This window comes from Pseudomonas sp. SDO5271_S396, from assembly GCF_054071795.1.
The window spans coordinates 224,128-280,946 of record NZ_JBSVWB010000002.1; the positions used below are offsets into that span (position 1 = coordinate 224,128).

A 56,819-nucleotide genomic window follows, 5' to 3' on the forward strand; every position below is an offset into this window, starting at 1 on the left:
GAGCTTCTTCACGAATTCGTCGAGCACCTGCTGCAACGGCCCGAAATACAGACCCAGGGTGTCCGGGGACAGACCCAGCAGCGCGTTGGCAGCGGCGAAGCGTACGTCTTGTTCGGGGTCATCCAGCACCGGACCGAGCAGCAGGGTGCGCTGGCCGGTGGGCACCAGGCCGACGATGCTGTGGATCGCCGCTTCACGCACCAGCGGCGCGTCATTGGCCAGGTCTTTGTCGGCCAGTTTCAACGCCTGAGGGCTCGGATAATTAGGCAGTTCGGCATGCAGGGCCGCGCGGCGCTCGGGCGACAGGTCCGGACGTCCCAGTTGCTGGTACAGCACGCGGGCGGCGCCAGGCTCGCCGTTGTGCGCCTGTCTCAGCGCCTTGGCGTAGCCGTGGGCAATCGCCGGCGGCACGGCGACCGGTGTGGAGCGGGAGAAATACCAGGTGATCAGCACGATAAACAGCAGGGCGCACAGGCCGACGATGGAGTAACGGCGTGACTTTGACATGCAGGCGTCCGAGAGCGAAGGAGGCTAGTACAAAGCCATCAGCTTCGGTCAGACCACCGCGAGTGTCAAACCCGCCTCAGGTCAGCACGTACTCCAGCGGTTCCAGGACAGGCGGCAAATCGCTGTCACCGAGGGCCGCCAGCACGTCCCGCTCCAGGGTACGCAGAAGGGCGTTGCACGGCAGATCGTTTTCGTCGAAACCGAACGGGTCTTCAAGGTCATCGCCGATTTCATCAAGGCCAAAGAAGGTGTAACTGACGATGGCGGTGAACACCGGCGTCAACCAGCCCAAGGGCTCGGCCATGGCGAACGGCAGCAAAATGCAGAAGAGGTAGATGGTGCGGTGCAGCAGCAGGGTGTAAGGGAAGGGCAGCGGTGTGTGCTTGATGCGCTCGCATGACGCCTGCACCTGGCTCAGACTGACCAACCGGGTCTCCAGCTGGGTGTAACGCCACTCGCTGATCACACCTTGTTCGGCCAGCGCGGAAAAACGCCCGCCCACCTGTTGCAGCACCTGATCCGGCACATTCGGATGGCCGGCCGCCAGCCCAATCCAGGGTTGCACCGCCTGGCGCTCATCCTCGAGCCGCAAGCGCGCGATCAAACCATGGGCAAACCCGCACAAACCGCGCAACAGATGTGCGCGCTCTGCCTCGTCGGCCAGCATCTGGGTCTCGCGGATCAGCGAACGCACCTCGATGATCATCTGCCCCAACTGCTTGCGCCCCTCCCACCAGCGGTCGTAGCAGGCATTGTTGCGAAAGCTCATGAAGATCGACAGCGACAAGCCCAGCAAGGTGAACGGCGTGGCATTGACCTTGGAAAAATACGCCGGGTGCCAGGTCTCCACCAACACGATCACCGACGCCAGCAAGGTCACCAGCAGGCTGCGCAGGGCAATACGCTTGGCAATCGAGCCCTTGAGGGAAAACAGGATGCCCAGGAGGTTGGGTTTGGGACGAACGATCATCAGGAAGCTTCTTCGGTGGCGCAGGCCAACAGGTTAGAAGCTGGCTGGCAGGGCGTCCAATCGCTTGGGCCGACCGACTCATCAGCGAGGTCTATGATCAAGGGCGGCATTGGCCAAACCAGTCAACCACGTTGAAGGCTTTGACCATTGCCGCTCCGGTGCTCTGGAGCGACTATTTCCACGGTTTGCGTCCTGAAAATAAAAACACAGAAGGATTTGAAACGATGCGCGATTACTTGGCTGCCTCCACCGGGTTCGATTACCAGTACACCGTCAATGCGGCACTGTCCGGCACCTTGCAAGGGTTGAACGCCTGCGTGGAGTGTTGCGACCGCCACGCGCTGCCCGGGCGTATCGCGCTGTTTTGGGAAGGCAAGGACGGGCGCAGTGCCACTTCGACCTTTACCGATTTGCAGGACCAGGCCGCGCGTTTTGCCAACTTTCTGCTGGCTCAGGGCGTCAAGCGCGGTGACCGTGTGGCGGGCCCGCTGCCGCGTACTGCCGAATTGCTGGTGGTGGTATTCGCCACCTGGCGCATCGGCGCGGTCTATCAGCCGTTGTTTACCGCGTTCGGGCCCAAGGCCATCGAGCACCGTTTGAGCAGTTCGGGGGCTGCGCTGGTGGTCACCGATGCGGTCAATCGCCCCAAGCTGGTCGAAGTGGAAGGTTGCCCGACCATCGTCACGGTCGGCGGCGCTCGCGGTGAAGGCATTGTGCGGGGCGATTTCAGTTTCTGGGCTGAGCTGCCCAACCATTCCAATGTGTGCGAGCCCGTGCTGCTCGGTGCGGATGATCCGTTCCTGCTGATGTTCACCTCGGGCACCACCGGGCCCTCGAAGGCGTTGTCGGTGCCGCTCAAGGCCATCGTCGCATTTCAGAGCTACACCCGCGACGCAGTGGACCTGCGCCCCGACGACGCATTCTGGAACGTTGCCGACCCGGGCTGGGCCTATGGCATCTACTTCGGTGTGACCGGGCCGTTGTCCATGGGCCACCCGATCACCTTCTACGACGGCCCGTTCACCCTGGAAAGCACCTGCCGGGTGATCAACAAATATGGCATCACCAACCTGACCGGTTCCCCCACGGCGTATCGCTTGCTGATCGCCGGTGGCGAGCAGTTCGCCCGCGCGATCAAGGGCCGGTTGCGCATCGTCAGCAGCGCCGGCGAGCCGCTCAACCCGGAAGTGATCCGCTGGTTCGCCGACCACCTGGGCGTGACCATCCACGACCACTACGGCCAGACCGAACTGGGCATGGTGCTGTGCAACCACCATGGCCTGGAGCATCCGGTGCATGTGGGCTCGGCGGGTTTTGCCTCGCCAGGGCATCGCATCGTGGTGCTGGACGAGGACTGTCAGGAACTGCCCGCCGGCCAGCCGGGCATTCTGGCAATCGACCGCGAACAATCGCCAATGTGCTGGTTCGCCGGCTATGACGGCGTGAAGACCAAGGCCTTCGTCGGCAAGTATTACCTCAGCGGCGACACGGTGGAGCTGAACCCCGACGGCAGCATCAGCTTCGTGGGGCGCAGTGACGACGTGATCACCACCTCCGGCTACCGGGTCGGCCCGTTCGATGTGGAAAGTGCGTTGATCGAACACCCCGCCGTGATCGAAGCCGCCGTGGTCGGCAAACCCGACCCGGAGCGCACCGAGCTGGTCAAGGCCTTCGTGGTGCTCAGCGAACAGTACCGCGCCAACCCGGAACTGGCCGAGGAGCTGCGCCAGCACGTGCGCAAGCGTCTGGCTGCCCATGCCTACCCACGGGAAATCGAATTTGTCAGCGACTTGCCCAAGACCCCGAGCGGCAAGTTGCAACGCTTCATTTTGCGTAACCAGGAAATCGCGAAGGCCCAGGCGGCCGTTGCGTGACCCACTTTTAAGGAAACGATGATGCAGATTGAAAACAAGGTATTCCTGGTCAGCGGCGGCGCTTCGGGCCTCGGCGCGGCCACGGCCGAGATGCTCGTCGCCGCTGGCGCCAAGGTAATGCTGGTCGACCTGAACGCCGACGCCGTCGCCGCCAAGGCCAGGCAGTTGGGTGACAACGCGCGCAGCGCCGTGGCGGACATCAGCCAGGAAGCCGCCGCCGAAGCCGCCGTGCAGGCGGCCGTCGCCGCGTTTGGCGGTTTGCATGGCCTGGTCAACTGCGCCGGTGTGGTGCGCGGCGAGAAAATCCTCGGCAAAAACGGCCCCCATGGCCTGGCCAACTTTGCCCAGGTGATCAATGTCAACCTGATCGGCAGCTTCAACCTGCTGCGCCTGGCCGCCGCCGCCATCGCTGAAACCGACGCGAACGCCGATGGCGAACGCGGGGTGATCATCAACACTGCATCGGTCGCCGCGTTTGACGGGCAGATCGGTCAGGCCGCGTATTCGGCCTCCAAGGGCGCGATTGCCAGCCTGACCTTACCCGCTGCCCGTGAGCTTGCGCGCTTCGGCATTCGGGTGATGACCATCGCCCCCGGCATTTTCGAAACGCCGATGATGGCCGGCATGACCCCGGAAGTGCGCGATTCCCTGGCCGCTGGCGTACCGTTCCCGCCACGCCTGGGCAAACCCGACGAATACGCCGCTCTGGTGCGACACATCATTGAAAACAGCATGCTCAATGGCGAGGTGATCCGTCTCGACGGTGCCTTGCGCATGGCAGCCAAGTAAGGAGACAGCGTCATGAACGATCCCATCGTTATTGTCAGCGCCGTGCGCACGCCCATGGGCGGGTTCCAGGGCGACCTCAAGGGCCTTACCGCGCCGCAACTGGGCTCTGCCGCCATACGCGCGGCGGTCGAGCGCGCCGGTATCGCACCCGATGCCGTGGATGAAGTGCTGTTCGGTTGTGTGCTGCCGGCCGGGCTCGGACAGGCCCCGGCACGCCAGGCGGCGCTCGGTGCCGGGCTGGACAAGGCCACCCGTTGCACCACCCTCAACAAAATGTGCGGTTCGGGCATGGAGGCCGCAATCCTGGCCCACGATGCGCTGGTGGCGGGCAGTGTCGATGTGGCGATTGCCGGCGGCATGGAAAGCATGTCCAACGCGCCCTATCTGCTGGACCGTGCCCGCAGCGGTTATCGCATGGGCCATGGCAGGGTACTCGACCACATGTTCCTCGACGGCCTGGAAGACGCCTATGAAAAAGGCCGTCTGATGGGCACCTTCGCCGAAGACTGCGCCATGCACAATGGCTTCAGCCGCGAGGCCCAGGACGCGTTTGCCATTGCCTCCCTGACCCGCGCCCAGGAAGCCATCACCCACGGCAGCTTCGCCGCCGAAATCGTGCCGATACAGGTCACCGTCGGCAAAGAGCAGAAAACCATCCTGCATGACGAGCAGCCACCCAAGGCCAAGCTGGACAAGATCACCAGCCTCAAACCGGCGTTCCGCGAAGGCGGCACGGTCACGGCGGCCAACTCCAGCTCGATCTCCGACGGCGCGGCGGCGTTGCTGCTGATGCGTCAGTCCGAAGCGCAGCAGCGCGGCCTGAAACCCTTGGCTGTGATTCACGGGCACGCGGCCTTTGCCGATGAGCCGGGGCTGTTCCCGGTGGCACCGGTTGGCGCAATTCGCAAGCTGATGAGCAAGACCGGCTGGAATCTGGGCGAAGTTGACTTGTTCGAGATCAACGAAGCCTTTGCGGTGGTCAGCCTGGTGACCATGAGCAAGCTGGAAATCCCCCATGCCAAGGTCAATGTTCACGGCGGTGCCTGTGCGTTGGGCCATCCGATCGGTGCTTCCGGCGCGCGGATCCTGGTCACGCTGCTGTCAGCCCTGCGCCAAAAAGGCCTCAAACGTGGGGTGGCCGCCATTTGCATCGGCGGCGGCGAAGCCACGGCCATGGCCGTCGAATGCCTGTATTAAGGCTTTTTATCTCAGAGGCAGCCCATGCTCCCCAATGAAGAACAGCTGCAAATCCGCGAGGCGGCCGGGCAATTTGCCCAGGAACGCCTGAAACCCTTCGCCGCCGAGTGGGACCGTGAACACCGCTTCCCCAGGGAGGCCATCGGTGAAATGGCCGAACTGGGCTTTTTCGGCATGTTGGTGCCGGAACAGTGGGGCGGTTGCGACACCGGCTACCTGGCCTATGCCATGGCCCTGGAGGAAATCGCCGCCGGTGACGGCGCCTGCTCGACCATCATGAGCGTGCACAACTCGGTGGGCTGTGTGCCGATCCTCAAGTTCGGCACCGATCAGCAAAAGGCACAGTTCCTTACCCCCCTGGCCAGCGGCGCGATGCTCGGAGCATTTGCCCTGACCGAGCCCCAGGCCGGTTCCGATGCCAGCAGCCTGAAAACCCGCGCACGTCTGGACGGCGATCACTACGTGCTCAACGGCTGCAAGCAGTTCATCACCTCCGGGCAGAATGCCGGGGTGGTGATTGTGTTCGCCGTCACTGACCCGACAGCGGGCAAGCGCGGGATCAGCGCGTTTATCGTGCCCACCGACTCGCCGGGCTACAGCGTGGCAAGGGTCGAAGACAAGCTGGGGCAGCATGCCTCCGACACGTGTCAGATTCTGTTCGAGGACGTGAAGGTACCCGTGGCCAACCGACTGGGCGAGGAGGGCGAAGGCTACAAGATCGCCCTGGCCAACCTCGAAGGCGGTCGCGTGGGGATTGCCGCGCAATCGGTAGGCATGGCCCGGGCCGCCTTCGAAGCCGCGCGGGATTACGCCCGGGAGCGCGAAAGCTTCGGCAAGCCGTTGATCGAACACCAGGCCGTGGCGTTTCGCCTGGCGGACATGGCCACCCAGATCGCCGTGGCGCGACAGATGGTGCATTACGCCGCCGCCCTGCGTGACAGCGGCCAGCCAGCGCTGGTAGAGGCGTCCATGGCCAAGCTGTTCGCCTCGGAAATGGCCGAGAAGGTCTGTTCGGCCGCCTTGCAAACCCTGGGCGGTTACGGTTATCTCGCCGACTTCCCCCTGGAGCGGATCTACCGCGATGTGCGGGTCTGCCAGATCTACGAAGGCACCAGCGATATTCAACGCATGGTCATCTCACGCAATCTCTAAGGAGCCGCTACATGAGTTACGCAACGATTTTGCTCGAAATCCAAGACCGCGTCGGGTTGATCACCCTGAACCGCCCGCAGGCACTGAACGCCTTGAACGCGCAATTGGTCAGCGAGTTGAACCAGGCGCTGGACAGCCTGGAAGCCAACCCCGAGATCGGTTGCATCGTGCTGACCGGCTCGAAAAAAGCCTTTGCCGCCGGCGCCGACATCAAGGAAATGGCCGAGCTGACCTACCCGCAGATCTACCTCGACGACCTGTTCAGCGACAGCGACCGCGTGGCCAACCGCCGCAAGCCGATCATCGCGGCGGTCAACGGTTTTGCCTTGGGCGGCGGCTGCGAGCTGGCCTTGATGTGCGACTTCATCCTGGCGGGCGACGGCGCCAAGTTCGGCCAGCCGGAAATCAACCTCGGCGTGCTGCCGGGCATGGGCGGCACCCAGCGTCTGACCCGCGCGGTGGGCAAGGCCAAGGCCATGGAAATGTGCCTGACCGGGCGTTTCATCGATGCAGTAGAGGCAGAGCGTTGCGGGATCGTGGCGCGTATCGTCCCGGCCGATGAGTTGCTGGAGGAAGCGCTGAAGGTCGCCACGCTGATCGCGGGCAAGTCGGTGCCGATCAGCATGATGGTCAAGGAAAGCGTGAACCGCGCGTTTGAAGTGAGCCTGTCGGAAGGCGTGCGCTTCGAACGCCGCGTTTTCCATGCGGCGTTCGCCACGCTGGATCAGAAGGAAGGCATGGCGGCGTTCGTGGCCAAACGCGCACCAGCGTTCAAGGACAAATAACCTGCTGGATCGATCGTTCCCACGCTCCGCGTGGGAATGCAGCCAGTGACGCTCTGCGTCACCCTTGCCTAGGCGGGACGCGGAGCGTCCCAGGAGGCATTCCCACGCAGAGCGTGGGAATGATCAACATGGCGCGCTGGAGCGCGGTCACAGCGGATAGTGCTTCAGCTCCCGCGCAATCACCATCCGTTGAATCTCGCTGGTCCCTTCGTAAATCTGCGTGATCCGCGCATCGCGGTAGTAACGCTCCACCGGGTAATCCTCCAGGTAGCCATAGCCGCCATGAATCTGCATGGCCGATGAGCAGACCTTTTCGGCCATTTCCGAAGCGAACAGCTTGGCCTGGGACGCTTCCGACAGGCACGGCTTGCCGGCACTGCGCAGGCGTGCGGCGTGCAGGATCAACAAGCGCGCGGCGTTGAGGCGGGTTTGCATGTCGGCCAGCAGGTTGGCCACGCTCTGGTGTTCGATGATCGCCTTGTCGAACTGCACACGGTCACGGGCGTAGGCCAGTGCCGCTTCAAAGGCTGCACGGGCGATCCCCAGGGCCTGGGCGGCAATGCCGATGCGGCCACCTTCGAGGTTGGACAGGGCGATCGCCAGGCCCTTGCCGCGCTCGCCGAGCAAGTTGGCCTCGGGCACGCAGCATTGGTTGAGCGTGACCGCACAGGTGTCCGACGCCCGAATACCCATCTTGTGTTCGGTGCGGTCCACCACGAAACCGGGCGTGTTGGTGGGCACCAGGAACGCCGAAATGCCTTTCTTGCCCAGGTCCGGGTCGGTCACGGCAAACACGATCGCCAGCTTGGCGCGCTTGCCATTGCTGACGAACTGCTTGGCGCCGGTGATCACCCATTGGCCGTCACGCAGCTCGGCACGGGTGCGCAGGTTGTGCGCTTCGGAGCCTGCCTGAGGTTCGGTGAGACAGAAGCAGCCAATGGCCTGGCCACTGGCGAGTTCGGCCAGCCAAGTGTTTTTCTGTTCGGTTGAGCCGTAGTTGAGGATTGGCCCGCAACCCACTGAATTATGGATACTCATCAATGCGCCGGTGGCGCCATCGCCGGCGGAAATCTCTTCCACTGCCAGAGCGTAGGCCACGTAGTCGATGTAGGTGCCGCCCCATTCTTCGGGGACCACCATGCCCAGCAGGCCGAGTTCGCCCATCTTGGCCACCAGGGCATCATCGATCCAGCCGGCTTTTTCCCAGGCTTGCGCGTAAGGCGCGATTTCATTGCGGGCAAAGTCGCGAGCCATGTCGCGAATCATCACTTGTTCTTCAGTGTATTCAATATCTTGCATGACTTAGCTCACAACCTGGTCGAAGTGATGAAAGAAGCTCCCGACATGGCTGGGGTCCAGCCCGTGGAGATTTGGCGGGTTCCAGCGCGGGGTCTTGTCCTTGTCGATGATCAGAGCGCGCACGCCCTCGATCAGATCACCACGTTCGAACCATTGGCGGTCCAGGTGCAACTCCAGGGCAAAACATTGCTCCAGTGGCAGGCGGCGGCCCCGGCGCAGCATCTCGAGGGTGACGGCCATGGCCAGGGGCGAGCGGGTCTGCATCAGGCTGGCGGTGGTCAGTGCCCATTCATGGCTGTCGGCCACGGTTACTTGCTGCAACTGCTCGACGATGCTCGGCACGTCGGGCAGGGCGAAGAAGTGGTCGATGGCCGGACGCAATGCCGCCAGGGGCGCGTCAGGCAGTTGTTGCACGGCGAGCTTGGCCAGCACGCCTTGCAGGGTCTTCAGCGGCGACTCCTGCCAGTGCAGGCGGTCGAGTTTCTGGTCGAGGTCGTCCAGCCTGGTGCTGTCGAGATACCAGTCCGCCAGCCCGCAGTACAGGGCGTCGGCGGCCCGGATCTGCACGCCGGTGACGCCCAGGTAGATTCCCAGCTCCCCAGGGATGCGCGGCAGAAAGTAACTGCCGCCCACATCCGGGAAATAACCGATGGCGACTTCAGGCATGGCCAGGCGGCTGCGCTCGGTGACCACACGCAGGTCCGCGCCTTGCACCAGGCCCATGCCGCCGCCCAGCACGAAGCCATCCATCAGGGCCAGTACGGGTTTGCGGTAATGGTGGATCAACAGGTCGAGGGCGTATTCCTCCACGAAGAAGTCTTCGTGCAGGGTGTCGCCCGCCTTGAAGCTGTCGTACAGGGAGCGAATATCGCCCCCGGCGCAGAAGGCTTTTTCGCCGGCACCGCGCAGGACCACGGCATAAATCCTGGGGTCATCCGCCCAGGCCTCCAATTGCTGTGTGAGGCGGCGGACCATGTCGAGGGTGATGGCGTTCAGGCCGGCGGGGCGGTTGAGGGTGAGGTGGCCGATGTGGTTGCGGACGTCGGCGAGTACCTCGTCCTGAGGCCCGTGGGTACGGCTTGCCTCTGATGAAACCTGAGCAGTCATCTCTAACTCCCTGCTTTTATTGTTCTTTGTCGAGCGGCCCGCAGACGGGCCATCCCGTGATCGTACCAGTGCAAATTTGCCCCGTACAACCCTGAATCATGCAGGTCGTTTTTGCATTTATGCAGACAAAAAGAGCGACTTCAGGCCACTCGACTGGACAGCACTTCGCCAATACTGCGCCGGCGTGCATGGTTCTCGGCCGCGTGGATCAATTGCTCCAGCTCGGTAGGTTCGATGTCGTAGAACTGCTCCATCTCAGCCAGGGCCAGCTTCAGATCGACGGCGGTAATAGCCGGGTCGGTCACGGTGGCGGGCTGGCCAATGACCGCTGCCGGTGTTTCCACGGTCCCCTTGGGATACCGGATACGGGTGGCGTTGTTGTAGGCCAGGGCGCAGGCCAACAGCGTAGCGGCACCGAGCAAGACGGGCGCCAGTTCATACCAGCCGAGGGCGGCGGATGCCGGGTCGGCCAGCACCAGGGTCATGGCCAACCCACCGGCCGGCGGGTGCAGGCAGCGCAGCCAGCACATCAGGATCACGGTCATCCCGGCCGCCAGGCACGCACTGCCCAGGGTCGGCCCCAGTACGCGTGCAACCAGCAGTGCAACCACCCCCGCACACAGGTAACTGCCGATGATCGACCAGGGTTGTGCCAAGGCGCCCGACGACACGGCAAACAGCAGTACCGCGGAGGCGCCAAGTGGGCCGAGCAGGTGCAAGCCGACCTCCATGCCAAACACCTGGCCACACAGCCAGACGCTGAACAAAGTGCCCAGGGCCATGCCAATGGCGGCACGGCTCCATTCGGTGGGGCGAGTGTTGATAGCAGCGGGTAACCAGCGAGCGAGCATGAAAAAGGTCCATAAACAACGGGCGAAAAAAAAGGCTTGTCTGGTTTCCCGGAAAAGCCCTTTGAAAGTTCCAACTTGGGGGAGGAACCTGCGTAGTGTGCCGCCCGCCAGGCAGGGGCGCTAATGCATATTAATGCAGGTTGAATGCAAAGTTAATGCAGTTAAAGCCGGATCACTCGGACCAAGCCACTCACTTCACCCAACACGCGCCGGTTGTGTTCTTCATCGAACAGGCGTTTCTGCAGGTTTTCCTGCAGCCGGGGATCATCAGCCAGGGGGCCCTTCAAGGCGACCAACGCATCGCGCAATCCCATCAAGCGATCCAGTTTCGGTACAGGGATATACCCCACACGCACCTGGTCCCGGGTGAGCGGTGAAGGGGTGTCGAAAAATCGGTCATCGGCCACGGCATCGTCCTCTTGCAGGCCATAAACACTTTGGTCTACGGCGTCCTTGTCGTTATGTAGGGTGTGCAACACCGAGCCCCGTCAGCAGGGTGGTTATTAATTAACGCACTCGGCGACGGAGTTTATCGTTGGGTTTCAGGCGCGGGGAAGGGAAAGCGCTCCAGTCATTACGCATATCTATGTAGGACGTTTCCCTGGGCTACCCGCCTTCAGGGCTGGGCAGCTTTAACCAGGTGCAGGAGCACGTATGGGTTGCGGTCGAACTCGCCGGTCAGCGTCGGGGTCAGGTTGCGAAAACGCGGATCCGTCAGCCCTTCGTAGTCTGCCTCGCTCATCACCAGCCAGGCGGGTGCTTGCAGCGGCTTCAGGTCGGCAGGCACCTGGGTGAACAGCGGCACCTGGTCGCAGTCGAGGTTGACCATGTACTTGATCGCCTTGGCGTCTTTGCCCAGAGCGTGCAACACCACCGGTGCGCGCTGCTTCATGACCTGTTCGTGGACCTGCAGCGTGAAGGTGCGCGTGTCATAGACACTGCGCACCAACGGTTCAACGACCATGATGTAACTCGCCCACACCGCCAGTACCGCGGCAAAAGCCGGCCCCACGGGCCGCCATTGCACCTTCAACAGGGCCAGCAGCGCCAGCACCTGAAGCGCACCGAGCACCGCGAAGATCAGACCCAATTGGTTCAGTTGCTCCGGATAACGCGGCCGCGCCACCAGCAGCCCGATGACCAACAGCGCCGGCAACAGGCTCCAGATCCCCAGCATCAAGCCACGCAGCCCGGCAAACAGGCGTCCGTGAGCCACCTGGAATGGATACGCCGCAATGATCGCCGCCATCGGCAGCATGGGTAGGATATAGCGCGCTTTCTTGGCCTGGGGAATCGACAGGCCGACCATCACCAGCAAGGCCGCCGCCGCGCAGTACAGCACCAACTGCCGCGCCGGATCGGGCGTGCGCCGTCCACTGGCAAACAGGGCAACCAGTACCAGCAGCGCCATGGGATAGGCGAGGGCGTAGTTGCCCAATGAACTGGTGAAGTAATACAGCGGACCGCTGGAGCCTTCACTGCCATCCATACGGCCAAGGAACTGCATGCGGATCACATCCTGCATAAAGCTCTCGCCGCCGCTGAGCTTGGCCATCAGCAACAGCAAGCCCACGCCGGCCACCAGCAGCGCCAGCGCCAGCAGGCCGAAACTGAATAACTGGCGCCACTGGCGGCTGATCAGGTAATAGCTGCACAGCACGCCGGTGGGGATGACCAGGCCAATCGGCCCCCGGATCGCGAAGCCAATCAGCAAAAGGCCGTACACCAGGTACAGGCGCTTGCCCGCACCGAAGTGATCATGGGCATAACCCAGGTAAAACGTCGCCAGGGCCACCAGCGCGAGCATCTGATCAAGGGACACCGCGCGGGTTTCGCTGATGAACGTGCTGCTGAGCAACAGCAATGCGATGCTCATCAGGCCCCAGCGTCGCGAGTAGGGCGCCGTGAGGCGATACACCAGCGTGACGATCAGCGCCGATGAAATCGCCGTGGGCAGCCAGGCCGTCAGGCTGGTGACTTCCCCCAAGGGCAACGACAGCAGCCAGGTGAGCAGCGTCGAGGTGGCGAGGTAATCGGCATAGGGTTGGCCGTAGGTCGTGGGAAAAAAGCCCGGGCCGTGACGCAACATCTCCTGGGCGAACACCACGAAGCGTGAGTCGAAGCCGATGATCGCCTGGTGCCAACTGCCGGCAATGAACAGCAGCAACGCCAGCAGCCCCAAGCCCAGGGACTGTCGGCGGATCGTCGCATTCAGCGGGGAAGGTTGCGCTTTGTTCACGTATCAGGCTTCCACGACCTGGGGCACCCATTGCTGCTGCGGGATCGGCAACTGGCAGGAATCGCCACGGCCCATCGGGAAGTACTGGAAGCCTTTGCGGGCCAGGCGCTCGCCGTCGTAGAGGTTGCGACCGTCGAAGATCACCGGGGTTTTCAGGCGCTGGTGGATCAGGTCGAAGTCCGGCGCCTTGAACTGCTGCCACTCGGTGCACACCACCAGCGCATCGGCGCCGCTCAAAGTGGATTCCGGCGTGCCCATCAGCATCAGCCGTGGGTCGTCACCATAAATCCGCTGGGTTTCCTGCATGGCTTCCGGGTCGAACGCACGCACATTGGCGCCGGCGGCCCACAACGCCTCCATCAGCACACGGCTGGGGGCATCGCGCATGTCGTCGGTATTGGGCTTGAACGCCAGGCCCCACAGGGCGAAGGTCTTGCCCTTGAGGTTGCCCTTGAAGAACGCATTGATGCGTTCGAACAGCTTGCTCTTCTGACGCTGATTGATCGCTTCCACGGCTTCCAGCAGGTCGCTGGAGCAGTTGGCCTGTTTGGCACTGTGGATCAACGCGCGCATGTCCTTGGGGAAACACGAGCCGCCGTAGCCGCAGCCCGGGTAGATGAAGTGGTAGCCGATGCGCGAGTCGGCACCGATGCCCAGGCGCACGGCTTCGATGTCCGCGCCCAGGTGTTCGGCCAGCTCGGCGATCTGGTTGATGAAGCTGATCTTGGTCGCCAGCATGCAGTTGGCGGCGTACTTGGTCAGCTCGGCACTGCGCAGGTCCATGAAGATGATGCGGTCATGGTTGCGGTTGAACGGCGCGTACAGGTCGCGCATCACCTCGCGTACTTCTTCACGTTCGCAACCGATGATGATGCGGTCCGGGCGGCGGCAGTCGGCAACGGCCGAGCCTTCCTTGAGGAATTCCGGGTTGGAGACGATATCGAACTCCAGGTGCCGGCCCGCCAGGTGCAGGGCTTTTTCGATGTGCGCACGCAGGGTGTCGCCAGTGCCCACGGGCACGGTGGATTTTTCCACCAGGATCACCGGGTCGACCCGATGGCGGGCCACCGCGTCACCCACCGACAGCACGTATTTGAGGTCGGCTGAACCGTCCTCATCCGAGGGTGTACCCACGGCGATAAACAGCACTTCGCCATGTTCGACCGCGAGTTTTTCATCATAGGTGAAGTGCAGGCGCCCGCTTTCCAGGTTCTCCTTGACCATGGCCGACAGCCCCGGCTCGAAGATACTCACGTGGCCCTGCTGCAGCAGCTTGACCTTGTTCTGATCAACGTCCATGCAGATGACATCGTGACCGACTTCGGCCAGCACGGTGGCCTGCACCAGACCGACGTAACCACTACCAAATACACTGATTTTCATGGGGCATTCCTGGGGCTTGTAGCACGAGCACGACGAGAGTTGATGACCAGCACACCGAGGATGACCAGCGCCACCCCCAGGGTTTTTGAAAGCGAAAAATCTTCATGGAACAGCGGCAGGCTGGCGGCCAGCAGATACACCAGCGCGTAGCTGATGCTCAGCAGCGAATAGGCTCGCCCCAACGGCAAGTGTTTGAGCGCGCAGAGCCAGCAGAGCATCGACAGCGCGTAGGCCAGGATCGCCAGGACCACCACCCCAAGGGCACCGAGGTCGATGGGCGCGCTGAGCCATTCATGCGGCAGCGGCAGGCGTGTCATGCTCCAGCGCATGCCCAGTTGGGCGGCGCTGACCAACCCGACGCTGCCCAGGGCCAGGGCAAAGCCCTGCGTGCGGCTCATACGTGGCGCCCCAACAGCACGACACCGGCGATCACCAGCAGCACGCCGAGCCAGTGGCGCGCGTCGACGGGTTCATGGAACACAAAGCGCGCCACCAGCGTGACCAATACAAAATTCAGGCTGAGCATGGGGTAGGCGATGCCCACTTCCAGGCGTTGCAGCACCAACAGCCACACCAGCAGACCCAGGCCCAGGCACACCAGCGCCGACCATAGCCACGGCGAGCGGAGTTTCAGCACCCAGCCCTCGGGCAGATCACGCCAGCTTTCCACCGCGAACTTCTGCGAGACCTGGCCCATGCACGTCAGCAAGCAGGCGGCCAATAACAGCAGCAGCGTGATCATGGTGCGACCTGCGGGAAGATCAGGATCACGATATTGCCTTGCTCATAGCATTTGCCGTCGGTAGGCAGCAAGGCGACTTCGGCGATCTCATCGTCGCCCTTGACCCGCATCACCACGCCAACCGCGCCTTGTTTACGGGCCTCGCTCATCCACGCCTGGACCTGAGCGGTGTCCACCTTGTGATCGCTGGCATCGGGGTAGGCGAGGCCGTACTTCACTTCGCCGATGGTGTTGTAAAGGGTCACATCCGGGCGCGCCAGGCGCCAGGACAGCGCAGAAGCGGCGCCCAGGTCGTTGCTCAGCAGCGCGGTGGTGGATTGCAGCTCCTGCAGGTGATCGACGATGAATTGATCCGGGGTCTTGTTGTACACCACCGAATGGGGCAACGCCGCCGGCAGCAGGGCAACCATCAGCCAACTGCCGATGACCGGCGCAGCCCACAGTTTCGAAGGGCGTGCGGCGTGCAACAGGTTCGCCAGGATCCAACCGAACAGGAAGATGAACACCAGCATCAGGCTGAAGGTTTCCTGGCCGTGGGCGTACACCGGTTTCTTCAGCTGGAACCAGGTCAGGGCCAGCAGGACCAGCACGCCAATCACCAGGTTCAGCCAGCCGTTGAAACGCAAGACGCGTTCGCGGCCCTGGGCCAGTTTGTCGGCGAGGGTGTGGCCCATCAACAGCGCCAGCGGCAGCAGGCACGGCATGATGTAGGACGGCAACTTGCCCTTGGCCAGGCTGAAAAATGCCAGGGGCATCAACAACCACAGGACCACGAAGCCGATTTTGGCGTCGCGTTTCTCCTGCCACGCCCGCTTGAACGTGGACGGCAGCAACGCCACCCAGGGCAGGCTGAACGCTACCAGCAGCGGCAGGTAGTACCAGAACGGTTCGGCGTGCTGGGCATCGTCACCGGCAAAGCGCTGGATATGCTCGTGCCAGAAGAAGAAATTCCAGTAGTCCGGCTCTTGCGCATGCACCGTGAGCACCCAGGGCAAGCTGACGGCAATCGCCACCACCACCGCGACCAGGCCATAACCCAGCAGTTCGCGAAAGCGCTTTTGCCAGATCATGTAGGGCAGGGCGATCAATACCGGCAGCAACCACGCCAGGAAGCCCTTGGTCATGAAGCCCATGCCGCAGGCCAGGCCGAGCAACGCCCATGACCACAAGCGCGCGCTGCGGCGGGTGCTGTCGACACACAGCCACAAGGCAACGCCGGTAAGGTTGACCCAAAAGGTGAACTGCGGGTCCAGATTGGCGTACCCACCCAGGGCGGCCACGCTGACGAAGCTCATGTACAGCACGCTGCTGATCAGGCTTTTTTGCGGGTCATTCCACAGACGGCGCGACACCAGGTACACCAGCAAAATGCTCAAACCACTGCTCAGCGCCGAGGCAAAGCGCACGCCGAACAGGTTCTGGCCGAATATCGCCTGGCCCAGCGCGATCATCCAGTAACCGGCCGCCGGTTTTTCAAAGTAGCGAATGCCCATGAAGTGCGGCGACGCCCACTTGCCAGTCAGCAGCATTTCCTGGCTGATCTGTGCGTAGCGGGTTTCATCGGGAATCCACAGGCCATGGGTGGCCAGCGGCAACAGGTAAAACACGCCAAACGCCAACAGGAGCAGGGGCAACGCCCAACGGCGGATCATGCCTGCTGCACTCCAAGCCAGCCTTCGCGGCCGGGCAATGCGCCGCGCACCAGCTGTTGCCGGGGCAGGGTGGTCAGGTCGGCGGGCAGCAGATCGCCCAGTGGGGTGAAGTCGATGCCGCGCTGCCCTGCCTGGGCAAGCAACTGGCGAAAATCATTGGCCATCAGAATCCCTTCTACTTCTGCGTGGATCGTGTAGACGTTCAGCTTCGACTCGGCGAAGCGGTCAAGAATGAAGGCGTTGAAGTCTTTGGCCGCCACGACCGGCCCGACGACTTCGTCGAAGGTCGGCAGGTCGACCGGAATCTGTGGGGTGCCCGTGCTGCCATCGGCCAGTCTCGGCCTGAACAGGCTGGTGCCCCGGCAATCGCTGTTGTAGCGAAAGTTGAACCCTTGCTTGGCTTGCACCACGCGCTCGTCGGCACGCCAACCGGCAGCCGCCGAGCAGTCGATACGCTCACCCAGGATGTCGCTCAGGGTGTCCACACCCCGACGAATCTGTTCGATCAATTGCGCCTCGCTCCAGCGCCCGGTGTTGGCCTGCCAGCCGTGGTGATCCCACGCATGCAGGCCTACTTCGTGGCCGGCGGCCTTGGCCTGACGCATCAAGTGCCCCAGGTCGCGGCCAATGGGTTTGCCCGGCCAGGCAGTACCGGCGAGCAAAATGTCCCAGCCGTAGAGGCCGGCCGCGTTGGAGCGCAGCATCTTCCACAGAAACTGCGGACGGATCAGGCGCCACAGGTGGCGCCCCATGTTGTCCGGCCCGACGCTGAAGAAAAACGTCGCCTTCACCCCCGCTTCATCCAGGGATTCGAGCAACCGGGGCACCCCTTCACGGGTACCCCGGTAGGTGTCGACGTCAATGCGCAGGCCAGCTTTCATCAGTGCTTGTCCGCAATTTCGAGCATGGCTTCACGCAGGAAGAAGTCCAGCGTGTTGCCGATGGTTTCGCTCATCTCCACGGTCGGCTCCCAGTTCAGCAGGCGCTTGGCGTTTTCGATGCTCGGTTTGCGGTGGGCCACGTCCTGGTAACCGGTCCCGTAGAACGCCTTGCTTTCCACGTCGCGGAAGCCGGCGAACGGCGGGAAGTTGCCACGCAGCGGGTGCGCTTCGAACTGACGCAGCAGCTCTTCGCCCAACTGGCGGATGCTGGCTTCGTTTTCCGGGTTGCCGATGTTGATGATCTGGCCGTTGCACGCGTCATTGTCGTTATCGATGATGCGCGCCAGGGCTTCGATACCGTCGGCGATGTCGGTGAAGCAGCGCTTCTGCTCGCCGCCGTCGAACAGGCGGATCGGCGTGCCTTCCACCAGGTTCAGGATCAACTGAGTGATGGCGCGGGAGCTGCCGATGCGGGCCGAATCCAGGCGATCGAGGCGCGGGCCCATCCAGTTGAACGGACGGAACAGGGTGAAGTTCAGGCCCTTGGCGCCGTAGGCCCAGATCACGCGGTCCAGCAGTTGCTTGGACACGGAGTAGATCCAGCGTTGCTTGTTGACCGGGCCGACCACCAGGTTGGAGGTGTCTTCGTCGAAGTACTGGTCCTGGCACATGCCATAGACTTCGGAGGTCGACGGGAAGATCACGCGCTTGTTGTACTTGACGCAGTAGCGCACCAGCTTGAGGTTTTCTTCGAAGTCCAGCTCGAACACGCGCAGCGGGTTACGCGTGTATTCGATTGGCGTGGCGATGGCCACCAGCGGCAGGACCACGTCGCACTTCTTGATGTGGTACTCGATCCACTCGGTGTGGATGCTGATGTCGCCTTCCACGTAGTGGAAGTTCGGGTGGCTGCGCAGGCGCTCGATGGCGTCGGAGCCGATGTCCAGGCCGTAGACTTCATAACGGTCGTCGCGCAGCAGGCGCTCGGACAGGTGGTTACCGATAAAACCGTTCACGCCCAGGATCAGCACGCGCGTGCGGCGTGGCTTGCGGCCAGACTCGGCGCCGCGCAGTACGGAACCGTCCACCAGACCCAGCTCGTTGGCCAGGGACGGGCCGGCCAGGTACAGGCCGTTGTCGTTGCGCTGGCCGAACCGAATCACCAGGGAGTCTTCGCCACAGGCGATGCGCAGCGGATTGACGCTGATCACACGGCCAGGCGCCAAACCTTCGTTGCCCTTGACCACTTCGGCCTGCCACACGATCAGCTTGTGCTCGCCCACCGCGCAGAAGGCGCCCGGGTAGGGTTGGGTCACGGCGCGAACCAGGTTGAACAGTTCCTGCGCCGGCTTTTTCCATTCCAACTTGCCATCGGCGGCGGTGCGGCGACCGAAGTAGGTGGCCTGGCTTTCGTCCTGGACGGTTTCCGCCAGCTTGCCGGTGGCCAGTTGCGGCAGGGCATCGCGCAGCAGGTGGGTGGCGGCATCACGCAGCTTGGCATGCAGGCTCAGGCCGGTGTCGGTCGCGTCGATGAGCACTTTGTGCTGGGCCAGGATCGCGCCGGCGTCGGCACGCTTGACCATGCGGTGCAGGGTCACGCCGGTTTCGGTCTCGCCGTTCACCAGCACCCAGTTGGCCGGGGCGCGGCCACGGTATTTGGGCAGCAGCGAGCCGTGCAGGTTGAACGCGCCTTTGCTTGCGGTGGCCAGCAGGGCCTCGCTCAGCAGGTTGCGGTAGTAGAACGAGAAAATGAAATCCGGGTTCAGCTTGGCGATGCGCTCGACCCACAGCGGGTGGTTGGCGTCTTCCGGGGCATGCACCGGGATGCCGTTGCGTGCGCAGAGCTGAGCGACGGAACCGTAGAAATTGTTTTCCTTGGGATCATCGGCATGGGTGAACACGGCGGCGATGTCGTAACCCGCATTGAGCAGGGCTTCGATGCCCGCGCAGCCAATATCGTGGTAGGCGAAGACAACAGCTTTTTGACTCATGACGAAACCTGATCGGAAGGAGAAGGGGAGGAGTGAGAAGTGGCCAGACCATCAACCACAACGACCGGAGCCGGTGCCGCCGATTGGTTGCGCAGCACTTTTTCGATAAAGAACCGTGGACGGGCCCGCACATCGCTGTACATGCGGCCCAGGTATTCACCCAACAGGCCCATGCCGATGAACTGCCCGCCGGTGAATACGAACAGCACCGCGAACAACACGAACAAGCCGTCGCCGGCCCAGTCGGCACCGAAAGCCAGGCGCATCACGATCAACGCGAAGGCGAACAGCATGCCCAGCGCCGCGAGGCTGAAGCCGACGATGGAGAGCAGGCGCAGCGGGGTAGTGGTCATGCAGGTCAGCAGGTCGAACATCAGGCTGATCAGGCGCATGGCGCTGTATTTGGATTCGCCGTGCTCGCGCTCGGCGTGGTGCACCAGAATTTCCGTGGTGTGGCGCGCGAAACCATTGGCCAGGATCGGGATAAAGGTGCTGCGCTCGCGGCAGGCGAGCATGGCGTCGACGATGGTGCGGCGGTAGGCGCGCAGCATGCAGCCGTAATCGCTCATGGCCACGCCGGTGGAGCGTTGCACGGCCAGGTTGATCAGCCGCGATGGCCAGCGGCGGAAGGCCGAGTCCTGGCGGTTGTTGCGCACGGTGGCAACCACGTCGTAACCCAGCGCGGCTTGTTCCACCAGACGCGGGATTTCTTCGGGCGGGTTTTGCAGGTCGGCGTCGAGGGTAATCACCACCTCGCCCCGGGATTGTTCGAAACCGGCCATGATCGCGGCATGCTGGCCGTAGTTGCGGTTGAGGATCACCGCGACCACGTGGCTGCCGTCCTGTGCGGCGGCGTCTTCGAGCAGTTGGGCCGAATTGTCGCGGCTACCGTCATCCACCAGGATGATTTCGTATTCGTAGGCCAGTTGCTGGCAGGCTGCGGTGGTACGGCGCAGCAGTTCAGGCAGGCTCTCTTGTTCGTTGTAGACCGGGATAACGATCGACACGCAATGAATAGGGTAGGGTTTCAAAGATTCATGACCTCGGGGTTAGAACAACTTTGGAGCGCTGAAACAACAGCAATCAGTGGGCGAAAGTGCGGGCAACTGATTAAAAGGCAGTGGTGTGCGTGGTGTGCATTCGACATTCCTTAAACCTGGCAGCCTGTTCTTCCTGATGAACTGGAGTAAAGACTAAAAAATATAAAGTTAAAGCGTAATCAACAGGTTAGTCGGTAAAGCGCGGTTTGCTCTCAAGTCCATGGGGCCCAAGATTAAGCGTAAAAATGTAGAACGAATATGAAAGCCGGATGAAAAACTCGTTTATTTGACAGGTAGACAGCTAGGGTTCAGCTAGCCCGCCAGGCAACTGCGCGACACGACTTATCGACAAAAGCGTGACCTGACGCAAGCTGTCGGAATGACGCCTCTGGGTGATTGAAGAATCTTCTCTGCATTGCCCCTCAAGTGCCGGTAAAGTAAGCCCTCTCTAGCCAGGGTACTCGGATGAATAGCGTGCAGCTTTTACGCGGCCAGTTGCGGCCAGTGTTGGTGGGGTTGTTGATGACGGTGGCCTGTATCACCACCGTGCGGGCTGAATCAGGGGTGGTCCTGACCCCGGTCGAGCAGGTCCCCGAAGGGGTGGAAGTACGGGGCAAACAGGTCGCCGCGTATACCTGGGACGACCGCCAGGGCAAGAACCTGCTGGTGCTCGCCGAGCAGGTCAGCGAGCGTGACGATGACGGCACCCAATCGGCCTTCGTGTATGCGGCGCAGTACCTGATCGACGGCAAGCACCCCAAGCGCGTGTGGATGCTCTACGACGATGTGCAGCACTGCGAATTCGACGCAGCCCTGCGCTTCGACATGGCCGCGACCCAGGTCACCGACCTGTCCGGCGACGGTATCACCCAGGCCACTGTGGGCTATTCGCGCACCTGTACCAGCGATGTCAGCCCCAATGAATTCAAGTTGATCATGCACGTGGGCAAATCCCAGAAATACCGCTTGCGCGGTGTCGACCGCTATGGCGCCAGTTGGTGGGACGAGGAGGCCGGCGCATTGCGTGGCATGCCGTTGCCCAAGGATTGCAGCGTAGCCGCGCAGCAGGCCCTGGTCAGCGAGTACAAGGAGCAGGGCACCGAACTGCCGTTGCCGGGCTGCTACACCGACGAGAAGGATTTTGCCAAGGCACCGGAAGGCTACCTGGCGTTCATGCGCCAACAGTGGTTCGCACTGATGCAAAAACAGGATGGCGAGTGGAGCCAATCCCAGAGCCAGCCCCAGGACCCGATTGACGACGAAGAATAGCCAGGTGATTTGGTAAGAAGGCCGGCCCTGGGGTAGACTCGGCCTTCGCCAATTCACTAAATACCTCGATTAAACAAAGGCTTGTTCAAGGTATTTAATCCAAAGGCTGATCTACCTTGACTGAGTCTATCCGCAACCCGCTGACCCTCTACCTCACCCGCCTGGCCCCCTCCAGCCAACTGACCATGCGCTACGTGCTGCAGGATGCCGCCGACCGCCTGGGCTTTGAAGACATCAACCTCGAAGACATCGACTGGCATTTGCTGCAACCCGAGCACGTCATCGCCCTGGTGGCGGCACTGCGGGAAGACGGTTACGCGCCGAATACCTCGTCGTTGTACGTGAACGCGGTGCGTGGCGTGATGAACGAAGCCTGGCGCATGAGCCTGATCAGCCAGGAACACTTGCTGAAAATGCGCACGGTCAAGGCCACGCCCGGCACGCGTTTGGGCCAGGGCCGCAACCTGCGACGCACGCTGATCCGTGAATTGATGGACGTCTGCGCCGCCGACCCGCGCCCCCAGGGCCTGCGCGATGCTGCAGTGATCGGCCTGTTGTATGGCTCGGGCATGCGCAAGTCCGAGTCGGTCAACCTGGACCTGGCGCAACTCAACTTCGAGGAGCGCAGCCTGCGGGTGATCGGCAAGGGCAACAAGGAACTGGTCAAGTACGCCCCGGCCTGGGCCTTCGCCAAGCTGCAAGCCTGGCTCGAATACCGTCGAGATCAACTCAAGGCAGGCGAACAGGACGACAGCTTTCTGTTCAACCGCATCCGCCGGGGCAGCCACATCACCCGCGAGCGCATCACCAAACACGCGATTTATTACATCGCCCGCCAGCGCGGCGAGCAGGTGGGCGTGAAGATCATGCCCCATGACTTTCGCCGTTCCTTCATCACCCGGGTGATCGAAGAACATGACCTGTCGATTGCACAGAAACTGGCGCATCACACCAACATCCAGACCACTGCCAGCTATGACGTGCGTGACGACAATGAGCGCCGGCGTGCGGTCGACCGCTTCGATTTGTAGCTCGAACCTGTGACCTGACCGTCATTTGCACGAGGCTTAAGGTGCGCCGACAGGGGTGATGGCTATATGATATCACTTCAGGTCAGCCCCGATGCAGAGCCGTCGCCTTGAAAGAACGGTGGCCTGCGGGGTTGATGAATCGCTCCTTTGAGAATGCTCATGCCTAATCGCTCTTTACACGTTAAGTTGTTCTGGACCGCCCTGATCGGTGCTGTTGTGGTCATGGCGTTGTTGCTGGGGTCCATTGCGTCCATCGCCTATGGCACTTCGGTGAAGGAAACCTCGGCGCTGGTGGACTCGATCGTCCAGGCCAATGCCAGGGAAGTGGAAACAGAGTTGGGGGTCGGGTTTACCGTGGCCCAGTCCCTGGCCAGCGTGGCTACGGCGATGCAGCAACAACACGTTGACCGCCGCAGCGCCGACGCCGCGACGCGTCAATTGCTCGAAGCCAACCCGCAGTTGCTCGGCCTGGGCCAGTACTGGGAACCCAATGGCTTCGACGGCAAGGACGCGGATTTCATCAACGCGCCCAACCACGACGCCACCGGCCGTTACCTGACGTACTGGAACCGTGCCGGCGGCTCGATCAAGTCGGAAGTACTGGCCGGCTACACCCCGGAAAACGCCGACAACCAGTACTACTATCGCCCCCTGCGCAGCGCCCAACCCTGGGCGTCCGAACCTTACGTGTACGCCACCGGCAGCGGCCAGCAACTGATGTTGGTGTCGATCATGGTGCCCCTGTTGCAGGGCGGCAAAGCCTTGGGTGTGGCCGGAGTGGATATCCCGCTGGAGAGCATCAACCGTCAGTTGGCGAAGATCGATGCCTTCGGCGGTTACGGCGCGTTGGTTTCCAGCAACGGCTTGTATGCCAGCCATCCGGACAGCAAGCGCCTGGGGCAACCGGCCACTGATTTGCCCGACGCCGCCAAAACCGCGATCAAGGCTGGCCAGGCTTACAGCTTCCAGCGCGAGGGCTGGAACTATGTGCTGCAACCGGTGCGCATCGGCAAAGCGCCCAACACCTGGGGATTGATGGTGGCTTACCCGATGGCCGAAGCGCTGGCGGGGATCAACCAGTTTCTCTATACCGCCGTGCTGATCGGCCTGTTTGCGCTGCTCGCCCTGGCCCTGGTGCTGTGGTACTTGCTGGCCTGGCAGATTCGACCTCTGGCCGGGCTGACCGCGGGGATCCAGGCGTGGGAGGGGGAACTGGGCCTGCGTTTCGAACAGCGCAGCGGCGACGAAACCGGCAAGCTGGCTGGTGCGTTCAACCAATTCATCCAGCGCCTGGGCGGCCTGGTGGGTACTATTCGCCAAAGCACTGGCGCGTTGACGCAAATCTCCAATCACCTGGGCGATACCACCCAGGCCGTGGCCGAGCGCGCCACGGCGCAACACACCGCTACCGAGGAGATGGCATGCGGCATCACCGCGCTGGCGCATTCGGTGACCGAAATGTCACAACAGGCCGAGGACGTCGAGCAGTTGGCGCGCAATACCGGTGTGCTGACCCGTCAGATTGCCGAAGACATGACTCAGACCCTGCACGGCATTACCCATATCGACCAGACCATGGACGTAGTAGCGAGCACCGTGGGCGATCTGGAAAAACGCTCCCAGGAAATCGCCGGCATCATCGCCGTGATCCGCAGTATCGCTGACCAGACCAACCTGCTGGCGCTGAACGCCGCCATCGAAGCGGCGCGTGCAGGGGAGCAGGGCCGGGGCTTTGCGGTGGTGGCCGATGAAGTGCGCCAACTGGCCGAGCGCACCAGCCGCTCTACCGGTGAAATCAGCGGCATGATCAGCGCGATCGGTTCGGATGTGCACAACACCGTGGCCAACGTGCAGCAGGTGGGCGAAGCGGTGCGCCAGGGTGTGACGCAACTGAGCACTTCGGCCCAGGGTGTCGATCAGATTCGCCAGCACGCCGAGGATATTCTCACGCGCATCAGTGAAGTCGCACGCCAGACCCAAAGCCAGGCGGCCACCGGCGAAGAACTGTCCGTGGCGATCCAGGGCGTCAGCCGCATCTCCGAACAGAATGACTTGGCCATTCGCAGCCTGCTGGACCAGTCTGTCAACCTGCGCGAGCAAGCCGGCTCGCTGAACCAGCAGTTGACCCAATTCAAGGACTGACCCGTGCGCCCCACCGATCTGTCGGTGGGGCGTCGGCTTTAAGCTTATGCATAAACGGTATTTCCAAGTCAGCCGTTAGACTTCTTAAGATCACGTCATAACTCGTTATGACAAGTGACCTTGATGAACGAATCCACCGCAGCCTTATCTCCGCTCTCCAGCATTCCGTTGCATGCCCAACTGCGCGACCTGTTGCGCAGCGGCATTCTCGACGGACAGTACCCGGCCAATACGCAGATGCCCTCCGAAAGTGAGCTGGGCGCGCGGTTCAAGGTCAGCCGGATTACCGTGCGCCAGGCGCTGGGCGACCTGCAGAAAGAAGGCTTGATCTACAAGATCCACGGCAAGGGCACCTTTGTGTCCAAGCCCAAGGCGTTCCAGAACGTCAGCACCTTGCAAGGGCTGGCGGAATCCATGACCGGGCGCGGCTTTGAAGTGATCAACCGCCTGCGCAGCTTTCGCTTCGTGCCGGCGGACAAACAAGTCGCCCTGCGTCTGGGCGTGGAAGAGGGCACCGTGGTGGCGCAGATCAAGCGCGTGCGGCTGCTCAACCGCGAGCCGGTGTCGCTGGAAATCACCTATCTGCCGCAATCCCTCGGCGAGCGCCTGGAAAAGGCCGACCTGGTCACGCGCGACATCTTCCTGATCCTGGAAAACGACTGCGGCCTGCAACTGGGCCACGCCGACGTGGCCATCGACGCGGTGCTGGCCGACAGCGACCTGACCCAGGCGCTGAACGTCGAGCCCGGCTCGCCGATCATGCACATCGAACGCCTGACCCACACCGCCGACGGCCAGCCCGTGGACTTTGAACACCTGTATTACCGTGGCGATGCCTTCCAGTACCGCCTGCGCATTGACCGTGAACGAGGCAGCCGCCCATGAGCCGCAACACCGTGGAGCAGGAATACGACATCGTGGTGATCGGCGGCGGCACCGCCGGACCGATGGCAGCGATCAAGGCCAAAGAAGCCAACCGCGACTTGCGGGTGCTGCTGGTAGACAAAGCCAATGTGAAGCGCAGTGGCGCGATCAGCATGGGCATGGACGGGTTGAACAACGCGATCATCCCCGGCCACTCCACCCCCGAGCAGTACACCAAGGAAATCACCATCGCCAACGACGGGATCGTCAACCAGGCGGCGGTGTACGCCTATGCCACCCACAGTTTCGAAACCATCGAACAACTGGACCGCTGGGGCGTCAAGTTCGAGAAAGACGAAACCGGCGATTACGCGGTGAAAAAGGTGCACCACATGGGCGCCTATGTGCTGCCGATGCCCGAGGGCCATGACATCAAGAAAGTGCTGTACCGCCAGCTCAAGCGCGCACGGGTGGCGATCACCAACCGCCTGGTGTGCACGCGCCTGCTCACGGACGATGAAGGCGCGGTCAACGGTGTGATGGGTTTCGACTGCCGCACCGCTGACTTCCAGGTGATCAAGGCCAAGGCCGTGATCCTGTGCTGCGGGGCCGCCGGACGTCTGGGCTTGCCGTCTTCCGGCTACCTGATGGGCACCTACGAAAACCCGACCAACGCCGGCGACGGTTACGCCATGGCCTATCACGCCGGCGCCGAGCTGGCGAACCTGGAGTGCTTCCAGATCAACCCGTTGATCAAGGACTACAACGGCCCGGCCTGCGCCTACGTCACCGGTCCCCTGGGTGGCTACACCGCCAACAACAAGGGCGAACGCTTTATCGAGTGTGATTACTGGAGCGGCCAGATGATGTGGGAGTTCCACCAGGAACTCGAAAGCGGCAATGGGCCGGTGTTCCTCAAGCTCGATCACCTGGCCGAGGAAACCATCCAGAACATCGAAACCATCCTGCACAGCAACGAACGCCCGAGCCGTGGCCAGTTCCACGCCAACCGGGGCACCGATTACCGCAGCGACATGGTCGAGATGCACATTTCCGAGATCGGCTTTTGCAGCGGGCATTCGGCGTCCGGCGTGTGGGTGAACGAGCGCGCGGAAACCTCGGTGAAGGGGTTGTACTCGGCCGGCGATATGGCCGCCGTGCCGCACAACTACATGCTCGGGGCGTTTACCTATGGCTGGTTCGCCGGCACCAACGCGGCGCATTACGTGGCCGAGCGGGATTTCAGTGCAGTGAGCGCCGCGCAGGTCGCCACCGAACAGGCTCGCGTGTATGCGCCGTTGGACCGCGACACCGGACTGCCGCCGGCCCAGGTCGAATACAAGCTGCGCCGTTTCGTCAACGACTACCTGCAACCGCCCAAGGTCACGCGCAAGATGGAAATCGGCCTGCAGCGCTTCAGCGATATCGAGCGTGACCTGGACCAGATGAAAGCCCACAACCCCCATGAGCTGATGCGCGCGATGGAAACCAGCGTGATCCGCGACTGCGCCGAAATGGCCGCCCGCGCCTCGCTGTATCGCGCCGAAAGCCGCTGGGGCCTGTATCACCACCGGGTCGATCATCCGCAACGCAATGACGCCGACTGGTTCTGCCATTGCCACCTGAAAAAGGGTGAGGACGGCCAGATGGTCAGCTTCAAGAGACCGGTGGAGCCGTATGTGATCCCGCTGGATGCCGAGGAGTTGCAGGCCTATGACCGTTTGCGGGTCGGGGCGGATGCGGCGTGAAGCATTACATCGATTGGCCGATGGGTTGACAGGCCCGCTCACCACAAAAAATGCCAAGCCTGCGAATTCCAACACCCCGCACAGAGAGCGCACAAAGCGCCAAGGACACCGTGAAATGGCCTACCAGCCCCAGGAAATATTTTTCCGCTCCAACGCGCCGGTGACGATCGACGAAGACAAGTGCATTGCCGAGAAAGGCTGCACGGTGTGCGTCGACGTGTGCCCGATGGACCTGTTGGCGATCAATCCGGCAACGCAGAAGGCCTACATGGCATTCGACGAATGCTGGTACTGCATGCCTTGCGAAAAGGATTGCCCAACCGGCGCAGTCAAGGTCGAGATCCCGTACCTGCTGCGCTGAGCGCTTCGACTCCAAGCCATCCGCCAACCCCGGACGCCACTGCCGTACCCCCTCGTTTCCCACCGTGCCCGATCACGGCGGAGACGACTCTATAACCATGATTCGAGGGGAAACACCCAATGTTCTTGCGCGCAACCTTTGCCAGCCTGGTGCTGGCTTCCTTGAGCCTGTCGGTACAGGCACAAACCATCCGGGTCGCCATCGGCACCCAGGACACCACCATCAACTGTGTCGCCGGCGGCTTGCTGATCCGTGAGCTGGGCCTGCTCGACAAGTACCTGCCCCATGACGGCAAGTACAAGGACGCCACCTATGACATCCAGTGGAAAAACTTCACCAGCGGCGCGCCGCTGACCAACGAGATGGTGGCCGGCAAACTGGACTTCGGTGCCATGGCCGACTTCCCGGGTGCGTTCAACGGCGTGGCGTTCGAAGGCGCCGGCAAGCACAGCCTGTTCATCAGCGTGCTGTCGGGCAATATCAAGGGCAGCGGCAACGGCATCGTGGTGCCGACCGAGTCCACCGCGCAGTCCCTGGCCGACCTCAAGGGCAAGACCATTTCCGTGCCATTCGCCTCCACGGCCCACGGCATGCTGTTGCGCGCAGTGGCCGCCCAGGGCTGGGACCCGCTCAAGGACGTGAACATCATCGCCCAGGCGCCGGAAGTAGCCGGTTCTGCGCTGCAAGCCAACAAGATCGACGCCCATGCCGACTTCGTGCCGTTTGCCGAGCTGTTCCCCAACCGGGGCTTCGCACGCAAGATCTACGACGGTTCACAGTCCGACACGCCGACCTTCCACGGCGCCCTGGTGGATGAAAGCTACGCCCGCCAGTACCCGGAAGTCGTGGTCGCTTACCTGCGTGCGAGCCTGGAAGCCAACCAGTTGCTCAACGCAGAACCCGAGAAATACAGCGAGCTGATCGAGAAAGTCACCGGCGTGGAAGCCGAGGTCAACTACCTGTTCCACGGCCCGCTGGGTGTGCAGACCCGCGACCTGAGCTGGAAGCCGGAATACCGCCAGGCCGTCGGCACCGCCATCGACACCCTCAAGTTGCTGAAAAAGGCCGACCGTGGCCTGGACCTCAACACCTTTATCGACGACCAGTACATCCGCGCCGCCTTCAAGGCGTCGGGCCTGGACTACCAGGCGCAACTGAGCAACTACGCCCAGACCCCGCTCAAGGCCAACGATGCGTTGACCGGCCAACCGATCACCGACTGGAAACACGTGGCGCAGATCTGGGTGAAAGGTGAACCCAAGGTCCGTGACTACGCGTCGGCCGAGTCTGCGTTCAGCGCATTGGCCAGCCTGAAAAAAGACGGCAAGGCCGTGCGCGCGGTGTACGCCCAGGCCGAAGACAGTGGCATCAAGCTGCTCGCCAACCAGGCGTGGTTCGCCACTGACCGTCAGGGCAAGTTGAGCGCGTTCCTGCTCAAGGGCCAGGCACAACAGTTCGCCGACGCCCAAGGCGGCCAGGTGTTCGACTTCACCCGCGCCGGCGCCCAAGCCGTCGCCGGTCGCTGACAGGAAACCCGCCGATGACGACGCCTGCTTATCGCTGGCTGCCGCGTGCTGCTTCGCTGCTGGCATGCCTGCTGTTCTGGCAACTCGCCGCCAGCCATCACTGGAACCTGTGGCTGGTGACCTTCGCCAATGTGCCCACCCCAGGCGCGGTGGTGGAGGCGGCGCTGGGCTTGGTGGACTCGGGCAATCTGGCCCGTCACCTGGGGGCCAGCCTGACCCGGGTGTTTGAGGGTTATTTGGCGGCGGTGCTGGTGGGCGTCGGCCTGGGCATTGCCATTGGCCGCTCGAAATGGGCCGAGGATGTGCTGCTGCCACCGCTGGAAGTGATACGGCCGATTCCGGCGGTGGCATGGATTCCGCTGGCGATCCTGATGTTTCCTTCGTCAGAGCTGTCGATGGTGTTCATCACCTTTACCGGCGCGCTGTTTCCGATCCTGCTCAACACCGTCCATGGCGTGGAAGGCGTCGACCCACGGCTGATCGCTTCGGCGCGCAGCCTGGGGGCAGGGCGCCGGGCAATCCTGCAGGAAGTGGTGCTGCCGGGAGCCGGGCCGAGCATCATCACCGGGCTGGCCATCGGCATGGGCACCTCATGGTTCTGCCTGGTGACGGCGGAGATGATTTCGGGACAGTTCGGCATTGGCTATTACACCTGGGAGTCGTACACCATCCAGAACTATGCCGACATTGTGGTCGGCATGTTGTTGATCGGCGTGCTGGGCATGGGCAGCAGTTGGCTGGTCAAGCGCTTGGGCGCCGTGTTCACCCCTTGGCATCGCCCGCGAGGTAAAGCCTGATGAGTGCACGTGAAGGTCGCGTCGAAATAAGTGACTTGTCCATCGTCCTGGGTGAACACGCCCAGGCGTTCGAGGCGGTCAAGGCGCTCAATTGCAGCATCGAGCCGGGGCAGTTCGTGTGCATTCTAGGCCCGTCGGGCTGTGGCAAGTCGACCCTGCTGGGCGCGCTGGCCGGCCACCTGGTGCCCAGCCAGGGCCGTTTGCAGATGGACGGACAGGCGGTGGTCGGGCCGTCTCAACAACGCGGCATGGTGTTTCAACAGCACACCCTGTTTCCGTGGCGCAGCGTGCGCGAGAACATTGCCTTCGGCCTGAAGATGCGCGGCGTGGCCAAGGCCGAACGCCTCGCTGCCGCCGATGAAATCCTCGCGTTGGTGGGCCTTGACGGGTTCGCCGACCGCTGGCCGAACCAGCTGTCGGGCGGCATGCAGCAACGGGTAGAGATTGCCCGGGTGCTGGTCAACCGCCCGAGCCTGTTGCTGATGGACGAACCCTTCGGCGCGCTGGACGCCCTCACGCGCATGAAGATGCAGAGCCTGTTGCTGGACATCTGGACGAAGATCCGTACCACGGTGGTGTTCGTCACCCATGACATCGACGAGGCGCTGTTCCTCGCCGACCGCATCCTGGTGATGAGCCCGCGACCGGGGCGGATCATCGAAGACTTCCCGCTGACCTTTCCACGGCCACGTCACACCGAGCTGATGACGGCGCCGGAGTTCACCCACCTCAAGCGCCACTGCCTGGAGCTGCTGCACCATGAAGATGGCCGCCAGCTGCCTCGCCTGAACCCGCTCGGGCTGCCCACTGATCATTCCAGACCGCGATTTGCCATATGACCTATAACCCTGAAATAGAAGCCCTGCGTCCACGTCTGCAAGCCGCGGACGCGGCCACGCGCCGTATTGCGCTGATCGACCTTGCCGACCTGGAAGACCCCGACGGTCTGGAATGGCTGGTGGACAGCCTGCGCAACGATCCGGCCGTCGACGTACGCGCCCAGGCCGCCGCGTTGCTGGAAGCCTGGGAAGAGGGGGAGGTGGTACAAGCGCTGTGCGAAGCCCTGACCGACGCCGAGCCCTCGGTACGCGAGGCCGCCGCCCAGAGCTTGAGCGTGTTGAAGACGGCGGAGGCGGGCACGCTGCTGCTGCCGTGGACCGAGCATGCCGAGGTCAGTGTGCGTACCGCGATATTCCGCGCTTTGCGCGAGTTGCGCCTGGCAGCGGCGGCACCGGCGGCACAACGGGCGCTGGACGATGACGATGCGGGTATTCGTCGTGAAGCGGTCGGCGTCCTGGGTTGGCTCAAGCACTTGCCGGCCCTCGACGCCCTGGCGGCCCTGGCCAGCGGCGACCCCGACACCGACGTGCGCCGCGCGGCCACCGGCGCCCTCGGGCTGGCCAGCGATGACCGGGTATTGCCCGCGCTGTTCCAGGCGCTGTCGGACCCGGCCTGGCAAGTGCGTGAAGAGGCCGCGACCACGCTGGGCAAGGTCGGCAGCGCCAGTGCCGGCAGTGCATTGGTGCAGGCGTTGGCGGACGACTACTGGCAAGTACGCCTGCGTGCCACCCGCAGTCTCGGACGTTTGCGCTATGCCCCGGCCCTCGACGCCTTGATCCAGACCCTGGCGCACAGCATCAGCAATCTACGTAAAGAGGCCGCACTGGCCCTCGGTGAGTTGGGTGACCGCCAGGCGCTGGCGGCGTTGCAGGCTGCCGCCGACGATGGTGACCCGGAAGTACGCAAGGCGGTGCGTATTGCCCTGGTGCAACTGCAATGAGCGTCGCCCCGAAAGCCATCGGCAAAAGCGTCGACGGGCGCTTGCGCCTGGAGTGGGCAGAGGGCGCGCAGTGGATTCACCCCGCGCGCCTGCGTCGCGAGTGCCCGTGTTCACAATGCCGGGCATTCCGGCTGCGGGGCAGCCAACCCCGCGTGTCGGACGCCGTGCGGGTGGTGGAGATCCACCCGCAGGGTTATGGCGTGCAACTGGTGTTCAGCGACGGACACCAGCGCGGCATTTACCCTTGGGCCTATCTGGCGCAACTGGGCCGCGATCAGGAGGAGGGCGGGGCGCTCGCCGGATGAGCGGGCAAGCGCCGCAGCGTCCACATCACCGTGAGCATCGCGGCGATGGCACACAGTGCGATACCGATCAGCATGGGGGCCGGCGTGTGATCGGCGAACACCCCGACCAGGGTCATGCACACGGCGGCGGTGATCATCTGGATCGCGCCAAGCAGGGCCGAGGCCGAGCCGGCCTCGGCGCCATGTTCTTCCAGGGACAGCACCCCGGCGGCCGGCAACAGCAGGCCGAGGAAGCCGAAGCCGATGAACAATAGGCTCATCATCAGCGCCAGGCTGTCGACCCACAGCGTGGTCAGTGCGAGCAGGGCCATGATCGCCGCCACGGCTTTGACCGACGCAAGTATCACCGGGGCCAGGCCATAGCGTGCGCTCAGGCGCGCGGTCAGTTGACTCATGGCGAAGAAAGACGCGGCGTTCAGCGCAAACCCCAGGCTGAACTGGGTGGGCGTCAAGCCGAAGTATTCGATATACACGAAGGGCGCGCTGCCGATGAACACGAAAAAAGTGGCCAAGCCAAACCCGCTGACCACCGCCAGGCCGGTGAATACCGGATCGCGCAGCAACGCGCCGTAGCTGCCGAACGCACTGCCCAGGGTCTTGCCCAGCCGCCGCTCGGGCGGATGGGTTTCCGGCAACTGCACAAAGGTCATCAGCAGGCACAGCAGCGCGACCACGGCGAGTACCCCGAACACTTCGCGCCAACTCCACAACGAAATCACCAGGCTGCCGGCCAGTGGCGCCAGAATCGGCGACACGCTCATCACCAGCATCAGCAAGGCCATCAGACGCGCAGCTTCATGGCCGGTGTACAGGTCACGCACCACCGCACGCGGGATCACCATGCCGGCGCAGGCATCGAACGCCTGCAACGCGCGAAAGCCGATCAGCACTTCAATGGTGGGCGCCAGGGCACAGCCGATACTCGCCAGGATAAAAATCCCCAACCCCGCATAGATCGGCGGCTTGCGCCCGAACACATCGCTGACCGGCCCGTAGAACAGCTGGCACACGCCGATGATCATGAAGAACACCGTGAGGCTCATCTGCACCGCAGACGCCGAAGCATGAAGGCTCGCGCCCAGGGTGGGCAGGGCAGGCAGGTAGATGTCGATGGCGAACGGGCCGATGGCGGTGATCAACCCCAACAGCACGGCAAGGTGGGCAATACTTCGAGACATGATGGTTCCGGGCCGCTTCTAAGGATCGGCCAGCTTAGAGAGCGGCCCGGAGGTGCACAAGGTGTGGGTTACAGAGTGGCTACATTTGTCATCTTGGGTTGTAGTGATGACCGATCGTTACCACGCTCTGCGTGGTAACGCATCCTGTGACGCTCCGCGTCACGACTTCAAAAATGGACGCGGAGCGTCCAGGGCTGCATTCCCACGCGGAGCGTGGGAACAATCAAAGGAAATTTTTTTGTACGCCTAGTCACCCTGGAACGTCGGCAAGTCTTTCTCCTCCGGCGTCAGGTAGCCATAGCCCGTGACGTAGGTGTGTTCCTTGCCCTCGTCATCGATGAATTTGTATTCGAAGCCGCTGGCCCAGCCCACGCCGCGTGACAGCTCGTTCAAGCCGTCGCCGATGTAGTCGTTATGGGTCTTGTCTTCGCCGGTGAATTCCTTGCGCCGGAAGTCGAAGACGCTCTGGCCCACGGGCGCGTCGCGCTGGCGGTAGTTGGCCAGGTAGGTTTGCAGCCACACGTAGTTTTTCGCGCCGTCGGGCTTGAGCAGTCCGTCTTTTTCGAATTGCTTGAGCTGGTCCCATTTCTGCCCGGAAATCTTGTGCAGTTTCTTCGATTTGATGGTGCCCAGGATCGCGCCGATAAAGCCCAGGGTCGCACCGACGACAAACCCCACCGGGCCGAGGGCGCCGATGACGCGGCCGGCGGTACCGCCGATCAAGCCCCAGGCACCGTTGACGCTGGCCACACCGGCAACCACGCCGCTGGCGCCACCGAACACCCCGAGGAACCCCGACGCGGTTTGCAGCGAGTCATGGTTTTTCAAGCCGTCACGGATACCGAAGGCGCCGAGCACGATACCGGTGACCGCGCCGGCAAGGTCGGCGGAAGAGCCGATGAAGCGTGATACCGAACCGGCGATGCGACTGGCGTTACCCGCACCGGCGATGCGGTATTTGGTGTTGTATTCGCCGTTCAGATAACCGGCCTTGAAGGCTTCGGGATCATAGTTGGCGTAGGTGGACGCCTTGTCCAGACCGGTACCGCGAACGGCATTGCCGCCTTTGGCATCGGTAATCCACGACCCACCGCTGTTGCCACCGCCGGACTGAACACGGAAGCCACCTTTGCCGTCCGGTACTCTCATGTCCGGCTTATCCGGCAGGAAGCCCTGGTCGGCCAGATGCGCGGCGAGATCCGACTTGATATCGATCGGCGGCACCGGCGCGCCCGGCGGTTTGCGCCACATGTCAGGAATGGTCTTGCTCAAGCCCAGGTTGTCATAGATGTTGGTCTTGAGGATGAGGTCGGCGGTTTTCGAGCCCAGGGTCATGAAACCGTTGGAGAAACTGGCGAAGGTAATGAAGTCGGCGGCGATACCCAGCCGCCCTTCAGGCGTCGATGCCATGTGGCCCGGATCGCCGTGCAATTGGTAGATGCCCCGCGCCAGGCCGAACATGCCGGACATGGAGCCCAGGGTGCCGGTGTCCTTCATGGTGGTGAACATCTTGGTGAGGCTGTCTTTCTCGGTGGAGGAGAGTGACTTGAATGCGTTTTTCTCGGCAGCGAGTGCGTCCTGGATGTCCGCTTGAGTGATGGTGCCGCTGCGCATGTATTTGTCGCCCAACTCCGCGTAGATCTTGCTGAACGCTGCGGCGTCGGCCTTGTTGTTCATGAACTTCTCGACCGTGGTTTCCCAGGTATTGATCAACTGGGTCGGGATGTCGGTCATGCCCCGCGCGGCGCGCAGCCAGTATTTGGTGGTGTCGATGGCCGCCAGTGCGCTGTTGTCCTCGCTGATCTTGCTCGGGTCACCGAGGATCGTGTCGAGGTCCATGATCATGGTGTCGCGGCTCAGGTCGCCCTTGAACTGCTCGGCGGCCTTGGGGTCGATCTGCGCGAGGCCCAGGTAGGTCTGCTGGATTTCCTGCTGGGCCAGCTCGGTCTTGCCGCTATCGTTCAGGGCCTTGATGTAGTTGCGAAAGCCTTCGGAGTTGGCGCTGCTTTTGAGCTTGTCCTCGACCTCGGTGATTTTGCCTTCGCCGCCTTCCACCTTGCTGCGGGCGTCCTTGTCAAAGCGCTCCATGTCGGCGGAGATGGTTTTGTCGGTGCTGAGCTCGGCCAGGGTCTCGTCAATGGCCTTGACGTCGAAAATCTCTTCGCGCACATCGCGGCTGGTAACGTCGATGGGGTCGCTGGCATCGGACTTGTAGCCGCGGCCATGCTCCGGAATGACGGTCATGCCGTTGTCGGCCATGCTCTTGGCTTCCATCGCCCGCAGGAACTTGGCGCGCGGATCGTCGGTACCGATGCTGCCGTTCTCGATGCCGGCGCGGTACTCCTTGATCATGTTTTGCAGCATCAGGTCCTGGACGCTCAGCGGCTTGCCTTCATCGTCCTTTTCGGTGGTCGGCAAGTCATTGACGTTCAGCTCGCTGGAAGGCGGCAGGCCGTATTGCTTGCGCAGCTCGTCGACGTCGTTGATCTGCGTATTGACATCGCCACGGTACCCCGCGATCTGCACGAACATTTCCGGATTGTCTGCCTGGCTGACCACGATCTTTTCTTCCTGGCCGCCAGGCTTGCGGTAGGTGAAGGCGATCAGGCCAGGGCCATAATCCCCAACGCCACCGACGCTGGGAATATCCTCGGTGGAGGGCAGGTAGTCATCCTTGGTCGCCAGGCGATAACCGTCGCCTTGGGCGCGGGTGATGCCATCCAGGGTCTTGCCGGCTTCGCCGTAGGCTTGAAACGATTCGGGTGCCAGGGCTTCGATCACGGTGATGGTCTTGCCGTTTTTCAGGGTGACCACTTGCACGCCGCCCTCGCTGTAGGCGTGGATATTGGCGATGTCGGAGACCGATGTCGGTGCCTCGGTGTCGTGGGCCAGGTAGTCCTTGTTCTTGATCGCGTTGACCAGCGCGTCATGGGCCACGGTGCCCTCGGTCTTCTTGAGGGCGTCGAGCAGCTCATACAAACGCGTGCCACGCAGTTCCAGGCTTGGGGATTTGTCGTTGGCGCCGGCCAGGCCGATACGAATGCCCGGCGGCAGGCTGACTTCGGCTTCACTGGCGTCGCCCGGCGGCAACAGGTATTTCTTGCCGTCGTACTGGAACTGGATCACACCGGTCTTCTCATCGATGGACTCGACGCTCAGTTTGGTGATGTCGTAATCGCTGGGGAGCGAGGAGACCAGCTCATAACCGTTGGCCTTGCCCTTATCGAGGAGTTTCTGCACGTCTGTCTGGTAGCCCAGTTGTGCTGACAGCTCGGGGTTGAGCGATTCGGAGATGGCGAAGCGCTTGCCGTCCTTGGTTTCCACCAGGGTCACGCCATTGTCCTTGTGTTCGATGCCTTTGTATTCGCTGCTGCTGGCCGGCAGGGTCTGGGTGCCGCCCACCAGCTGATAACCGTCCTTCTTGAACGCCAGCGCGTCCTTGGCATGTTGCAGCCGCTTGAAGGTGTCCGGGGTGAGGGTGCTGTTGACCACCCACTGGTTGGCGCCGAACTTGTAGGTGATCACGCCCTGGTCGGCACGGCTGGTGTCGATGTCGGTGATGTGGTCGGCGTAACTGAGGGTGTCGCCGTTGTCCACGGAAAGGGTGTAGCCGCCAGCCTGAGCCTGTTGGGTGAGCTGGTCCTTGAGTACCTGCTCATACAGCTTGGGTGCCGTGGCTCGGTTGACCTGTACTTCCTGGCCGTCGCGGGTGGTGTAGCGGATCGTGTCTTTGCCGTGTTTGCCCGGGGCTTGGATACTTTTGTAATCGGTGAAGTTGGGCGCTGCGTCACCCTCCTTGGCTTCTTTCGGGGGCGTCGCGTCGGGCTTGCCCTTGGCCAGTACCCGGGCATGCTCCAGCACCGACTCGAAACGCGAGCCAGGGGTGGGATTACCGGAAGAAGAGGGGGTGTCGTTTTGTATCTTCGCCATCGTCTGCGCCTCGGGGGTCGGGTCGGAACTGACACCAGCGTATGACAGTACGACGGTGAAGACGCCGAAGTTCACAAGGGTTCGCAACAATTCGCAGCATGATGTTGTTGTGATGCTACGGCGTTTTCCGGCGGGTATCCGGACGTTTTGATGGAGGGCGGGGCAGGCATTTATATAACTCAACTAAATAGATATTTAGTTGAGTTATGCTATTTTTGCATTAAAGGCTGGGTGAGGGCGGCCAGGCGCCGTTCGCTGATACGCTCGACGGCCTGCATATGTTCCGTGCCCCAGGCACACAGCGGGCCCAGGGCCTTGGCCAGCGACACGCCAAAGGGGGTGAGGGCGTACTCGACCCTTGGCGGGATTTCCTGAAAGTCGGTGCGGTCGATCACACCGTCGCGTTCCAGCTCTTTCAACTGCTGGATCAGCACCTTGTCGGTCACGCTGCCGACAGCACGTCGCAGCGCACCATAACGGTGAACATCATGGGCCAGGTGAAAAAGAATCAAGGGCTTCCATTTGCCGCCAATCACCGCCAGGGCTGCGTCGAGCCCGCAATTGAAGGTGCCTTTCGCCATGGATTCGCGCTCCAGGTTGGGTACTTACCAAAAGGTGCATACTATTCAAATTAATAGCGCGGATCTAGGCTTTGAACCTCAACTTTTCGAGGACAGGTTCATGAGCAGACTCAACGGCAAAACAGCAGTGGTCACTGGCGGCAACAGCGGCATTGGCCTGGCAACCGCCATTCGTTTCGCAGCCGAAGGTGCCCAAGTCATTATCGTGGGGCGCAGGCAGGAAGAATTGGACAAGGCCGTGGCGCTGATCGGCCACGGTGCGATCGCCATCCAGGGCGACATTGCAAACCTGGACGATCTCGATCGTGTTTATGGCCAAATCCGGCAGGTGGATATTCTGTTTGCCAACGCCGGCCTGGGTGATTTCCAGCCGATAGGCGCCGTGACGGAGGAATCGTTTGATCGTACCTTCGGCGTCAACGTCAAAGGCACGCTGTTCACCGTGCAAAAGGCGCTGCCATTGATGAAGCCTGGCGCCTCGATCATCCTGACCGGCTCGACGACGGCGTCCATGGGCACGCCGGCATTCAGCGTGTACAGCGCGTCGAAAGCCGCATTGCGTAACTTCGCCAGAAGCTGGGCACTGGACCTGAAAGGCAGCGGCATTCGCGTCAACGTCCTTTCACCCGGGCCGATCTCGACACCCGGCCTGGACACAGTACTGTCCAGCACAGGCCAAACGGACGCCATCGTCGACGGCATGATTGCAGCCTTGCCACTGGGCCGCATCGGCCGCCCGGAAGAAGTCGCAGCGGCCGCGGTGTTCCTGGGTTCGGATGAGAGTAGCTTTATGACGGGGAGCGAAATGTTTGTGGATGGTGGGTTTGCGCAGGTTTGAAATGAGGTAGAGAGCCGAATCACCAGGGAAGGTGTTTTGGTGGGTTGTCAGGGATTGAAATGTGATGGGGAGTTGGCTGATGAGGCTATATGGTATTACGCATAATGTATATTATGTTAAACAATGTGTTATGTCAGATATGCTCATCAGCTGTCCAATCCCACATACCTCTGGTCAAACCCCCACAAACCGCCGTTTCCCAGAAATTCAAAAGCTTGGGTTCGATTCATAATCCTATCTCTGCGCATGGCCCTTCACTAACCTCCGGTTGACCCCACCCGACCCTCAACCCCATTCGACCATGACATCCACCATGGCAATGCTGCAGCTTTCTGCTACAGGTTAAAGGAGGCATCACTCATTCTAGCCCCCTGGTTCTGTCATGACTCGGCCGTTCATCCCATTCCCGATTTTCCCTCCCTACGTCTACTGGAGGCCAAATCAGCTTCGATCCTTTCCTACGAATCTAGCTGTGGCTGATCGGCTAGCCCAGATAGACCCGGCAGCCCATCCCTTCATCAACATCTGGTACGTCGACAGGTATGTGAATTGGATTGCTCACAATTGGGGTGCAGAAAATCCTCACCGCCAGTACCACAGCTGCATTATGGGTCTGGAGAAAATGCTCAATTGGAGCTTTGCTCATGGCCTGTCACTCGTTGACTGGCGCCGCAACGACTTTGAGAATTACGCAGAGTTTGTGCTCAACCCGCCAAAAGCTTGGACTGTGTACGGGCAACAGGCTCGCTTCGTGCAGGAACCCGGCGTCGCATTTGAGGGTTGGTCTATAAACCCAGTCTGGCGCCCGTTCCTTGATTCCAGATCAATTGGTGATGACGGCGAAATCGAGAAAAATGTCTGGAAGCGAGAGATTCGCTGCGCGACGCAGTTTCTGGATTTTTACCTCAAGGATACTACAGCCTCACGTGAAAACGTTGCCGCGCAGCCCCTTGCTGATCTTGCCTTCAAGCAACCCAAGGCAATCGGTTTCTTGACCGATGCTGAGCTGGAATGGGTCTTGAAGTCGCTTCCAAATTTCTTGGGCGTGCATGAATTCCGAATAATTGAGATGTACCTGATCATGGCTAGGTACTCGGGCCGCCGGCTCTGGAGCGTCATGGGAAACGCCAGGTCGCCCAGCCATCTCGATCAGTTCAGTCGTAGGTCGGACGGACGTTGGGTTGAGCTTCGCTCAACCAAGGATGGCTGGCTGCCGTTGTCACCCCATTTCGATGAAGTCTTTGGTCGTTACCTGCGTTACCTGAATATTGATCCGCTCCACCCTCTCCCATCGATTCCAATTTTCCCCAAAGACGATCGGAGTTCTTACTATCCCAAAGCGCTCGGACGCATCCTTGTTTCCGTCAGAGACGCTTTGGCTGACAGCGCAGCTGGGTCTAATGATCCAGAGATCTCCAGTGCCTCGGAGAAGATTCGCGGTTTGACGGTTATGTTGGTTAGTCGCAAGCCTGTTCCTGTGTGAGAACTGCTATTCGCATTCTAATGGATGCGTTGAGCGGGCCTCTGCGGAGACTGCTGTCGTTAACCGTGCTTCGGCCATCAGGCCTCGTCTTGGCTCTTCGGGCGTCCATACTCACGCCTGCGCACTCCTCTTGCAGTCGCGTCCAGGGATGCCTTTGCTTGTATGCTGTGACCCCTGCCGCTTTATGGCCACCGCACCAACTCCAGTTCCTTGAGCCGGATGGCCATCGCCGAATCCGAGACGCCGAATTGCTGGGCAAGTGACACCAGGTTCTGGTTGTTGAAGCGGGTGCATCGCGCCAGAGCCAGCTCACGTTCTCCCGACTCTTTTGGGGCGTAGAGGAGCCGATCCGGATTGTTGGGGTCGAGGTGATAGGCAATCACGTCGCTGAAGCGCAGCTGCCCCTTGCAGCAGAACATAAATTCGAACCGTTCCCTCACCAGCTTTTGAGGCATGAGGAAGCAGGCCGCGAAGCGATCGGCTTGTCGCTCTGCGGGTGCACGTGGTGTTTGCAACGGGCTGCCATCAAACGCGCGGTCGCGATGCATGACGGTGTCCTCATGCAGCACAAGATGGCCGACTTCATGGGCCCCCGTGAAGAGCTGAACTTTGTCACCAAACTCGGTCGCGACAGCGATCTTATTGGATTGACGGTCAATCAGGCCCGCAATGCGAGTACCGGTTTTATGCCGATTGAACTGGGTGTCTCCCAGGGTGGGATATTCGTGATAGTCGTAGCCGCAGACCATGGCGGCGATCCGGGGGCTGCGCATCATCATCGGTGGAATTTCTTGATCTGGCCACAGGTACCGGCGATCACGGTAAATCTGCATGAGCAGGTCAGTCGCTGCTTTCTCGATTAAAGCTTCGTTCATGGCAGAACACCACATGTAGGCTGTAAAATACAATTTAGTCCAATATGTAGTGGTTTCAATATATGACTAACCCACTATATGGGTTTTCAGATGAACGGTTGAGGGAGTTGGCACAAGAAATAAAGTGATTTCATTTCGCCATCTTTAGGTTCGCCCTGCTCTAGGTTGTGTGCGAGGATTCGGCTACGGCGGTGGCCAATGAGGGCGTGCCAGACGCTATCCACACATCGAACCCTTGATGTCGCCCGCTGTAGCATTGGGGCCATCGAAAGGATTACCAGAGGTTTGACAAGAAACATGGCATTGGATGTTGCGTTCAGCATTGAGGCTGGAGACTTTGTCGATCCCGATCGAGCCTATGACCTGTTTTGGGCAGGTGTTATAACCAATAAGCGAGCCTTCGTTTGCCCTGGAGGGGGTCATGCCGAGATAAAGGGAAAATTCACTCACTTCGCGCGTAAGATATTGATATTGGTGGCTTTTCTAAGTCGTCCGCACCGCCCTTGATTGTGGACTATCTTTTCTGATTCCTCAGAAAAGGAGGTCCTATGGCTTCATTAGAGCGCACGGCGTATCCCACTCTGTCAAAGGCGTATTCAAAAGCTGAGCTGCAGCGGGATTTCTCCTTCTCAGATGATGAGATTAAGTGGGTACGAAGCAAGTCCAAGGCCCCCTTTCACCTCAATCTTGCCGTTCTCCTGAAGACCTTTCAGGTACTCCGATATTTCCCTGATATCACCGACGTACCTGATCAACTGGTGGCGTTCATTCGCGAGGAGTTGGGTCAGCGTAGCAAGGTGAAATTCGCGGAATACAAGTGGTTTCAGCAATATCGCCACATGAACGCGATCCGAGCTCGCCTCGGTGTGACTGCATTCTACGGCTCTGATGCTATCGAGCTCGCCGAGAGGCATGCCAAAGCAATGTCGTTCGTGCTTGACCAGCGTGCCGACATCATTAACTCCGTGATTGAAGAACTGATCCGCCAGGATTATGAGCTCCCTGCGTACTCGACCCTGAATGATCTCGCTGAGAGGATTCAAGCCGAATCCCAAGAGGCAATATTCAACCTCGTAGTAACCAGAACGCCAATCGAGGTGATCCACAAGCTAAAGGAGCTGCTCGACACTGACTTCGGCCGACGCCAGAGCGACTTCAATGCGCTGAAACAGGCACCCAAGAAACCCTCTCGCAAACACCTGGAGGTGCTGATTGATCATCTGGCCTGGCTCGAAAGCTTCGGGGATCTGGGGGTCATTTTTGATGGAATAGTGGACACCAAGATCCGTCACTTCGCTGCCCAAGCCGCGGCGTCAGACGTCGCCGAGCTGAAGGACTGCTCGCTACCGAAGCGCTACACACTGATGCTGGCTTTGATCTACCGCATGCGCGTGCGGACCCGGGATCACCTGGCCGAGATGTTCATCCGGCGGATTTCGACGATTCATAAGCGAGCCAAAGAGGAGTTGGAGCAAATCCAGGCGCGTCAGCGCCAGAAGCTGGAGCAGTTGGCGGCGACCCTGGACGGCGTGGTGCAGATTCTGGTTCAAGAACCGGATGACCAGGAGGCTGGAAGCCTGATTCGGGAATACCTCTCCCCCGATGGCAATCTGGATCGGTTGCGCGAGACTTGCGCCGAAGTCCAGGCTACCGGCGGCAATAACTACCTGCCGTTGATCTGGAAGCACTTCAGGTCCCATCGCTCGCTGTTATTCCGTCTCAGTCACCTTCTCCAGTTGGAGCCCACCACTCAGGATCGATCTCTGCTTCAGGCGCTTCAACTGATCCAGGACAGCGAGAATCTACACCGCGAATGGATCGATGAGCACGTCGACTTGTCGTTCGCGTCGGAGCGCTGGGTTAAGGTCGTGCGTCGGCCTGCCAGTGAAGGGCCATCGACCAACCGCCGCTATTTGGAAGTTTGCGTATTCTCCTACTTGGCCAGCGAGCTGCGATCCGGCGACATGTGCGTACAAGGATCGGAATCCTTCGCCGACTACCGCAAGCAGTTGCTACCCTGGGAAGAGTGTCTCCAGCGACTACCTGCCTACTGCGAGAAAGTGGGTCTGCCTGCCAACGCGACGGAATTTGTCGCCTCGCTCAAGAGCCAGTTGGAAGAAACCGCACAGCAGCTGGATGACAAGTTTCCCTCCTGTCGGGGGGATGTGTCGATCAACGAGGCCGGCGAACCGGTACTGCGTCGTGTAACGGCGCGGGACATCCCACCTTCGGCCATCTCGCTGCAGACGGCGCTTATGCAGCGCATGCCGGCCAGGCACGTGCTCGACATCATGGCTAACATCGAGCATTGGATTCAGTTCACTCGGCATTTCGGGCCGATGTCCGGTAACGAGCCGAAGCTTAAAGATCCGGCCGAGCGCTACCTGATGACGATTTTCGCCATGGGCTGCAACCTAGGCCCTAACCAGGCCGCGCGGCATCTGGCCGGTAATGTCACGCCACACATGCTGTCCTATACAAATCGCCGCCACCTCTCGCTGGAGAAGTTGGACAAGGCCAACCGCGAGTTGGTGGAACTCTACCTTCAACTTGATCTGCCCAAGCTCTGGGGCGATGGCAAGGCGGTAGCTGCGGACGGCACGCAGTTCGACTTCTATGATGACAACCTGCTGGCCGGCTACCACTTCCGCTACCGCAAGATGGGGGCCGTGGCTTATCGGCATGTGGCCAACAACTACATCGCGGTGTTCCAGCACTTCATCCCACCTGGTATCTGGGAGGCGATTTACGTAATTGAGGGGCTGCTCAAGGCTGATCTCAGTGTCGAGGCAGACACTGTGTATTCCGATACTCAGGGGCAATCGGCGACGGTCTTTGCCTTCACCCATCTGCTGGGCATCAACCTGATGCCACGTATTCGCAACTGGCGGGACCTGGTGATGTGCCGGCCGGATCGCGGCGCTTCGTACAAGCATATCAACCGTCTGTTCACCGACACTGCCGACTGGAACCTGATCGAAACCCACTGGCAGGATTTGATGCAGGTCGCGCTGTCTATCCAGGCCGGCAAAATCTCCTCGCCCATGCTGCTGCGAAAACTCGGTTCCTACAGCAGGCGTAACAAGCTCTACCATGCGGCACAGGCACTGGGCAGCGTGATCCGTACGATCTTCCTGCTCAACTGGATCGGCAGTCGCGAGTTGCGCCAGGAGGTCACCGCGAACACCAACAAGATCGAGTCCTACAACGGTTTCTCCAAGTGGCTATCCTTCGGCGGCGATGTGATCGCCGAGAACGATCCGGACGAGCAGCAGAAACGCCTGCGCTACAACGACATGGTGGCCTCGTCGGTGATCCTGCAGAACACCGTGGACATGATGCGCATCCTGCAGAAACTGGCCCGCGAGGGCTGGCAGTTCACCGACGAAGATGTGTCCTTCCTCAGTCCCTACCTGACCAGCAACGTCAAGCGCTTCGGCGAGTTCAATCTTAAGCTCAATCGGCCACCGGAGCCCTGGATCAAGGATTCGGTGTTTCAACAAGCCGCCGGCTCGCTACGGGTCAGCACGACCAGCCAGGCCGATACCGAGATGGCCACATGATCAACATTCCTCCCGCATCTTTTCGCGTTACGCCGTGTGGAGAGGTGGACGTCGCAGCATTGGAGAAGCTTCGCAACAGCTTCGACACGTCACAGCTACTCGGACTGGTCGATCGACTGGACACTAGCCTGGCTGAGGTGGGTGGGATGATTGCTGTACGCGACGACTTGCTGAAGCTGCATACGATGGCCCTGGCGTTGGTCGAAGGCACTCTACCGCCGGTTACGACCGAGGAATCCTGCATCTGGGAGGTAGCCGAATCAGTGCTATTAGATCTTGAGACGTTGAGCTCCTGGATTCGCACTGCTCAGATGATGATCGCGCCGTTGGTCGATCTGGCCCCAGAATATAGAGCCAGTGAGTTGCCAGATCGCGAAGGCAGCTGAGCAGGTATTACCTGAGATAGATCAGCGTTCTGGCTGATGCGGGCTATTACACTGCGCAATCGATCTGTTTGGAGTCCCTCAGTGGAAGCTCGCTCTGAAAATAAGTGGGATGTAGTCATCAGGTGTCGTTTGGCCCGATAGCACGGAGACCATGGTCGATGCAGTGATCTGGTGCACCGGCTTCAAACCTGCGTTGGGCCACCTGGCCAACTTGAGGCTGAGCAACGATGAGGGGCGAGTCGAGGTTGAGGGGACTCGCACCGCCCACGAACCCAGGCTCTGGCTGGTGGGCTATGGCGAATGGACGGGATCGGCTTCAGCAACCCTGATCGGGGTGACCCGTACGGCACGCAGCACGGCAACCGAGATCGAACAGTTTTTGGCAACGGCGGAGGCCTGAGAGCCTCCGCTCTGAGCCGCCTGATCAGGCCTGCTGAGCCGCATCGAGGTGCTTAGGCAAGGCGATGGAAATCAGCGCAGCGGCCAGTACAAACGCACTGGAAACCCACAAGCAGGCCTCCAGACCATAGGCCTGGAATACCCAGCCCGAGAGTAACGTACCGATCAGCCGCCCCAGTGCGTTGGACATGTAATAGAAGCCTACATCCAGCGACACCCCGTCTTCCTTGGCATAGGACACGATCAGGTAGCTGTGCAGCGACGAGTTCACCGCAAACAGCACGCCGAACAGCATCAGCCCGCCCAGAAGCACAACCTGGGGCGACCACCCAGCCGAAAGACCGAGAGCAATCGCCGCAGGTAGGCCAGCCAGCAGCGCCGCCCAAACTAAGGCAGCTCGCCCATCAGGGACGTGACCACGTTTTTTTCCAGTGATGTGCGGGGCGAACGACTGCACGATGCCGTAGCCAATGACCCAGGCCGCCAGAAAACCGCCCACCAGCCAGAAGTCCCAGCCAAACACCGTGCTCAGGTAGACCGGCAAGGCCACCACGAACCACACATCGCGGCCGCCGAACAGGAACAACCTGGCCGCGGAGAGGATGTTGATCGCCCGACTCTTGGAGAGGATGTCGCGAAACTTGGGCTTGGCTTTGGCCTTGCCTAGGTCTTTCTTCAGCAGGAACAGGCTGGCTATCCAGATCAGGGCCAGTACGGCGGCCATCGCCAGCACTGCGCCGGTGAAACCCATCAATGCCAGCAACGCACCGCCGAGGAAAAAGCCAACTCCTTTCAGCGCATTCTTTGAGCCAGTGAGGATCGCCACCCACTTGTAGAGCGTGACTTGCTGGTTGTCAGGCACCAACAGCTTGATCGAACTCTTGGCGCTCATCTTGTTGAGGTCTTTGGCGATACCCGACATGGCCTGAGCGCCCATCACCCAGGGGATGGTCAGCCAAGCGGCGGGCACCGTGAGCATCAGCAAGGCCGCCACCTGTAGGCCTAAACCAATGTTCATGGTGCGATTCAGGCCCAGGCGTGCACCGAGATAGCCGCCCACCAGGTTGGTGATAACGCCGAAGATCTCGTAGAACAGGAACAGCGCAGCGATTTGCAGCGGTGTGTAGCCCAACGTGTGGAAGTGCAGCACCACCAACATGCGCAACGCGCCGTCGGTGAGGGTAAAGGCCCAGTAATTACCGGTGACCAGCAGGTACTGGCGCACTTCCGGGGAAAGGGCTGACAACGCCTTCATGATCGCTCCCTGTTAAACGGCCAAGCCGACCAGTTTGGCCAACTCGACAGCACGATTGGCGTATCCCCACTCGTTGTCGTACCAGGCGTAGATCTTCACCTGGGTATCATTGACCACCATGGTCGACAGCGCATCGATGATCGAAGAACGCGGGTCGGTGCGGTAATCGATGGAGACCAGGGGACGCTCCTCGTAGCCGAGGATATTCTTCAGCGGGCCATCGGCGGCAGCTTTGAGCAGTGCATTGACCTCATCCACCGAAGTGGCGCGCTCGACCTCGAATACGCAGTCGGTGAGCGAGGCGTTGGCCAACGGCACGCGCACGGCATGGCCATTCAACTTGCCGCGCAGCTCGGGGAAGATCTCAGCAATCGCGGTGGCCGATCCGGTGGTCGTCGGAATCAGGCTCATTCCCGAAGCACGGGCACGACGCAGATCCTTGTGCGGCTGGTCGAGGATGCTCTGGGTGTTAGTCAGGTCGTGAATCGTAGTGATCGAGCCGTGGCGAATGCCCAGGTTCTCGTGGATCACCTTGACCACTGGAGCCAGGCAGTTGGTGGTGCAGGACGCAGCGGTAACGATGCGGTGTTGCACAGGGTCGAACAGGTGCTGGTTGACCCCCATAACCACGTTCAGTGCGCCTTTCTCCTTGACCGGCGCGCACACCACCACACGCTTCACGCCCTGATCCAGGTAGACCTGTAGCACTGCAACGGTCTTCATCTTGCCACTGGCTTCGATGACCAGATCGCAGCCCGACCAATCGGTGTCAGCAATCGCCTTGTTGGCGGTCACCTTGATGCGCTGGCCACCGATCACGACATGATCGCCCTCGGAGCTGGCTTCGTTGTTCCAACGGCCATGTACCGAGTCGAAGTTGATCAGGTGGGCGTGAGTCGCTGCGTCACCTGCCGGGTCGTTAATCTGCACGAACTCGAACTCTGGCCAGCTCCAGGCTGCACGCAGGGCGAGACGACCGATACGACCGAAACCGTTGATACCTACTTTGATGCTCATGTTTTTATTCTCTCGGGGCGGCTAGCTGCGGGCAATTACGACTGGGCGGTGTCGAACTGGCTGATGTAGTTGATATGCGCAGGGTGCTGAATCGCACGGGGGCGCAACGCCTGCACTTCACTGACCGCCTCGCGCAACGGAACACCGCACTCGATCAGCAGCTGTGCGGCAATCAGGCCGGTACGACCCGAACCGCCTTTGCAGTGAATGGCGATGCTCTTGCCTTCAGTGAGCAGTTGCTTGATCCGCTCGCGATTGGCGTCCCAGGCCGCCTGGAATGGTTCGCCGGGGGTCTGGTCGTCCTCCACTGGAAGGTGGAACCATTCGATGTCGCGCTGCTGGCACTGCCCAGGCAGATTCTCGATTTCGTTCTGGGTCAGTTCTTCAGTGGGCATCAGCGTCAGCAAGGCTGAAGCGCCGGCCTCCTTGAGGGTGTCCAGCGCCTCAGCGACCGATGTGTCTTTGGTGCCAGGGCACGGCGTGAAGATCAGTTGGCCCTTGACCTGCTCGGAGGTCAGCACGGAGTACGGATGTTGTTGCACGATCAAAAATCCTTCAGATGGAACGTTGATTAACGCGTTTGGAGAGTTCTTCCGCCGATTCCTTGCGCTCGGAATAGCGGTCAACCAGGTAGTCGGAGCGCTCACGCAGCAGCAGGGTGAACTTCACCAGCTCCTCCATCACGTCCACTACGCGGTCATAGAAAGCCGATGGTTTCATCCGGCCTGCTTCGTCGAACTCCAGGTAGGCCTTCGGGACAGACGACTGGTTGGGGATGGTGAACATGCGCATCCAGCGGCCAAGCACACGCAGCTGGTTGACCACGTTGAAGGATTGCGAACCACCACAGACCTGCATCACCGCCAGGGTCTTGCCCTGGGTCGGGCGTACCGCGCCCATGGCCAGTGGAACCCAGTCGATCTGCGCCTTGAACACCCCGGTCATCGAGCCGTGTCGTTCGGGTGAGCACCAGACCTGGCCTTCCGACCACTGCATCAACTCGCGCAGTTCCTGCACCTTGGGATGGCTGTCCGGAGCATCGTCCGGCAAAGGCAGGCCAGAGGGATTGAAGATCCGCGTTTCGGCACCGAAGCGCTCCAGCAGGCGAGCGGCTTCCTCGGTCAGCAAGCGACTGAACGAGCGGGCGCGGGTCGATCCGTAGAGCAGCAGGATGCGTGGCTTGTGCGTGACCGTAAGCGGGCTGCCGAGCTTGTCGAGGGTGGGCAAATCGACCAGTTCGGTATCTAGATTGGGGATGTGTTCTTCAGACATACGTCTACTCCTGAGCGAGTGCTGCGCGAGGCTGGTCGAACCAGCGGCGCTTGAGCCAAAGGGCTACGCCGACCAGGGCGATTAGCACTGGCACTTCAACCAACGGGCCGATCACCGTGGCAAAGGCCACCGGCGAAGCCAGGCCGAACGTGGCAATAGCTACAGCAATAGCCAGTTCGAAGTTGTTGCTGGCAGCGGTGAAGGCCAGTGCGGTAGTGCGTGGGTAATCAGCGTTCAGCAGCTTGCCCATCCAGAAGCTGATAAAGAACATCACCACGAAGTAGATGGTCAGCGGGATGGCGATACGCAGCACATCCAGCGGCAGTTGCAGCACCATGTCGCCCTTGAGGCTGAACATCGCCACGATCGTCAGCAGCAGCGCCACCAGCGTTAGCGGGCTGATACGCGGGATAAAACGCTGGTTGAACCACTCTTCGCCTTTGCGGCTGATGAGGATCTTGCGCGTCAGGAAACCAGCCAGAAACGGAATGCCGAGGTAGATCAGCACGGACTCGGCGATGCTGACAAAACTCACGTCGATCACGCTGCCCTGTAGCCCGAACAAAGGTGGCAGCAGGCCGAGGAAGATCCAGGCATACAGGCTGAAAAACACGATCTGGAAGATGCTATTGAACGCGACCAGGCCGGCAACGTACTGGTTGTTGCCGCCTGCGATCTGGTTCCACACCAGCACCATGGCGATGCAGCGTGCCAGGCCGATAAGGATCAGGCCTGTCATGTATTCGGGGTAATCGCGCAGGAAGATCACTGCCAGAGCAAACATCAGTACCGGGCCGATCACCCAGTTCTGGATCAGCGACAACGCGAGAATGCGCTTGTCCTTGAATATCTCAGGCAGCTCTTCATACCTGACCTTGGCCAAAGGCGGGTACATCATCACGATCAAACCAATAGCAATCGGGATATTGGTCGAGCCTACCGACAGGCTGTTCAGCCAACCTGGCAGACCATCGAACAGGCTGCCCAAGCTGACGCCAATCGCCATGGCGAGAAATATCCAGACCGTCAGGTAGCGATCCAAAAATGAAAGGCGGCTTTTGCTCATCGTCATGTCTCCAATGTCAGAGCGTGCCGATCAGGGCCAGCTCGGCCTTGAGTTGTTCGGCACTCATCTGCTTGAGCGGTAAAGCCAGGAAGGCCTCGATACGGGTTTTGATCTTCTCCAAGGTGGCATCAAAAGCCGCTTCGATTTCCTCGTCAGTCCCCTGGTATTCCGACGGATCAGCCAGCCCCCAGTGAGCTTTGGTCGCGGGCCCGAAAAACACCGGACAGGCTTCACCGGCAGCCTTGTCGCAGACCGTGATCACGAAGTCAGGGGCGAGGCCCTCGTGAACATCGCTGGACTTGCTGGCGAGCCCTGCGGTCGAGATGCCGGCGTTTTCCAGCGTTTTCAGACTCAGTGGGTGCACGACACCTTTAGGTTGGCTGCCGGCGCTGTAGGCTTTCATCCCAGCAGGAGCCAAGTGATTGAGCACAGCTTCGCAAAGAATGCTGCGGCAGCTATTGGCGGTGCAGAGAAACAAAATCTTCATCAAGCTATCTCGTAGAGGCCAAGCGCGACTCAGCAGCAGGCAGCGAGGCGCTGCGGGCGGTCGCCCATCACATCAAGGCGTTTGGCGTCTGGGCTGAGCCAGTGCTGATTGGCATCCAGAGTGGTTTTCAGGATGGCGATCACCCAGTCCGGCAGGCTGGGGTGCAGGCGGTAATAGACCCACTGACCTTGCCGGCGATCTTCCAGCAGGCCGCAGTTGCGCAGTTGCGCTAGGTGGCGGGAAACCTTCGGCTGGCTTTCATCGAGCGCGCAGGTCAGCTCACAGACGCACAACTCATCCTCGCGGGTTATGAGCAGCATCAGGCGAACGCGGGTTTCGTCTGCCAGGCATTTGAATACAGTGGTAGGGGTCAGATGGTCAGCCATAAAGGTCTCAACGTTTGGTTTTCACCAGCACGAACATCTTGATGCGCTCGTGTATCTCGTGAAGGGTGTGGCGGAATGCATCGGGCTGGGTGCTGGTCACCGGGTCTTCAAAGTTCCACGCCAGTACCTCGCCGGCACCTGGAAGGGCCTGACACTCCAAAGACGACTTATCGCACAGCGTGATGACGTATTCGAAATGCTCGTCGGCAAACTCATCGATGGACTTGCTGCGCAGTCCCTCGGTGTTTACGCCAAGGTGCTCAAGCGCATCCAGGGTGCGCGGATCAACCTCACCAGGCTCAGTGCCGGCGCTAAATGCCTCGAAGCGTTCGGAATCAGTGTGTCGCAGCAGCGCTTCAGCCAGCTGCGAGCGAGCAGCGTTAGCCACACAAACGAACAGCACGCGGGTCTTGTAAGCCATTGCTAAATCTCGAACCGAATATGGTTTCAGGAATATACGTTTTAGCGAATATTCAGTAAAGCGAAAATGGCAATCCAGTGGATGAGTAACCCACAAACACGCTTGAAGGGCTTAGCTTCGCTGGCTTACGGCAGCAAGCAGGCCGAAGCTTGGAGCTGGCAATACCCTGAAACATCTGATTAATCGCATATCCATATTTTGTAATCTTTCCGTCATCAGAAGAGCTTTAGGCTTTATCGCATCTCTAACCCAAGCAGGAACCTTGCGATGAAAAAACTGACTTTGACTGCAATGCTGTTGACCAGCCTGTTCGCCACCGCCTCTTTCGCCAGTCAGTACGACAAGCCTGGCTTTGTCACCGAGGTCGAAGATGGTCGTCTGTGGGTATTCCGTGAAGGCTCCAAGGAGCTGGAGGAGTTCAAGAAAAGTGGGGAGCCGGCCAAGCAATTCACCGACATCGGTACTGGCCCTGAAGGCATGACTGTCAAATCTGCCGACGAGGCGACCCTGAAGGACTACCTGCAAGCAATTAAGAAGTAAGCCATGCGGACGCTGCTCTCTACTCGGAGAGCAGCGTCGGGTACTCTATCGACCAGCAGCTCTCTGTTCGGCCGAAACCTCACTTGTTGAGGGCCCAATGCAGCGTGCCGCTCAAGAGGACCGCATTCGCTGTTTTCACATAGCCTGGACCCTAAACGGCCTATCGCCTTTCTAGGAAACTAGAGGCAATTGAATATCAAGCGTGTCGCCAAAGCTTGATTGCCGATAACACGAGGATGGCGGACAGCAGCGGCAGCAGGACGGCTGTGCTGACCCAGCCCAGCAGCACGCCGCCTAATGCGGCTCCAGCCAGAGAGCCAATAGCCATCCAGAGCACGAACGGCCTGTGCTTGCCCAACACGGCGAAGCTCTGGTCGCGACTGTAGCGGGCAAAGCCGATCAGCATCGTCGGCAGGCTGACGGCCAGCGAAAGGCTACCCGCCAGTTTGATATCCGCGCCGAAGAGCAAAACGAAGGTCGGAATCAGCAACTCGCCCCCGGCCACCCCCAGCAAAGACGCGACGATGCCGATGATTAGTCCGGCCAGCAGGCCAGCCGGAATCAACCAGGGTGCCTCCAGCAGCGGGTGGCCCGTGCTATACGGGCTGTGACCAAACACCAGGATCAGCGCAATCAGCAGCAGAAGCACTGCGATCACCCGGTAGAGGTGGTGTGACTGCAAGCGAGTTGCCCAGCCGGCACCGACCCAGGCACCGATCAGGCTGCCGGCCAGCAGGTTGAGTATCGCTGGCCACCAGGCCAGCACCTCATGGAGCGGTACTGAAAACGAGCGGATCGGCAAGGCCGCTGTCACCACCACCAGGCTGATGGCCTTGTTGAGGATCACCGCCTCCAGTGCATAGAAACGGAACAGGCCGATCAACAGTGGCAGCCGGAATTCGGCCCCGCCAAGCCCTATCAGCCCACCGAGCAGACCTACACCAGCTCCCGCACCGAATACGGCAGGCTTGTTAATGCGCATGGATTTTTACCTAAAGGCTGCCCTCGACGGGCATCAAATGGATGGTTTCACCACGTAGGCGAATCGTCAGGCGCTGGCCCGCAGCCAGGCCGTAGCGTTGCGCCAGATGACGGGGCACGTTCATGGTCAAGCTCGCCTGGCCTCGACGCAGTTCGACACGCAAGTGCTCGCCCAGCGGCAACAGTCGCTCTATCTGCGCGTCTACGGGATTGTCCAGAGCGCCTGGCGCATGCTGTTGAGGCATCAGCAGTACGCTGGAAGTCGGCAACCCCCAACTCACGCGTTGTCCCGGCATCCAATCCGCCTGGCGACGAACACGCAACGGCTGGCCTTCCCAATCGATCAAGCTGTGATCGGTGCCATGGTGCAGGACCGTACCCGTAAACAGGTTGCGCATCCCCACCAGGCGCGCCACCTCGGGCGTCGCCGGGGCGGCCAGCACGCGGTCGGGTATGCCGGCCTGCAAAGTTCTGCCGGCAGAAAGAATGCAGAGTTGATCCGCCAACAGGGTGGCTTCGTCCAGGTCGTGGGTGACCAGCAGCACCGGCATGCGCAGCACTTCGCGCAGTTCGGCCAGTTCACCGTACAGCGCTTCGCGGGTCGCCCGGTCCACTGCCGAAAATGGCTCGTCGAGCAGCAACACCTTGGGTTCGCGAGCCAGGGCGCGAGCGACGGCGACTCGCTGCTGCTGGCCACCGGACAGCTGATGCGGGTGGCGTTGCGCCAGGCCGTGCAGATGGAGTCTATCCAGCAATGCCAAGGCGCGATCCGTGCGTTCGGCAGGCGGCACCTCGCCCATGGCCTGCACGATGTTGTCCAACGCGGACAGGTGCGGGAACAGCGCGTAGTGCTGGAACACCATGCCAATCCGGCGCTTGTCGGTGGCCACCGCAACTTGCTGTTCGCTGTCGAGCCAGGTTTCGCCACCGCAACGGATTAGTCCCTGCTGCGGCCGATGGAGGCCGGCGATGCTGCGCAACAAGGTGGACTTGCCGCTACCCGACGGGCCAACCAGTGCCAGCACCTCGCCCGGCGCGCAGTGCAGTTCGGCGTCCAGCGGGATGGGGGCGGCCTGCCGCACGCGCAGGTACAAGCCATCCTTCTCGTCAGTCATGGACATGGCGTCGACCCAGCCTGGAGGTGGCGAAATAGGACAGGCCGATGGCACCCAGCGAGAAGAGCAGCAGCACGGCGGACATCACCGCCGCCGCCTGATCGTCGAAGGCCTGTACCCGGTCATAGATGGCGATGGCGATGGTGCGCGTCTCGCCGGGAATGCTGCCGCCGACCATCAACACCACGCCGAACTCACCCAGGGTGTGGGCGAAGGTCAGCACCAAGGCGGACAGGATGCCCGGCCAGGCCAGCGGCAACTCGATGCGTCGCAGCACCTGCCAGGGTGATAGACCGCAACAGCGCGCCGCCTCGCGAATATCCGCCGGAATGGCCTCGAAGGCCCGTTGCATGGGCTGGATGGCGAAAGGCAGGTTGAACAGCACTGAGGCAATCAGAAGCCCCTCGAAACTGAAGGTCAGGGAGTGGCCGAACAGTGTCTGATAGCCCTGACCGAGGGGTGAGTTGCCACCCATGGCCAGCAACAAGTAGAAGCCGAGCACCGTCGGCGGCAACACCAATGGCAGGGCCAGCAATGCCTCGGTCATGCTCTTGCCGCGAAAGTTTGACCAAGCCAGCTTACGGCCGACCCAGATGCCCACGGGGAGCAGAACCAGCATCGTCCAGAACGCCAGATTGAGCGACAGCCACAGTGCTGACCAATCCACGCTTAATCTTCCTGGGCGGGTAGAACGAAGCCGTATCGAGCCAGGATGGCGCGAGCGGCCGGCTCCTGCAGGTAGCGGTAGAACGCTTGGCTGGTGGCATCGGCTCCCTTGACCAGCACCATGCGCTGCTTCAGAGGCTCGTGCCAGTCACTGGGAATCAGGGCGTACTGGCCGCGCTTGGCCATATTCGGTGACAGCACCAGGGAGTAGGCAACGATGCCGCCCTGAGCACTGGCCGAAGTGGCGAACTGGGCCGCCTGGGCGACGTTCTCGCCCAACACCAGCTTGTCCTGGATACTTGCCCAGAGGCCGGCGTGCTTGAGCGCCTCCTCGGCCCGCCGGCCATAGGGGGCGTGCTCCGGGTTGGCGATAGCGAACTTCTTCAGGCGACCGTCCGCCAGTGCAACACGCAGGTCGGCCAGTTGCTCATCAGCCTTGAGCGGCGAGCCGTTTGGCACCATCAGTACGATGCGGCCCACGGCATAAAGTGCGCCTTCATCCTCTGTCTTACCGGCTTCATGCAGTTTCTGCACGTATTCCTCGTCGGCCGAGAAATAAAGCTGGAAAGGCGCCCCCTCACTGATCTGGCGGTAGAAATTGCCGGAGGAGCCGAATACCAGCCGTAACGACAGTCCTGTATCGGCCTTGAACTGCTGATGAACTTCTTCCAAGGCAAACTGCAGGTCAGCTGCGGCGGCGACAGCGGGAGCCTCGGCCCAGGATTGAGCCGTACAAATCAGCATGGACAGACCGACCAGCCAATTGCGGATAGTTGTGCATGAAGCCATGGTGAACCTTCTTCTGTGTTGTTTTTGGAGTGACGCTATATATCTTGAGATACAGCGTCAATCAAGAATAATCTGACTCTGCGGTCAGCTTATTTATTGGGTCAGCGCTTTAGTAATGCTTGAATGGTCGTCATACCCGTCTCAACTTCCGAGCGGGCACGAGCCTCGATACTGCGAAATTGCCGCAGAACCTGCTCCCCAGCATCACTCAGTCGAGCACCGCCGCCATGTCGACCGCCGACTAGCGATATGACCAGAGGCTCGCGAAAGCAGCGGTTCATGGTTTCCACCAGAAGCCAGGCACGTCGATAGGACATACCCAGTTCGCGCGCCGCTCCACTGATCGAGCCGCTACGCTGAATGGCTTCCAGCAGATCAACCTTCCCGGGGCCGATGGCGATATCCTCGCCAAGGTGCAGGCGGATTCTCAGGCTGATAGTGCTGGTCACAGAGTCGCGTCCTCGGTAACGGATTCGTCGTAGACATAGCAGACGCGCTGCCCGAGCCAGGTCTGCGGAAATGCCTGCTCCTGCCGAATTGTGTCCTCGATGGTGGCGACCCATGACTTGCCGTGCGAGAGCCCGAAGAATTTGGCTTCCAGCAGGCTGCATAGTCGGCGCTGGCCCTGATAGGCCTCATTGAGGCTGGAGCGCAGCACACCAAAACCTCTGAGTAGGCGAGCCAGACCGCTTACCTGCTCGAAACGAATCGGAGTTTCCGTGGCCAGTTGCCCGAGCAGTTGGATACCTCCAGCGGCCTGGTAATGCTCGTCCGACTCCAGCAACTCACAAAGCGTCAGGATGTCGATGGCTTCGCCGAGACTGGCCAGTGTTTCCATGGCCAGGTAAATCCGGCAATGCGGATACCCCTCGAAATCGCCTGGATCGATAATCTTTGCCACCACGCGCCACGCCTCACCATTGAGCATCAGGTAGCCCAGCAGATGGCGCTCCGCGAGCTGGGCTGACAGGGCATAGGCCGGATCGAGGCGAATCAATCCGGGGCTGGTCTGGGCGGTATGGTTCGCGTCAAGCGGGAGGGACATTTGTACCTTTGTACCTTTTCTGGACAGCGGTGAAGCGGGGTTACGACAATAGCGCGCATTGTACGGCCCTCCAAACACGGAGCGGTCGGCCAGGAAAGGAACTCAAGCCATGCTTTACCTTACCGATGTGCAACCTGCCTATTGCCCCAAGTGCGGCAAGCCCATGGAGCCGAGGCTATATGGCTGGGAGGCGCAGGATCGTTTCTACAACGCTAAACAACCATTTCTCTGCGATTGCGGCGCGCGTTATCTGCTCAAGGAGAA

General features: G+C 61.1%; 54 protein-coding genes and 1 pseudogene (2 of these 55 only partly in view). 23 read left to right on the plus strand and 32 right to left on the minus strand.

Annotated features, from left to right (window positions below):
- On the minus strand, window positions 1-507 hold the 5' portion of the coding sequence (locus ACW9IN_RS02735) for a tetratricopeptide repeat protein (RefSeq protein ID WP_457364444.1). The gene continues 552 nt to the left of window position 1, outside the view; the window shows 507 of its 1,059 coding nt (coding positions 1-507); its start codon is at window positions 505-507; the stop codon falls past the left edge of the window.
- A gap of 76 nt (window positions 508-583) precedes the next feature.
- Entirely contained in the window at window positions 584-1,477 is an 894-nt protein-coding gene (locus tag ACW9IN_RS02740; protein ID WP_457364445.1) for a bestrophin family protein, read from the minus strand.
- Between the two features lie 224 nt (window positions 1,478-1,701).
- Between ACW9IN_RS02740 and ACW9IN_RS02745 the strand changes: the two genes are divergently transcribed.
- From ACW9IN_RS02745 to ACW9IN_RS02765, 5 genes are read left to right on the plus strand one after another with little or no spacing between them, the layout of a single operon-like run.
- Window positions 1,702-3,351, plus strand: a complete 1,650-nt coding sequence (locus ACW9IN_RS02745; RefSeq protein WP_457364446.1) for an AMP-binding protein — start codon at window positions 1,702-1,704, stop codon at window positions 3,349-3,351.
- A gap of 21 nt (window positions 3,352-3,372) precedes the next feature.
- Window positions 3,373-4,140, plus strand: coding sequence for an SDR family NAD(P)-dependent oxidoreductase (locus ACW9IN_RS02750; RefSeq protein WP_457364447.1), 768 nt, complete (start codon window positions 3,373-3,375; stop codon window positions 4,138-4,140).
- 12 nt (window positions 4,141-4,152) lie between these two features.
- Window positions 4,153-5,337 (plus strand): acetyl-CoA C-acyltransferase, encoded by a 1,185-nt coding sequence (locus ACW9IN_RS02755; RefSeq protein ID WP_457364448.1) that lies wholly within the window; start codon window positions 4,153-4,155, stop codon window positions 5,335-5,337.
- Between the two features lie 24 nt (window positions 5,338-5,361).
- A complete protein-coding gene (locus ACW9IN_RS02760; RefSeq protein ID WP_457364449.1) occupies window positions 5,362-6,489 on the plus strand; it encodes an acyl-CoA dehydrogenase in 1,128 nt (375 codons plus the stop codon).
- 11 nt (window positions 6,490-6,500) lie between these two features.
- The gene (locus ACW9IN_RS02765; protein WP_457364450.1) at window positions 6,501-7,274 is read left to right on the plus strand and encodes an enoyl-CoA hydratase; all 774 of its coding nucleotides are present in this window, start codon (window positions 6,501-6,503) and stop codon (window positions 7,272-7,274) included.
- 147 nt (window positions 7,275-7,421) lie between these two features.
- On the opposite strand, the gene ACW9IN_RS02770 is transcribed toward ACW9IN_RS02765, so the two are convergent.
- From ACW9IN_RS02770 to arnC, 12 genes are all read right to left on the minus strand, one after another.
- Window positions 7,422-8,573, minus strand: a complete 1,152-nt coding sequence (locus tag ACW9IN_RS02770) for an acyl-CoA dehydrogenase family protein (RefSeq protein ID WP_457364451.1) — start codon at window positions 8,571-8,573, stop codon at window positions 7,422-7,424.
- Window positions 8,574-8,576: 3 nt separating this feature from the next.
- A complete protein-coding gene (locus tag ACW9IN_RS02775) occupies window positions 8,577-9,680 on the minus strand; it encodes an enoyl-CoA hydratase/isomerase family protein (protein ID WP_457364452.1) in 1,104 nt (367 codons plus the stop codon).
- Between the two features lie 140 nt (window positions 9,681-9,820).
- Entirely contained in the window at window positions 9,821-10,531 is a 711-nt protein-coding gene (locus tag ACW9IN_RS02780; RefSeq protein WP_457364453.1) for an HPP family protein, read from the minus strand.
- Between the two features lie 161 nt (window positions 10,532-10,692).
- The gene (locus ACW9IN_RS02785; RefSeq protein WP_457364486.1) at window positions 10,693-10,857 is read right to left on the minus strand and encodes a hypothetical protein; all 165 of its coding nucleotides are present in this window, start codon (window positions 10,855-10,857) and stop codon (window positions 10,693-10,695) included.
- A gap of 290 nt (window positions 10,858-11,147) precedes the next feature.
- The gene (locus tag ACW9IN_RS02790; protein WP_457364454.1) at window positions 11,148-12,770 is read right to left on the minus strand and encodes an ArnT family glycosyltransferase; all 1,623 of its coding nucleotides are present in this window, start codon (window positions 12,768-12,770) and stop codon (window positions 11,148-11,150) included.
- Between the two features lie 3 nt (window positions 12,771-12,773).
- Entirely contained in the window at window positions 12,774-14,153 is a 1,380-nt protein-coding gene (locus tag ACW9IN_RS02795) for a UDP-glucose dehydrogenase family protein (protein ID WP_457364455.1), read from the minus strand.
- Window positions 14,150-14,551, minus strand: a complete 402-nt coding sequence (arnF, locus tag ACW9IN_RS02800) for a 4-amino-4-deoxy-L-arabinose-phosphoundecaprenol flippase subunit ArnF (RefSeq protein WP_457364456.1) — start codon at window positions 14,549-14,551, stop codon at window positions 14,150-14,152. Before arnF ends, ACW9IN_RS02795 begins: the two co-directional genes overlap by 4 nt.
- Entirely contained in the window at window positions 14,548-14,895 is a 348-nt protein-coding gene (gene arnE, locus ACW9IN_RS02805) for a 4-amino-4-deoxy-L-arabinose-phosphoundecaprenol flippase subunit ArnE (protein WP_457364457.1), read from the minus strand. Before arnE ends, arnF begins: the two co-directional genes overlap by 4 nt.
- Window positions 14,892-16,547, minus strand: a complete 1,656-nt coding sequence (gene arnT, locus ACW9IN_RS02810) for a lipid IV(A) 4-amino-4-deoxy-L-arabinosyltransferase (protein ID WP_457364458.1) — start codon at window positions 16,545-16,547, stop codon at window positions 14,892-14,894. The genes arnE and arnT overlap by 4 nt, the downstream gene beginning before the upstream one ends.
- Entirely contained in the window at window positions 16,544-17,428 is an 885-nt protein-coding gene (gene arnD / locus ACW9IN_RS02815) for a 4-deoxy-4-formamido-L-arabinose-phosphoundecaprenol deformylase (RefSeq protein WP_457364459.1), read from the minus strand. The genes arnT and arnD overlap by 4 nt, the downstream gene beginning before the upstream one ends.
- Window positions 17,428-19,419, minus strand: coding sequence for a bifunctional UDP-4-amino-4-deoxy-L-arabinose formyltransferase/UDP-glucuronic acid oxidase ArnA (arnA, locus tag ACW9IN_RS02820; protein WP_457364460.1), 1,992 nt, complete (start codon window positions 19,417-19,419; stop codon window positions 17,428-17,430). Before arnA ends, arnD begins: the two co-directional genes overlap by 1 nt.
- The gene (gene arnC, locus ACW9IN_RS02825) at window positions 19,416-20,450 is read right to left on the minus strand and encodes an undecaprenyl-phosphate 4-deoxy-4-formamido-L-arabinose transferase (protein ID WP_457364461.1); all 1,035 of its coding nucleotides are present in this window, start codon (window positions 20,448-20,450) and stop codon (window positions 19,416-19,418) included. Before arnC ends, arnA begins: the two co-directional genes overlap by 4 nt.
- A gap of 474 nt (window positions 20,451-20,924) precedes the next feature.
- On the opposite strand from arnC, the gene ACW9IN_RS02830 reads away from it, so the two are divergent.
- The 11 genes from ACW9IN_RS02830 to ACW9IN_RS02880 all read left to right on the plus strand — a co-directional run bounded on the left by ACW9IN_RS02830 (window position 20,925) and on the right by ACW9IN_RS02880 (window position 32,282).
- Window positions 20,925-21,728 (plus strand): M949_RS01915 family surface polysaccharide biosynthesis protein, encoded by an 804-nt coding sequence (locus tag ACW9IN_RS02830; protein WP_457364462.1) that lies wholly within the window; start codon window positions 20,925-20,927, stop codon window positions 21,726-21,728.
- A 116-nt stretch (window positions 21,729-21,844) separates the two neighbouring features.
- Window positions 21,845-22,759, plus strand: a complete 915-nt coding sequence (locus ACW9IN_RS02835; protein WP_457364463.1) for a site-specific integrase — start codon at window positions 21,845-21,847, stop codon at window positions 22,757-22,759.
- A gap of 159 nt (window positions 22,760-22,918) precedes the next feature.
- Complete coding sequence (locus ACW9IN_RS02840; RefSeq protein WP_457364464.1) at window positions 22,919-24,901, plus strand: methyl-accepting chemotaxis protein; 1,983 nt, start codon at window positions 22,919-22,921, stop codon at window positions 24,899-24,901.
- A 123-nt stretch (window positions 24,902-25,024) separates the two neighbouring features.
- Window positions 25,025-25,786: a GntR family transcriptional regulator gene (locus ACW9IN_RS02845; RefSeq protein ID WP_457364465.1), complete on the plus strand. Its 762-nt coding sequence runs from the start codon at window positions 25,025-25,027 to the stop codon at window positions 25,784-25,786.
- Window positions 25,783-27,513: a fumarate reductase/succinate dehydrogenase flavoprotein subunit gene (locus tag ACW9IN_RS02850; protein ID WP_457364466.1), complete on the plus strand. Its 1,731-nt coding sequence runs from the start codon at window positions 25,783-25,785 to the stop codon at window positions 27,511-27,513. The genes ACW9IN_RS02845 and ACW9IN_RS02850 overlap by 4 nt, the downstream gene beginning before the upstream one ends.
- A gap of 115 nt (window positions 27,514-27,628) precedes the next feature.
- Window positions 27,629-27,874, plus strand: coding sequence for a 4Fe-4S dicluster domain-containing protein (locus ACW9IN_RS02855; protein WP_028616162.1), 246 nt, complete (start codon window positions 27,629-27,631; stop codon window positions 27,872-27,874).
- A 119-nt stretch (window positions 27,875-27,993) separates the two neighbouring features.
- Window positions 27,994-29,400 (plus strand): ABC transporter substrate-binding protein, encoded by a 1,407-nt coding sequence (locus ACW9IN_RS02860; protein WP_457364467.1) that lies wholly within the window; start codon window positions 27,994-27,996, stop codon window positions 29,398-29,400.
- A 14-nt stretch (window positions 29,401-29,414) separates the two neighbouring features.
- A complete protein-coding gene (locus tag ACW9IN_RS02865; RefSeq protein WP_457364468.1) occupies window positions 29,415-30,197 on the plus strand; it encodes an ABC transporter permease in 783 nt (260 codons plus the stop codon).
- Complete coding sequence (locus tag ACW9IN_RS02870) at window positions 30,197-31,036, plus strand: ABC transporter ATP-binding protein (RefSeq protein WP_457364469.1); 840 nt, start codon at window positions 30,197-30,199, stop codon at window positions 31,034-31,036. The genes ACW9IN_RS02865 and ACW9IN_RS02870 overlap by 1 nt, the downstream gene beginning before the upstream one ends.
- A complete protein-coding gene (locus ACW9IN_RS02875; protein ID WP_457364470.1) occupies window positions 31,033-31,977 on the plus strand; it encodes a HEAT repeat domain-containing protein in 945 nt (314 codons plus the stop codon). Before ACW9IN_RS02870 ends, ACW9IN_RS02875 begins: the two co-directional genes overlap by 4 nt.
- Window positions 31,974-32,282: a gamma-butyrobetaine hydroxylase-like domain-containing protein gene (locus ACW9IN_RS02880; RefSeq protein ID WP_457364471.1), complete on the plus strand. Its 309-nt coding sequence runs from the start codon at window positions 31,974-31,976 to the stop codon at window positions 32,280-32,282. The genes ACW9IN_RS02875 and ACW9IN_RS02880 overlap by 4 nt, the downstream gene beginning before the upstream one ends.
- Here the strand turns inward: ACW9IN_RS02880 and ACW9IN_RS02885 are convergent.
- The 3 genes from ACW9IN_RS02885 to ACW9IN_RS02895 form a co-directional block, all read right to left on the minus strand.
- Entirely contained in the window at window positions 32,252-33,460 is a 1,209-nt protein-coding gene (locus tag ACW9IN_RS02885) for a multidrug effflux MFS transporter (RefSeq protein WP_457364472.1), read from the minus strand. The two genes, ACW9IN_RS02880 and ACW9IN_RS02885, sit on opposite strands and share 31 nt — an antisense overlap.
- A gap of 246 nt (window positions 33,461-33,706) precedes the next feature.
- Window positions 33,707-37,390, minus strand: coding sequence for a hypothetical protein (locus ACW9IN_RS02890; protein WP_457364473.1), 3,684 nt, complete (start codon window positions 37,388-37,390; stop codon window positions 33,707-33,709).
- A 209-nt stretch (window positions 37,391-37,599) separates the two neighbouring features.
- Entirely contained in the window at window positions 37,600-37,971 is a 372-nt protein-coding gene (locus tag ACW9IN_RS02895) for a winged helix-turn-helix transcriptional regulator (protein ID WP_457364474.1), read from the minus strand.
- A gap of 100 nt (window positions 37,972-38,071) precedes the next feature.
- On the opposite strand from ACW9IN_RS02895, the gene ACW9IN_RS02900 reads away from it, so the two are divergent.
- On the plus strand, window positions 38,072-38,809 hold the full coding sequence (locus ACW9IN_RS02900; RefSeq protein WP_457364475.1) for an SDR family oxidoreductase: 738 nt from the start codon (window positions 38,072-38,074) through the stop codon (window positions 38,807-38,809).
- Window positions 38,810-39,281: 472 nt separating this feature from the next.
- The gene (locus ACW9IN_RS02905; RefSeq protein ID WP_457364476.1) at window positions 39,282-40,292 is read left to right on the plus strand and encodes an integrase; all 1,011 of its coding nucleotides are present in this window, start codon (window positions 39,282-39,284) and stop codon (window positions 40,290-40,292) included.
- Between the two features lie 182 nt (window positions 40,293-40,474).
- Here the strand turns inward: ACW9IN_RS02905 and ACW9IN_RS02910 are convergent, their stop codons facing one another.
- Entirely contained in the window at window positions 40,475-41,167 is a 693-nt protein-coding gene (locus tag ACW9IN_RS02910) for an ImmA/IrrE family metallo-endopeptidase (protein WP_044308064.1), read from the minus strand.
- A 548-nt stretch (window positions 41,168-41,715) separates the two neighbouring features.
- On the opposite strand from ACW9IN_RS02910, the gene ACW9IN_RS02915 reads away from it, so the two are divergent.
- From ACW9IN_RS02915 to ACW9IN_RS02925, 3 genes and pseudogenes are all read left to right on the plus strand, one after another.
- A complete protein-coding gene (locus ACW9IN_RS02915) occupies window positions 41,716-44,730 on the plus strand; it encodes a Tn3 family transposase (protein WP_059399944.1) in 3,015 nt (1,004 codons plus the stop codon).
- Entirely contained in the window at window positions 44,727-45,116 is a 390-nt protein-coding gene (tnpC, locus tag ACW9IN_RS02920; RefSeq protein ID WP_059399945.1) for a Tn3 family transposase post-transcriptional regulator TnpC, read from the plus strand. The genes ACW9IN_RS02915 and tnpC overlap by 4 nt, the downstream gene beginning before the upstream one ends.
- Before the next feature lie 118 nt (window positions 45,117-45,234).
- Window positions 45,235-45,516, plus strand: a pseudogene (locus tag ACW9IN_RS02925) (pyridine nucleotide-disulfide oxidoreductase); the annotation flags it as partial.
- A gap of 24 nt (window positions 45,517-45,540) precedes the next feature.
- Here ACW9IN_RS02925 and arsJ read toward each other — a convergent pair.
- From arsJ to ACW9IN_RS02965, 8 genes are read right to left on the minus strand one after another with little or no spacing between them, the layout of a single operon-like run.
- Window positions 45,541-46,770, minus strand: a complete 1,230-nt coding sequence (gene arsJ, locus ACW9IN_RS02930) for an organoarsenical effux MFS transporter ArsJ (RefSeq protein WP_059399947.1) — start codon at window positions 46,768-46,770, stop codon at window positions 45,541-45,543.
- Between the two features lie 12 nt (window positions 46,771-46,782).
- A complete protein-coding gene (locus ACW9IN_RS02935; protein ID WP_457364477.1) occupies window positions 46,783-47,787 on the minus strand; it encodes an ArsJ-associated glyceraldehyde-3-phosphate dehydrogenase in 1,005 nt (334 codons plus the stop codon).
- A gap of 35 nt (window positions 47,788-47,822) precedes the next feature.
- Window positions 47,823-48,329: a cyclin-dependent kinase inhibitor 3 family protein gene (locus ACW9IN_RS02940; protein ID WP_059399949.1), complete on the minus strand. Its 507-nt coding sequence runs from the start codon at window positions 48,327-48,329 to the stop codon at window positions 47,823-47,825.
- Window positions 48,330-48,342: 13 nt separating this feature from the next.
- Entirely contained in the window at window positions 48,343-49,059 is a 717-nt protein-coding gene (gene arsH / locus ACW9IN_RS02945) for an arsenical resistance protein ArsH (RefSeq protein WP_059399950.1), read from the minus strand.
- A 4-nt stretch (window positions 49,060-49,063) separates the two neighbouring features.
- Window positions 49,064-50,125: an ACR3 family arsenite efflux transporter gene (gene arsB, locus ACW9IN_RS02950; RefSeq protein WP_059399951.1), complete on the minus strand. Its 1,062-nt coding sequence runs from the start codon at window positions 50,123-50,125 to the stop codon at window positions 49,064-49,066.
- A 16-nt stretch (window positions 50,126-50,141) separates the two neighbouring features.
- The gene (locus ACW9IN_RS02955; RefSeq protein ID WP_059399952.1) at window positions 50,142-50,612 is read right to left on the minus strand and encodes an arsenate reductase ArsC; all 471 of its coding nucleotides are present in this window, start codon (window positions 50,610-50,612) and stop codon (window positions 50,142-50,144) included.
- Window positions 50,613-50,641: 29 nt separating this feature from the next.
- Window positions 50,642-50,998: a metalloregulator ArsR/SmtB family transcription factor gene (locus ACW9IN_RS02960; protein WP_059399953.1), complete on the minus strand. Its 357-nt coding sequence runs from the start codon at window positions 50,996-50,998 to the stop codon at window positions 50,642-50,644.
- A 7-nt stretch (window positions 50,999-51,005) separates the two neighbouring features.
- Window positions 51,006-51,419 carry an arsenate reductase ArsC gene (locus tag ACW9IN_RS02965; protein WP_059399954.1) on the minus strand — a complete coding sequence of 138 codons (414 nt, stop codon included), beginning with the start codon at window positions 51,417-51,419 and terminating at the stop codon, window positions 51,006-51,008.
- Between the two features lie 267 nt (window positions 51,420-51,686).
- Here ACW9IN_RS02965 and ACW9IN_RS02970 point away from each other — a divergent pair, with 267 nt between their 5' ends.
- On the plus strand, window positions 51,687-51,959 hold the full coding sequence (locus ACW9IN_RS02970; RefSeq protein ID WP_059399955.1) for a hypothetical protein: 273 nt from the start codon (window positions 51,687-51,689) through the stop codon (window positions 51,957-51,959).
- A gap of 196 nt (window positions 51,960-52,155) precedes the next feature.
- Here the strand turns inward: ACW9IN_RS02970 and ACW9IN_RS02975 are convergent, their stop codons facing one another.
- From ACW9IN_RS02975 to ACW9IN_RS03000, 6 genes are all read right to left on the minus strand, one after another.
- Entirely contained in the window at window positions 52,156-52,941 is a 786-nt protein-coding gene (locus ACW9IN_RS02975) for a sulfite exporter TauE/SafE family protein (protein ID WP_059399956.1), read from the minus strand.
- Between the two features lie 10 nt (window positions 52,942-52,951).
- Window positions 52,952-54,061 (minus strand): ABC transporter ATP-binding protein, encoded by a 1,110-nt coding sequence (locus ACW9IN_RS02980; protein ID WP_457364478.1) that lies wholly within the window; start codon window positions 54,059-54,061, stop codon window positions 52,952-52,954.
- A complete protein-coding gene (gene modB / locus ACW9IN_RS02985) occupies window positions 54,048-54,722 on the minus strand; it encodes a molybdate ABC transporter permease subunit (RefSeq protein WP_059399958.1) in 675 nt (224 codons plus the stop codon). The genes ACW9IN_RS02980 and modB overlap by 14 nt, the downstream gene beginning before the upstream one ends.
- Window positions 54,723-54,724: 2 nt before the next feature.
- Entirely contained in the window at window positions 54,725-55,510 is a 786-nt protein-coding gene (gene modA, locus ACW9IN_RS02990) for a molybdate ABC transporter substrate-binding protein (RefSeq protein ID WP_059399959.1), read from the minus strand.
- A gap of 101 nt (window positions 55,511-55,611) precedes the next feature.
- Window positions 55,612-55,959 (minus strand): winged helix-turn-helix domain-containing protein, encoded by a 348-nt coding sequence (locus ACW9IN_RS02995; protein WP_057390157.1) that lies wholly within the window; start codon window positions 55,957-55,959, stop codon window positions 55,612-55,614.
- Window positions 55,956-56,555, minus strand: a complete 600-nt coding sequence (locus ACW9IN_RS03000; RefSeq protein WP_059399960.1) for a DnaB-like helicase N-terminal domain-containing protein — start codon at window positions 56,553-56,555, stop codon at window positions 55,956-55,958. The genes ACW9IN_RS02995 and ACW9IN_RS03000 overlap by 4 nt, the downstream gene beginning before the upstream one ends.
- A 109-nt stretch (window positions 56,556-56,664) precedes the next feature.
- Here ACW9IN_RS03000 and ACW9IN_RS03005 point away from each other — a divergent pair, with 109 nt between their 5' ends.
- Window positions 56,665-56,819, plus strand: partial view of a hypothetical protein gene (locus tag ACW9IN_RS03005; RefSeq protein ID WP_059399961.1) — the 5' end (the start) only. It continues 205 nt past the right edge of the window; 155 of the gene's 360 nt are visible here — the first part of the coding sequence; the start codon lies at window positions 56,665-56,667; the stop codon falls past the right edge of the window.

Coding starts and splice junctions, on each gene's coding strand:
- ACW9IN_RS02980 (WP_457364478.1), bottom strand. CDS start 54,061: ATGTCCATGACTGACGAGAAGGATGGCTTGTACCTGCGCGTGCGGCAG.
- ACW9IN_RS02895 (WP_457364474.1), bottom strand. CDS start 37,971: ATGGCGAAAGGCACCTTCAATTGCGGGCTCGACGCAGCCCTGGCGGTG.
- ACW9IN_RS02960 (WP_059399953.1), bottom strand. CDS start 50,998: ATGGCTGACCATCTGACCCCTACCACTGTATTCAAATGCCTGGCAGAC.
- ACW9IN_RS02870 (WP_457364469.1), top strand. CDS start 30,197: ATGAGTGCACGTGAAGGTCGCGTCGAAATAAGTGACTTGTCCATCGTC.
- tnpC (WP_059399945.1), top strand. CDS start 44,727: ATGATCAACATTCCTCCCGCATCTTTTCGCGTTACGCCGTGTGGAGAG.
- ACW9IN_RS02765 (WP_457364450.1), top strand. CDS start 6,501: ATGAGTTACGCAACGATTTTGCTCGAAATCCAAGACCGCGTCGGGTTG.
- ACW9IN_RS03000 (WP_059399960.1), bottom strand. CDS start 56,555: ATGTCCCTCCCGCTTGACGCGAACCATACCGCCCAGACCAGCCCCGGA.
- ACW9IN_RS02860 (WP_457364467.1), top strand. CDS start 27,994: ATGTTCTTGCGCGCAACCTTTGCCAGCCTGGTGCTGGCTTCCTTGAGC.
- arsH (WP_059399950.1), bottom strand. CDS start 49,059: ATGTCTGAAGAACACATCCCCAATCTAGATACCGAACTGGTCGATTTG.
- ACW9IN_RS02885 (WP_457364472.1), bottom strand. CDS start 33,460: ATGTCTCGAAGTATTGCCCACCTTGCCGTGCTGTTGGGGTTGATCACC.
- ACW9IN_RS02975 (WP_059399956.1), bottom strand. CDS start 52,941: ATGCGCATTAACAAGCCTGCCGTATTCGGTGCGGGAGCTGGTGTAGGT.
- arsJ (WP_059399947.1), bottom strand. CDS start 46,770: ATGAAGGCGTTGTCAGCCCTTTCCCCGGAAGTGCGCCAGTACCTGCTG.
- arsB (WP_059399951.1), bottom strand. CDS start 50,125: ATGAGCAAAAGCCGCCTTTCATTTTTGGATCGCTACCTGACGGTCTGG.
- arnT (WP_457364458.1), bottom strand. CDS start 16,547: ATGATCCGCCGTTGGGCGTTGCCCCTGCTCCTGTTGGCGTTTGGCGTG.
- ACW9IN_RS02755 (WP_457364448.1), top strand. CDS start 4,153: ATGAACGATCCCATCGTTATTGTCAGCGCCGTGCGCACGCCCATGGGC.
- ACW9IN_RS02900 (WP_457364475.1), top strand. CDS start 38,072: ATGAGCAGACTCAACGGCAAAACAGCAGTGGTCACTGGCGGCAACAGC.
- ACW9IN_RS02935 (WP_457364477.1), bottom strand. CDS start 47,787: ATGAGCATCAAAGTAGGTATCAACGGTTTCGGTCGTATCGGTCGTCTC.
- ACW9IN_RS02845 (WP_457364465.1), top strand. CDS start 25,025: ATGAACGAATCCACCGCAGCCTTATCTCCGCTCTCCAGCATTCCGTTG.
- ACW9IN_RS02740 (WP_457364445.1), bottom strand. CDS start 1,477: ATGATCGTTCGTCCCAAACCCAACCTCCTGGGCATCCTGTTTTCCCTC.
- ACW9IN_RS02890 (WP_457364473.1), bottom strand. CDS start 37,390: ATGGCGAAGATACAAAACGACACCCCCTCTTCTTCCGGTAATCCCACC.
- ACW9IN_RS02875 (WP_457364470.1), top strand. CDS start 31,033: ATGACCTATAACCCTGAAATAGAAGCCCTGCGTCCACGTCTGCAAGCC.
- ACW9IN_RS02865 (WP_457364468.1), top strand. CDS start 29,415: ATGACGACGCCTGCTTATCGCTGGCTGCCGCGTGCTGCTTCGCTGCTG.
- ACW9IN_RS02795 (WP_457364455.1), bottom strand. CDS start 14,153: ATGAAAATCAGTGTATTTGGTAGTGGTTACGTCGGTCTGGTGCAGGCC.
- ACW9IN_RS02775 (WP_457364452.1), bottom strand. CDS start 9,680: ATGACTGCTCAGGTTTCATCAGAGGCAAGCCGTACCCACGGGCCTCAG.
- ACW9IN_RS02955 (WP_059399952.1), bottom strand. CDS start 50,612: ATGAAGATTTTGTTTCTCTGCACCGCCAATAGCTGCCGCAGCATTCTT.
- ACW9IN_RS02915 (WP_059399944.1), top strand. CDS start 41,716: ATGGCTTCATTAGAGCGCACGGCGTATCCCACTCTGTCAAAGGCGTAT.
- ACW9IN_RS02910 (WP_044308064.1), bottom strand. CDS start 41,167: ATGAACGAAGCTTTAATCGAGAAAGCAGCGACTGACCTGCTCATGCAG.
- ACW9IN_RS02770 (WP_457364451.1), bottom strand. CDS start 8,573: ATGCAAGATATTGAATACACTGAAGAACAAGTGATGATTCGCGACATG.
- modA (WP_059399959.1), bottom strand. CDS start 55,510: ATGGCTTCATGCACAACTATCCGCAATTGGCTGGTCGGTCTGTCCATG.
- ACW9IN_RS02745 (WP_457364446.1), top strand. CDS start 1,702: ATGCGCGATTACTTGGCTGCCTCCACCGGGTTCGATTACCAGTACACC.
- ACW9IN_RS02855 (WP_028616162.1), top strand. CDS start 27,629: ATGGCCTACCAGCCCCAGGAAATATTTTTCCGCTCCAACGCGCCGGTG.
- arnA (WP_457364460.1), bottom strand. CDS start 19,419: ATGAGTCAAAAAGCTGTTGTCTTCGCCTACCACGATATTGGCTGCGCG.
- ACW9IN_RS02970 (WP_059399955.1), top strand. CDS start 51,687: ATGAAAAAACTGACTTTGACTGCAATGCTGTTGACCAGCCTGTTCGCC.
- ACW9IN_RS02830 (WP_457364462.1), top strand. CDS start 20,925: ATGAATAGCGTGCAGCTTTTACGCGGCCAGTTGCGGCCAGTGTTGGTG.
- ACW9IN_RS02750 (WP_457364447.1), top strand. CDS start 3,373: ATGCAGATTGAAAACAAGGTATTCCTGGTCAGCGGCGGCGCTTCGGGC.
- ACW9IN_RS02850 (WP_457364466.1), top strand. CDS start 25,783: ATGAGCCGCAACACCGTGGAGCAGGAATACGACATCGTGGTGATCGGC.
- ACW9IN_RS02780 (WP_457364453.1), bottom strand. CDS start 10,531: ATGCTCGCTCGCTGGTTACCCGCTGCTATCAACACTCGCCCCACCGAA.
- ACW9IN_RS02840 (WP_457364464.1), top strand. CDS start 22,919: ATGCCTAATCGCTCTTTACACGTTAAGTTGTTCTGGACCGCCCTGATC.
- ACW9IN_RS02965 (WP_059399954.1), bottom strand. CDS start 51,419: ATGGCTTACAAGACCCGCGTGCTGTTCGTTTGTGTGGCTAACGCTGCT.
- ACW9IN_RS02880 (WP_457364471.1), top strand. CDS start 31,974: ATGAGCGTCGCCCCGAAAGCCATCGGCAAAAGCGTCGACGGGCGCTTG.
- ACW9IN_RS02760 (WP_457364449.1), top strand. CDS start 5,362: ATGCTCCCCAATGAAGAACAGCTGCAAATCCGCGAGGCGGCCGGGCAA.
- arnF (WP_457364456.1), bottom strand. CDS start 14,551: ATGAGCCGCACGCAGGGCTTTGCCCTGGCCCTGGGCAGCGTCGGGTTG.
- arnD (WP_457364459.1), bottom strand. CDS start 17,428: ATGAAAGCTGGCCTGCGCATTGACGTCGACACCTACCGGGGTACCCGT.
- arnE (WP_457364457.1), bottom strand. CDS start 14,895: ATGATCACGCTGCTGCTGTTATTGGCCGCCTGCTTGCTGACGTGCATG.